The 56,362-nt window shown below is 70.9% G+C and carries 52 protein-coding genes and 2 tRNA genes (1 of these 54 only partly in view); 33 read left to right on the forward strand and 21 right to left on the reverse strand.

Features of this window, described 5'->3' with window-relative positions; genetic code table 11:
* Positions 1-227 precede the first annotated feature (227 nt).
* The 11 genes from MRBLWH7_RS20000 to MRBLWH7_RS20050 all read left to right on the forward strand — a co-directional run bounded on the left by MRBLWH7_RS20000 (position 228) and on the right by MRBLWH7_RS20050 (position 10,459).
* Positions 228-1,454, forward strand: coding sequence for a TadA family conjugal transfer-associated ATPase (locus tag MRBLWH7_RS20000; RefSeq protein WP_341997696.1), 1,227 nt, complete (start codon positions 228-230; stop codon positions 1,452-1,454).
* Between the two features lie 128 nt (positions 1,455-1,582).
* Positions 1,583-2,503: a type II secretion system F family protein gene (locus MRBLWH7_RS20005; RefSeq protein WP_341997698.1), complete on the forward strand. Its 921-nt coding sequence runs from the start codon at positions 1,583-1,585 to the stop codon at positions 2,501-2,503.
* A gap of 93 nt (positions 2,504-2,596) precedes the next feature.
* Entirely contained in the window at positions 2,597-2,839 is a 243-nt protein-coding gene (locus MRBLWH7_RS20010) for a DUF4244 domain-containing protein (RefSeq protein ID WP_341997700.1), read from the forward strand.
* Positions 2,839-3,171: a TadE family type IV pilus minor pilin gene (locus MRBLWH7_RS20015; RefSeq protein ID WP_341997702.1), complete on the forward strand. Its 333-nt coding sequence runs from the start codon at positions 2,839-2,841 to the stop codon at positions 3,169-3,171. The genes MRBLWH7_RS20010 and MRBLWH7_RS20015 overlap by 1 nt, the downstream gene beginning before the upstream one ends.
* Positions 3,161-3,535, forward strand: a complete 375-nt coding sequence (locus MRBLWH7_RS20020; RefSeq protein WP_341997704.1) for a helicase — start codon at positions 3,161-3,163, stop codon at positions 3,533-3,535. Before MRBLWH7_RS20015 ends, MRBLWH7_RS20020 begins: the two co-directional genes overlap by 11 nt.
* A 67-nt stretch (positions 3,536-3,602) precedes the next feature.
* Positions 3,603-6,320, forward strand: coding sequence for a type I DNA topoisomerase (gene topA, locus MRBLWH7_RS20025; RefSeq protein WP_341997706.1), 2,718 nt, complete (start codon positions 3,603-3,605; stop codon positions 6,318-6,320).
* Positions 6,317-6,958: a dTMP kinase gene (gene tmk, locus MRBLWH7_RS20030; protein WP_341997708.1), complete on the forward strand. Its 642-nt coding sequence runs from the start codon at positions 6,317-6,319 to the stop codon at positions 6,956-6,958. Before topA ends, tmk begins: the two co-directional genes overlap by 4 nt.
* A 57-nt stretch (positions 6,959-7,015) precedes the next feature.
* Positions 7,016-8,200: a DNA polymerase III subunit delta' gene (locus MRBLWH7_RS20035; protein WP_341997710.1), complete on the forward strand. Its 1,185-nt coding sequence runs from the start codon at positions 7,016-7,018 to the stop codon at positions 8,198-8,200.
* Positions 8,197-9,756 carry an alpha/beta hydrolase gene (locus tag MRBLWH7_RS20040; protein ID WP_341997712.1) on the forward strand — a complete coding sequence of 520 codons (1,560 nt, stop codon included), beginning with the start codon at positions 8,197-8,199 and terminating at the stop codon, positions 9,754-9,756. Before MRBLWH7_RS20035 ends, MRBLWH7_RS20040 begins: the two co-directional genes overlap by 4 nt.
* Positions 9,757-9,932: 176 nt before the next feature.
* Positions 9,933-10,005, forward strand: a tRNA-Thr gene (locus MRBLWH7_RS20045).
* A 58-nt stretch (positions 10,006-10,063) separates the two neighbouring features.
* Entirely contained in the window at positions 10,064-10,459 is a 396-nt protein-coding gene (locus MRBLWH7_RS20050; protein WP_341997714.1) for a hypothetical protein, read from the forward strand.
* A 32-nt stretch (positions 10,460-10,491) separates the two neighbouring features.
* On the opposite strand, the gene MRBLWH7_RS20055 is transcribed toward MRBLWH7_RS20050, so the two are convergent.
* On the reverse strand, positions 10,492-11,448 hold the full coding sequence (locus MRBLWH7_RS20055; protein WP_341997716.1) for an EamA family transporter: 957 nt from the start codon (positions 11,446-11,448) through the stop codon (positions 10,492-10,494).
* Positions 11,449-11,542: 94 nt separating this feature from the next.
* On the opposite strand from MRBLWH7_RS20055, the gene MRBLWH7_RS20060 reads away from it, so the two are divergent.
* The 4 genes from MRBLWH7_RS20060 to MRBLWH7_RS20075 all read left to right on the forward strand — a co-directional run bounded on the left by MRBLWH7_RS20060 (position 11,543) and on the right by MRBLWH7_RS20075 (position 15,535).
* Positions 11,543-13,915: an MMPL family transporter gene (locus MRBLWH7_RS20060; RefSeq protein WP_341997718.1), complete on the forward strand. Its 2,373-nt coding sequence runs from the start codon at positions 11,543-11,545 to the stop codon at positions 13,913-13,915.
* Positions 13,912-14,502, forward strand: coding sequence for an isochorismatase family protein (locus MRBLWH7_RS20065; protein ID WP_341997720.1), 591 nt, complete (start codon positions 13,912-13,914; stop codon positions 14,500-14,502). Before MRBLWH7_RS20060 ends, MRBLWH7_RS20065 begins: the two co-directional genes overlap by 4 nt.
* A gap of 284 nt (positions 14,503-14,786) precedes the next feature.
* A complete protein-coding gene (locus MRBLWH7_RS20070; protein ID WP_341997722.1) occupies positions 14,787-15,236 on the forward strand; it encodes a GNAT family N-acetyltransferase in 450 nt (149 codons plus the stop codon).
* Positions 15,233-15,535, forward strand: coding sequence for a hypothetical protein (locus MRBLWH7_RS20075; RefSeq protein WP_341997724.1), 303 nt, complete (start codon positions 15,233-15,235; stop codon positions 15,533-15,535). Before MRBLWH7_RS20070 ends, MRBLWH7_RS20075 begins: the two co-directional genes overlap by 4 nt.
* Positions 15,536-15,587: 52 nt before the next feature.
* Here the strand turns inward: MRBLWH7_RS20075 and MRBLWH7_RS20080 are convergent, their stop codons facing one another.
* The 7 genes from MRBLWH7_RS20080 to MRBLWH7_RS20110 form a co-directional block, all read right to left on the reverse strand.
* A complete protein-coding gene (locus tag MRBLWH7_RS20080; RefSeq protein WP_341997726.1) occupies positions 15,588-16,814 on the reverse strand; it encodes a nitrate/nitrite transporter in 1,227 nt (408 codons plus the stop codon).
* Positions 16,811-17,599: a respiratory nitrate reductase subunit gamma gene (gene narI / locus MRBLWH7_RS20085; RefSeq protein ID WP_341997728.1), complete on the reverse strand. Its 789-nt coding sequence runs from the start codon at positions 17,597-17,599 to the stop codon at positions 16,811-16,813. The genes MRBLWH7_RS20080 and narI overlap by 4 nt, the downstream gene beginning before the upstream one ends.
* Complete coding sequence (gene narJ, locus MRBLWH7_RS20090; protein ID WP_341997730.1) at positions 17,599-18,222, reverse strand: nitrate reductase molybdenum cofactor assembly chaperone; 624 nt, start codon at positions 18,220-18,222, stop codon at positions 17,599-17,601. Before narJ ends, narI begins: the two co-directional genes overlap by 1 nt.
* Positions 18,219-19,910: a nitrate reductase subunit beta gene (gene narH, locus MRBLWH7_RS20095; RefSeq protein WP_341997733.1), complete on the reverse strand. Its 1,692-nt coding sequence runs from the start codon at positions 19,908-19,910 to the stop codon at positions 18,219-18,221. Before narH ends, narJ begins: the two co-directional genes overlap by 4 nt.
* Complete coding sequence (locus MRBLWH7_RS20100) at positions 19,910-23,617, reverse strand: nitrate reductase subunit alpha (protein ID WP_341997735.1); 3,708 nt, start codon at positions 23,615-23,617, stop codon at positions 19,910-19,912. The genes narH and MRBLWH7_RS20100 overlap by 1 nt, the downstream gene beginning before the upstream one ends.
* 83 nt (positions 23,618-23,700) lie before the next feature.
* A tRNA-Lys gene (locus MRBLWH7_RS20105) sits at positions 23,701-23,773 on the reverse strand.
* A gap of 47 nt (positions 23,774-23,820) precedes the next feature.
* Positions 23,821-25,254: a protein kinase gene (locus tag MRBLWH7_RS20110; RefSeq protein ID WP_341997737.1), complete on the reverse strand. Its 1,434-nt coding sequence runs from the start codon at positions 25,252-25,254 to the stop codon at positions 23,821-23,823.
* A 152-nt stretch (positions 25,255-25,406) separates the two neighbouring features.
* Here MRBLWH7_RS20110 and sigK point away from each other — a divergent pair, with 152 nt between their 5' ends.
* The 6 genes from sigK (at position 25,407) to MRBLWH7_RS20140 (ending at position 29,712) form a co-directional block, all read left to right on the forward strand.
* Positions 25,407-26,009 (forward strand): ECF RNA polymerase sigma factor SigK, encoded by a 603-nt coding sequence (sigK, locus tag MRBLWH7_RS20115; protein ID WP_341997740.1) that lies wholly within the window; start codon positions 25,407-25,409, stop codon positions 26,007-26,009.
* A complete protein-coding gene (locus MRBLWH7_RS20120) occupies positions 26,009-26,842 on the forward strand; it encodes an anti-sigma factor (protein ID WP_341997742.1) in 834 nt (277 codons plus the stop codon). Before sigK ends, MRBLWH7_RS20120 begins: the two co-directional genes overlap by 1 nt.
* 113 nt (positions 26,843-26,955) lie before the next feature.
* Entirely contained in the window at positions 26,956-27,303 is a 348-nt protein-coding gene (locus MRBLWH7_RS20125; RefSeq protein WP_342002146.1) for a helix-turn-helix transcriptional regulator, read from the forward strand.
* 59 nt (positions 27,304-27,362) lie between these two features.
* Positions 27,363-27,770 carry a VOC family protein gene (locus tag MRBLWH7_RS20130; protein WP_341997744.1) on the forward strand — a complete coding sequence of 136 codons (408 nt, stop codon included), beginning with the start codon at positions 27,363-27,365 and terminating at the stop codon, positions 27,768-27,770.
* An 82-nt stretch (positions 27,771-27,852) separates the two neighbouring features.
* Positions 27,853-28,491 carry a DNA-directed RNA polymerase subunit beta gene (locus MRBLWH7_RS20135; RefSeq protein ID WP_341997746.1) on the forward strand — a complete coding sequence of 213 codons (639 nt, stop codon included), beginning with the start codon at positions 27,853-27,855 and terminating at the stop codon, positions 28,489-28,491.
* Positions 28,492-28,824: 333 nt separating this feature from the next.
* Positions 28,825-29,712 (forward strand): aminodeoxychorismate lyase, encoded by an 888-nt coding sequence (locus MRBLWH7_RS20140; protein ID WP_341997749.1) that lies wholly within the window; start codon positions 28,825-28,827, stop codon positions 29,710-29,712.
* Positions 29,713-29,777: 65 nt separating this feature from the next.
* Here MRBLWH7_RS20140 and pstB read toward each other — a convergent pair whose 3' ends face one another.
* From pstB to pstS, 4 genes are all read right to left on the reverse strand, one after another.
* Positions 29,778-30,557, reverse strand: a complete 780-nt coding sequence (gene pstB / locus MRBLWH7_RS20145; RefSeq protein ID WP_341997751.1) for a phosphate ABC transporter ATP-binding protein PstB — start codon at positions 30,555-30,557, stop codon at positions 29,778-29,780.
* 31 nt (positions 30,558-30,588) lie between these two features.
* Entirely contained in the window at positions 30,589-31,698 is a 1,110-nt protein-coding gene (pstA, locus tag MRBLWH7_RS20150) for a phosphate ABC transporter permease PstA (RefSeq protein WP_341997753.1), read from the reverse strand.
* Between the two features lies 1 nt (position 31,699).
* Positions 31,700-32,644 carry a phosphate ABC transporter permease subunit PstC gene (pstC, locus tag MRBLWH7_RS20155; RefSeq protein ID WP_341997755.1) on the reverse strand — a complete coding sequence of 315 codons (945 nt, stop codon included), beginning with the start codon at positions 32,642-32,644 and terminating at the stop codon, positions 31,700-31,702.
* Positions 32,645-32,718: 74 nt separating this feature from the next.
* Positions 32,719-33,828, reverse strand: coding sequence for a phosphate ABC transporter substrate-binding protein PstS (pstS, locus tag MRBLWH7_RS20160; RefSeq protein ID WP_341997757.1), 1,110 nt, complete (start codon positions 33,826-33,828; stop codon positions 32,719-32,721).
* A 239-nt stretch (positions 33,829-34,067) separates the two neighbouring features.
* Here pstS and MRBLWH7_RS20165 point away from each other — a divergent pair, with 239 nt between their 5' ends.
* From MRBLWH7_RS20165 to MRBLWH7_RS20175, 3 genes are read left to right on the forward strand one after another with little or no spacing between them, the layout of a single operon-like run.
* The gene (locus MRBLWH7_RS20165) at positions 34,068-34,745 is read left to right on the forward strand and encodes a hypothetical protein (protein ID WP_341997758.1); all 678 of its coding nucleotides are present in this window, start codon (positions 34,068-34,070) and stop codon (positions 34,743-34,745) included.
* Positions 34,746-34,755: 10 nt separating this feature from the next.
* A complete protein-coding gene (locus tag MRBLWH7_RS20170) occupies positions 34,756-38,694 on the forward strand; it encodes a Pls/PosA family non-ribosomal peptide synthetase (RefSeq protein WP_342002148.1) in 3,939 nt (1,312 codons plus the stop codon).
* Positions 38,691-40,022, forward strand: a complete 1,332-nt coding sequence (locus MRBLWH7_RS20175; protein ID WP_341997759.1) for a M1 family metallopeptidase — start codon at positions 38,691-38,693, stop codon at positions 40,020-40,022. Before MRBLWH7_RS20170 ends, MRBLWH7_RS20175 begins: the two co-directional genes overlap by 4 nt.
* On the opposite strand, the gene MRBLWH7_RS20180 is transcribed toward MRBLWH7_RS20175, so the two are convergent.
* The 4 genes from MRBLWH7_RS20180 to MRBLWH7_RS20195 all read right to left on the reverse strand — a co-directional run bounded on the left by MRBLWH7_RS20180 (position 39,997) and on the right by MRBLWH7_RS20195 (position 44,415).
* The gene (locus MRBLWH7_RS20180) at positions 39,997-40,539 is read right to left on the reverse strand and encodes a chemotaxis protein CheY (protein ID WP_341997761.1); all 543 of its coding nucleotides are present in this window, start codon (positions 40,537-40,539) and stop codon (positions 39,997-39,999) included. The genes MRBLWH7_RS20175 and MRBLWH7_RS20180 overlap by 26 nt on opposite strands.
* Positions 40,539-41,477 carry an NUDIX domain-containing protein gene (locus MRBLWH7_RS20185; RefSeq protein ID WP_341997763.1) on the reverse strand — a complete coding sequence of 313 codons (939 nt, stop codon included), beginning with the start codon at positions 41,475-41,477 and terminating at the stop codon, positions 40,539-40,541. The genes MRBLWH7_RS20180 and MRBLWH7_RS20185 overlap by 1 nt, the downstream gene beginning before the upstream one ends.
* Complete coding sequence (locus MRBLWH7_RS20190; RefSeq protein ID WP_341997765.1) at positions 41,474-43,639, reverse strand: RNA degradosome polyphosphate kinase; 2,166 nt, start codon at positions 43,637-43,639, stop codon at positions 41,474-41,476. The genes MRBLWH7_RS20185 and MRBLWH7_RS20190 overlap by 4 nt, the downstream gene beginning before the upstream one ends.
* A gap of 77 nt (positions 43,640-43,716) precedes the next feature.
* Entirely contained in the window at positions 43,717-44,415 is a 699-nt protein-coding gene (locus tag MRBLWH7_RS20195; RefSeq protein ID WP_341997767.1) for a response regulator transcription factor, read from the reverse strand.
* 151 nt (positions 44,416-44,566) lie between these two features.
* Between MRBLWH7_RS20195 and MRBLWH7_RS20200 the strand changes: the two genes are divergently transcribed.
* The 4 genes from MRBLWH7_RS20200 to MRBLWH7_RS20215 all read left to right on the forward strand — a co-directional run bounded on the left by MRBLWH7_RS20200 (position 44,567) and on the right by MRBLWH7_RS20215 (position 47,825).
* A complete protein-coding gene (locus MRBLWH7_RS20200) occupies positions 44,567-44,857 on the forward strand; it encodes a hypothetical protein (protein ID WP_341997768.1) in 291 nt (96 codons plus the stop codon).
* 135 nt (positions 44,858-44,992) lie between these two features.
* Positions 44,993-45,595: an FABP family protein gene (locus MRBLWH7_RS20205; protein ID WP_341997770.1), complete on the forward strand. Its 603-nt coding sequence runs from the start codon at positions 44,993-44,995 to the stop codon at positions 45,593-45,595.
* On the forward strand, positions 45,595-46,701 hold the full coding sequence (locus MRBLWH7_RS20210) for a glycine cleavage T C-terminal barrel domain-containing protein (RefSeq protein ID WP_342002150.1): 1,107 nt from the start codon (positions 45,595-45,597) through the stop codon (positions 46,699-46,701). The genes MRBLWH7_RS20205 and MRBLWH7_RS20210 overlap by 1 nt, the downstream gene beginning before the upstream one ends.
* Before the next feature lie 11 nt (positions 46,702-46,712).
* The gene (locus MRBLWH7_RS20215) at positions 46,713-47,825 is read left to right on the forward strand and encodes an FUSC family protein (RefSeq protein WP_341997772.1); all 1,113 of its coding nucleotides are present in this window, start codon (positions 46,713-46,715) and stop codon (positions 47,823-47,825) included.
* Positions 47,826-47,843: 18 nt separating this feature from the next.
* Here the strand turns inward: MRBLWH7_RS20215 and MRBLWH7_RS20220 are convergent, their stop codons facing one another.
* Complete coding sequence (locus MRBLWH7_RS20220) at positions 47,844-48,662, reverse strand: class I SAM-dependent methyltransferase (RefSeq protein ID WP_341997774.1); 819 nt, start codon at positions 48,660-48,662, stop codon at positions 47,844-47,846.
* A gap of 70 nt (positions 48,663-48,732) precedes the next feature.
* Between MRBLWH7_RS20220 and MRBLWH7_RS20225 the strand changes: the two genes are divergently transcribed.
* Positions 48,733-49,482, forward strand: a complete 750-nt coding sequence (locus MRBLWH7_RS20225; protein WP_341997776.1) for a phosphoglyceromutase — start codon at positions 48,733-48,735, stop codon at positions 49,480-49,482.
* 105 nt (positions 49,483-49,587) lie between these two features.
* On the opposite strand, the gene phoU is transcribed toward MRBLWH7_RS20225, so the two are convergent.
* Complete coding sequence (phoU, locus tag MRBLWH7_RS20230; RefSeq protein WP_341997778.1) at positions 49,588-50,265, reverse strand: phosphate signaling complex protein PhoU; 678 nt, start codon at positions 50,263-50,265, stop codon at positions 49,588-49,590.
* A 164-nt stretch (positions 50,266-50,429) separates the two neighbouring features.
* Here phoU and MRBLWH7_RS20235 point away from each other — a divergent pair, with 164 nt between their 5' ends.
* Both MRBLWH7_RS20235 and MRBLWH7_RS20240 read left to right on the forward strand, forming a co-directional pair.
* Positions 50,430-51,887 carry an ATP-binding protein gene (locus MRBLWH7_RS20235; protein WP_341997780.1) on the forward strand — a complete coding sequence of 486 codons (1,458 nt, stop codon included), beginning with the start codon at positions 50,430-50,432 and terminating at the stop codon, positions 51,885-51,887.
* Positions 51,884-52,567, forward strand: coding sequence for a response regulator transcription factor (locus MRBLWH7_RS20240; RefSeq protein WP_341997782.1), 684 nt, complete (start codon positions 51,884-51,886; stop codon positions 52,565-52,567). The genes MRBLWH7_RS20235 and MRBLWH7_RS20240 overlap by 4 nt, the downstream gene beginning before the upstream one ends.
* A gap of 66 nt (positions 52,568-52,633) precedes the next feature.
* Here the strand turns inward: MRBLWH7_RS20240 and MRBLWH7_RS20245 are convergent, their stop codons facing one another.
* Complete coding sequence (locus MRBLWH7_RS20245; protein ID WP_341997784.1) at positions 52,634-53,101, reverse strand: DNA modification methylase; 468 nt, start codon at positions 53,099-53,101, stop codon at positions 52,634-52,636.
* Between the two features lie 145 nt (positions 53,102-53,246).
* Between MRBLWH7_RS20245 and MRBLWH7_RS20250 the strand changes: the two genes are divergently transcribed.
* Positions 53,247-53,729 (forward strand): CarD family transcriptional regulator, encoded by a 483-nt coding sequence (locus tag MRBLWH7_RS20250; RefSeq protein ID WP_045298114.1) that lies wholly within the window; start codon positions 53,247-53,249, stop codon positions 53,727-53,729.
* A 105-nt stretch (positions 53,730-53,834) separates the two neighbouring features.
* Entirely contained in the window at positions 53,835-55,037 is a 1,203-nt protein-coding gene (gene ispD / locus MRBLWH7_RS20255) for a 2-C-methyl-D-erythritol 4-phosphate cytidylyltransferase (RefSeq protein ID WP_341997789.1), read from the forward strand.
* A gap of 21 nt (positions 55,038-55,058) precedes the next feature.
* Here the strand turns inward: ispD and MRBLWH7_RS20260 are convergent, their stop codons facing one another.
* Together MRBLWH7_RS20260 and MRBLWH7_RS20265 are read right to left on the reverse strand one after the other, a co-directional pair.
* Positions 55,059-55,526 (reverse strand): GNAT family N-acetyltransferase, encoded by a 468-nt coding sequence (locus tag MRBLWH7_RS20260; RefSeq protein ID WP_341997791.1) that lies wholly within the window; start codon positions 55,524-55,526, stop codon positions 55,059-55,061.
* Between the two features lie 58 nt (positions 55,527-55,584).
* A protein-coding gene (locus MRBLWH7_RS20265) for an EamA family transporter (protein ID WP_341997793.1) crosses the window boundary here: on the reverse strand, positions 55,585-56,362 show its 3' portion. Its footprint extends 152 nt past the window's final position; the window shows 778 of its 930 coding nt (coding positions 153-930); its start codon lies off the right edge, out of view; the stop codon is at positions 55,585-55,587.

Raw genomic sequence — 56,362 nt, forward strand, 5'->3', positions numbered from 1 at the left:
GAACATCGATTCTGGCATTGCGGCACCCGACGTCACCCCCCGAATTCGGGGCCGCGCTTGGCGGCATCCCATTCCCCCCATGGGATGCCGCCTTTCCTTCTTGGGAGCGGTTCCGCGGCCCGTCCCGCGCCGGCGCCGGCTCCTCCCCAGCGGCGGTGACCGCCCTGCTCTCCACCGATGACCAGGATCACCGCCGGCAGGGGTGGAGGTCTCCCTACCGTCGGAGCATGTCCGCACCGTTCGTCGTCCGTCGCCGCTCCGCGGCCTCGCTCGCTCCCGGCGCGAAGGGACGGACGGATGCTTCGCCCCGGCCGGCGTCCGCTGCGCGGGCGTCCGCTCCGTCGGCTGTTGCACCGCCCGCCGCGGCGGGCGCGTGGGTGCCTCACCGGGGCGGTGCCGACGGGGCGACGCGGGTGGCGAAGTCGGCGTCGCTCCACAGGCTCGGTGAGGCGGCGACACCCCCGGCGAGCCCGGCCCGCACGACCGCAGCGGCCTTCGCGCACAGTTCGGCGCAGCGGCATCGCGTCCTCGATCCGTTCGCGGCATACCTCGACGACCCCGAGGTCACCGACCTGTTCGTCAACGGCGCGGCGGGTCTGTTCGTCGATCGCGGAGCCGGGGTCGTGCCGGCGCGGGAATGGCGGGCGACCGAAGATGAGGTGCGCGATCTCGCGGTGGCGCTCATCGGCCTCGGTGGGCGGCACATCGACGACGCCGCTCCGTGCGTGGACGTGCGCCTCGACGGCGGCATCCGCGTCCACGCCGTGCTGCCGCCCATCGCCCCGGAGGGCACGGTCCTGTCGATCCGCGTGCCGCGCCTCGGCGCTGCGACGCTCGATGACCTGCAGCGCACGGGCATGTTCGACGAGGACGTGCGCCGACGGCTGGCCGACGCGATCGCGGGACGCGCGAACCTCCTGGTGTCCGGCGCCGCCGGCGCGGGGAAGACCACACTGCTCGCGGCGCTGCTCGCGGAGGCACCCGCCCACGAGCGCATCGTCACGATCGAGGATGTCGCCGAGCTGCGCATCGCGCATCCGCACCACGTCCGCCTCGAGGCGCGTCAGCCCAACATCGAAGGATCCGGCGGCGTCGGGCTTGCGCGGCTGGTGCGTGAGGCGCTGCGTATGCGGCCCGACCGGCTCGTGGTGGGGGAGTGCCGTGGCGAAGAAGTCCGGGAGCTGCTGGCGGCACTGAATACCGGCCACGACGGCGGAGCCGGCACGGTGCACGCGAACGGACTCCACGACGTGCCCGCCCGGCTCGAGGCGCTCGGTGCACCCGCCGGACTCGACGATCGCGCACTCGCCCGCCAGGCCGCCACCGCGATCGGGCTCGTCGTTCACGTGGAGCGGAGCGCGGACGGCTCCCGCCGCATCGCCGGAGTCGGTCGCCCGTTCGTCGCTGAAGACGGGCGTCTGGCCATCGAGGAGGAGCGATGGGATTCTCGCTGACGCAGCGCGCGCCGCAGGCCCGGGCGCTGTCGCGACGCCCTCCCTCGTCGCGACTACCGGCAACGTCCCGGTTCGGAGCGTCGTCCCGCTTTCGGGCGTGGTCCCGACCCCCGGCGTCATCGGCCGACGTGGCGGAGACTGTCCTGCGGCTGGCGGTGCTGCTGCAGGCGGGGGTGGCGCCTGCCCGCGCGTGGGAGCATCTCGCTCTCGCCGGCGACCCGGCGGCTCAGCACGTCGCATCGGCGATCGGACGAGGTGTGCCGCTGCCTGAGGCGATCGCCACCGCGGGGTCCGGCGCGTGGCGCGAGGTCGGCGTCGCGTCTCAGGTCGCGGTGGTCGTGGGAGCGCCGCTCGCCGAGTGCCTGCGCGGACTGGCCGCGGCGCTGCGCGACGCGCAGGAGGCGGCCGACGACGTGCGGGTGGCCCTCGCCGAGCCCGCGGGAACGGCTCGGCTCATGAGCTGGCTCCCGCTCGTGGCGGTGGGGCTGGGCGCTGCACTCGGGTTCGACACGTTCGGCACCCTGTTCGCGAACCCGCTCGGGGTGGCCTGTCTCGCCGGAGGCGCCGTGCTGATCCTCGCCGCTCGCCGCTGGACGACGCGGCTCGTGCGCGCAGCCGTGACGTCCGGGGGCGCGCCAGGCCTCGACGCGGAGCTGATCGCGATCGCGCTGAGCGGCGGGGTCTCCATCGATCGGGCCCGGGCGGTCGTGCGGGAGGCGCGCCAACGAGGAAACCCCGGCGAGAGCTCCGTTCCGCAGGCCCGCTCCGCGCACGAAACAGCCCACCTGGAAGAGGAGTCCGGCAGATCGGACGATGTGGACGCCGTGCTGGCGCTGTCGCGGACGGCGGGCGTGCCCGCAGTCGAACTGCTGCGGGCTTCGAGCGCCCACGCCCGGCATCGCGCGCGCGTCGAAGCCCGCCTGCGTGCGGCGCGGCTCTCGTCTCGGCTGCTCATTCCGCTCGGCGTGTGCACGCTGCCGGCCTTCCTCCTTCTCGGAGTCGCGCCCATGCTGCTCAGCGTCATGTCGACGATGTCGGTCTCGCTGTGAGGGACCGGCTCGCGACCCCGGGACCACCCGCGACTGACCGTCGCCGCCCCTCAGACCGTGCCCGACCCACGAATCCATCGAACGGAGAACCCCATGTCCCTGTGCCGAGCCGACCGAGTCGTGCCCCCTCTCACGCGTCGCCGTGCCGAACGCCTCTTCACGCCGCGCGACGCCGACAGCGCGTGGGCCGACGACACCGGAGCCGCGACGGCCGAGTACGCCATCGCGACGATGGCAGCCGTCGCCTTCGCCGGGCTGCTGGTCGTCATCATGCGGTCCGACGAGGTGCGCACCATCCTCACCGATCTCGTACGACGCGCGCTCACGGTGGCGTGATGCGCCCGCGGCTGGGCGACGACCGCGGTGCGGTCGTCGCCGAGTTCGCGGTCGCCCTCCCCGCGGTCGTCCTCGTGCTGGTCCTCGGCGTGGGCGCGCTCGCCGCAGCGTCCCGGCAGGTGCGGCTGCAGGACGCGGTGGCGGATGCCGCACGCCTGAGTGCTCGCGGCGAATCCGACCAGCGCGTCCGCGATGCCGTGGCGACGACGGTGGGCGAGGCATCCGTCGAGATCACCCCTCGAGGCGATCTCGTGTGCGTGTCGGCAACCGCGTCGGCGCTGTTCGGGGTGCGGGTCACGGCCGCCGGGTGCGCATTGGCGGGTGGGCTGTGATCCTGCCGCGTGCCTTCGTCACCCCGCCGGCGAGCGGGCGCTGCTGATGGCGGGGACGATGGCGGCGGTCGGGATCATCTCCGCCGCAGCCCTGCTCGCGGTGGGGCTCGCCGGCGCCGGCGCTGCCGCTGCCGCGAGCCAGCGACTGGCCTCGGCGGCGGACGCCGGGGCGCTGGCCGCGGCGGACGCGGCGTCGGGGGCGATTCCCGGTGTCCCGTGCGATCGGGCGGCCGAGGTCGCGGGCACGTTCGGCGCTGTCGTCGAGGCGTGCGAGCTCGACGAGCTGATCGCGACGGTCACCGTCTCGATGCGCCTCGGACCGGTCGCCGCACGGGCATCGGCTCGTGCGGGGCCGCCGCCCTGATCCCGTCTCACAGCGCCCGCACCGGGAACTGGCGTGTATGGTTTGCGTCGAAGAAAGGACGCCCCCGTTGGCAGAAGGCAAGAAGCTCGTCATCGTCGAGTCACCGACGAAGATGAAGTCGATCCAGGGGTACCTCGGCGATGGCTACGAGGTGCTCAGCTCGGTCGGGCACATCCGCGACCTGGCGGACAAGCGCGACATCCCGGCCGACAAGAAGCAGGCCTATGGGAAGTACTCGATCGACATCGACAACGGCTTCGATCCCTATTACGTCGAGAGCGAGCGCGGAAAGAAGACGGTCGCCGAACTCAAGCGCGCGCTGAAGGGGGCGGACGAGCTCCTGCTCGCCACCGATGAAGACCGCGAGGGTGAAGCCATCGCGTGGCACCTTCTGCAGACGCTCAAGCCCAAGGTTCCCGTCAAGCGCATGGTGTTCCACGAGATCACCAAGGACGCGATCCAGGCCGCCGTCGGCAACACGCGCGAGCTCGACCTCGCGCTCGTCGACGCGCAGGAGACCCGCCGCATCCTCGACCGGCTCTACGGCTGGGACGTCAGCCCGGTGCTCTGGTACAAGGTGCAGCAGGGAACATCGGCCGGACGTGTGCAGTCGGCGGCGACGCGCCTCGTGGTCGACCGCGAGCGCGAGCGCATGGCGTTCGTGTCGGCCTCGTACTGGGACATCGAGGCGCTCGCCGCGCCGAACCGCCCACAGGGGATCGACGAGTCGTTCTCGACCCGCCTCGCCCGCGTCGACGGCGCGGTGCTCGCCCGCGGCACCGACTTCGACGACCGCGGTGAGCTGAAGAAGGCCGTGCTGGTCCTCGACGAGGCCCAGGTGCGCGAACTCGCCGCCGCCATCGAGGCCGCGGCCGAGGCATCCGTCACCGCCCTCGAGTCCAAGCCGGGAACCCGCAGCCCCAAGCCCCCGTTCACGACCTCGACCCTCCAGCAGGAGGCCGGTCGCAAGCTCTCGATGAGCGCCAAGCACGCCATGGGCGTCGCGCAGCGTCTCTATGAGAAGGGGTACATCACTTATATGCGCACCGACTCGACCGCGCTGTCGACGCAGGCCGTGCAGGCCGCGCGCGAGCAGGCCGTCGTGATGTACGGCGACAAGTCGGTGCCGCCGAACCCGCGGAGCTACCGCAACAACAGCAAGAACGCGCAGGAGGCGCACGAGGCCATCCGCCCGTCGGGGGAGACGTTCCGCACGCCGTCGGAGGTGTCGGGACAGCTCGACCGCGACGAGCTGCGCCTGTACGACCTCATCTGGAAGCGCACGATGGCCAGCCAGATGTCGGACGCGAAGTACGAGACCACGACCGTGACCCTCGAGGTCTCGGCGGCCGGCCGTCGCGCCGAGTTCACGGCATCCGGAACCGTCTACACCTTCAAGGGATTCCTCGAGGCCTATGAGGAGGGCCGCGACGAGAAGCGCGGCGACAGCGACAAGGCCGACGACCAGTCGCTCCCCGCGATGGCCGTCGGTGACGTGCTGCGCCTGCGCGACGTCGAGCCGAAGGGCCACGCGACGAGCCCCAAGCCGCGATACACCGAGGCGAGCCTCGTCAAGGCGCTCGAGGAGAAGGGCATCGGCCGCCCCTCGACGTTCGCGAGCATCATCGACGTCATCCTCAACCGCGGCTACGTCACCAAGCGAGGCCAGGCGCTCATCCCGAGCTGGCTCGCGTTCAGTGTGGTGCGTCTGCTGGAACAGCACTTCGCCGACCTCGTCGACTACGACTTCACGGCGGCGCTCGAGGACGACCTCGACGCGATCGCCCGCGGCGAGCAGAAGCGTCAGGACTGGCTGCAGGAGTTCTACTTCGGCTCGACCGACCACGTGGGCCTCCGCAACATCGTGGACAACCTCGGCGAGATCGACGCTCGCGCCCTCAACTCGACGCCCATCGGAGACGTCGCGACGTTGCGGTTCGGCAAATACGGCCCGTATCTCGAGGTGCCCGACAAGGAGAGGCCGGAGGCCGAGCCCCGGCGCGTCAACATCCCCGAGGACCTCGCCCCCGACGAGCTCACTCCGGCGCGAGCGCAGGAGCTCATCGACGCCCCGGTCGCGGGCGACCGCGTGCTGGGCGAGAACCCCGCCAACGGCAAGCTCGTCGTCGTGAAGGACGGCCGCTTCGGTCCCTACGTGCAGGAGGCCGACCCGCCCGCCGAGGAGAACGTGGACGAGGAGACCGGCGAGGTCGTCCCCGTCGAGCCGGAACCCGCGCCGAAGAAGCGCGGCGCGAAGAAGGAGGCCGCGCCGAAGCCGCGCACGGCGTCGCTCTTCAAGTCGATGTCGGTCGACACGATCGACCTCGACACCGCGCTGAAGCTGCTGGACCTGCCGCGCACGGTCGGCATCGACCCCGAGACGGAAGCCCCGATCACCGCCCAGAACGGCCGGTACGGCCCGTACCTGAAGAAGGGCACCGACTCCCGCACGCTGCAGAGCGAGCAGCAGATCTTCGACATCACCCTCGAGGAGGCGCTGGCGGTCTACGCGCAGCCGAAGTACGGCGCACGGGGCGCTTCATCTGCGCTCAAGGAGTTCGAAGCCGACCCCACGAGCGGCAAGCCGATCAAGCTGAAGGACGGCCGCTTCGGACCGTACGTCACCGACGGCGAGACCAACGCGACGATCCCGCGCGGCGAGGACGCGATGGAGGTCACGTTCGAGCGCGCGGTGCAGCTGCTCGCCGACAAGCGCGCGAAGGGCCCGGCCAAGCGCCCGGCGCGCCGCACGACGACGACGCGCAAGCCCGCGGCGAAGAAGTGACGGGCCCCGGCCACACCGCGAGAGGGCTGTTCGTCACGTTCGAGGGCGGCGACGGCGTCGGCAAGACGACGCAGGCTGCGCTCCTCGACGCTTGGCTGACGGATGCCGGACGCACCGTCGTGCGCACGCGCGAGCCCGGCGGCACCGAGGTCGGCGTGCTCATCCGTGACATCGTCCTCCATCATCGCGGCGAGGTCGCCCCGCGGGCCGAGGCTCTCCTGTACGCCGCCGACCGGGCGCACCACATCGAGACGCTCGTCCGCCCCGCCCTGGCCAGGGGCGATGTCGTGATCCAGGATCGCTACCTCGACTCCTCCGTCGCGTATCAGGGCGCCGGGCGCGTCCTCGGGCGCGACGAGGTGCGCGACCTCTCGCTGTGGGCGACGGGGGGACTCCTTCCCGATGTCACGGTGCTCCTCGACCTCGACCCCGCATCGGCCCGCGAGCGTCTCGACGCCGACGACAAGCCGTTCGACCGTCTCGAGGCCGAGAAGGAGCACTTCCACGCCCGGGTGCGGGAGGAGTTCCTGGCGCTCGCCGCCGCCGAGCCCGGGCGCTTCCTTGTGCTCGACGCCGCGTTGCCGCCCGCCGAGCTCGCCGCGGCCGTGCGCGCGCGTGTGGAGCCGCTGCTCGCATGAGGCGAACGCTCGGCGTATGCACAGCCGGTGTCCGGCGCCACGGTTAGGCTGGTCGGCATGGACCCGGTCGCCGCTGTCGCTGGGGCGTCTCCCGCGACGGACGACCAGGCATTCCCCTGGGGCGACGTGTGGGGGCAGCCCGAAGCCGTGGCCGCGCTCAAGGAAGCAGCATCCGATCCCGCGTCGATGACCCATGCGTGGCTCATCACCGGCCCTCCCGGCTCCGGTCGGTCCACGCTCGCCCACGCCTTCGCGGCAGCTCTCATCGCCGAGCCCGGTGACGAGCGCGCGATGCACCAGGTGCTCGCCGGCACCCACCCCGACCTGACGGCGCTGCGCACCGAGGGCGTCATCATCTCGATCAAGGACGCCCGCGCCCTCGTCGAGCGGTCGTATTTCGCGCCGTCGCTCGGGCGCTACCGCGTCATCGTCATGGAAGACGCCGACCGCATGGCCGAGCGCACGTCGAACGTGCTGCTGAAGGCGCTCGAAGAGCCGCCCGAGCGCACCGTCTGGGTGCTGTGCGCGCCGAGTGATGCCGACCTCCTGCCGACGATCCGCTCCCGCGTGCGCACGCTGCGCCTGCGCGAGCCTGACGTCGCGGACGTCGCCGAGCTCATCGTGCGGCGAAGCGGCGTCGATCCGGCGATCGCGGAGCAGTCCGCTCGCCACGCGCAGCGCCACATCGGCATGGCGCAGCGACTCGCGACGGATGCTGCGGCCCGCGCGCGTCGCGATGCCACGCTGCGCGGCGTGCTCGCGGTGCGCGGCGTGGGAGACGCGGTGGAGGTCGCCGGCGCGATCGTCGCCGCCGCCACCGACGACGCGAAGGCGCTCACCGCGGAGCGCGACGAAGCGGAGCGCGCCGGTCTCCTGCGCACGCTCGGCATCGCCGAGGGCGGCGCCATCCCGCCTGCTGTGCGCTCGCAGCTCTCGGCCCTCGAGGACGAGCAGAAGCGCCGTGCCACGCGCAGCCTGCGCGACGGCATCGACCGCGTCCTCACCGACCTCGAGTCGATGTTCCGCGACGTGCTGCTGCTGCAGTTCGGGCGCGACACCGACCTCATCAATCGCGAGCTCGAGCCCGAACTGCGTGCCCTCGCTGCCGCGTGGACGCCCGAGCGCACGCTGACGGTCGTCGACCGCATCGGCGTCACGCGCGAGAACCTCGAATTGAACGCCGCGCCCGCTCTGGCGCTCGAGAGCATGCTCGTCACCGTCGCGAGCGGAAGGATCCCGTGAAACCGACCCGCCCCCGCCGACGGAGTCGCGCGGCAGCCGTCGTCGCCGGCCTGGTCGCCGCATCCGTGGTCCTCAGCGGCTGCCTGTCGGCGATGATCCCCGACGCGTCGCCCCGGCCGTCCTCCAGCAAGGCCGCCGATACGGAGGGCGTCGCAGAGAACCTGCTGCCGTACTACGAGCAGACGCTCGACTGGTCGGGCTGCAACGAGACCTTCGACTGCACGACGGTGACGGCGCCGCTGGACTGGGCCGACCCGACGAAGGGCGACATCGAGCTGTCCGTCATCCGCAGCCGCGCCGAGGGCACCGACGATCCCATCGGATCTCTGCTGACCAACCCGGGCGGTCCGGGCGCGAGCGGTGTGGCGCTGATCCGCGACTCGGTCTCGTTCGCGGTGAGTGGGCCGGTGCGTCAGCAGTTCGACGTCATCGGCTTCGATCCGCGCGGTGTGGGTGAGTCGACGTCGGTGACCTGTTACGACGCGTCCGACATGGACGCCTACCTCTACGACATCCCCGCGAACGCTCGGGGAACGGATGCGTGGACCGACGAGCTCCTCGAACGACACCGGGACTTCGGCGAGGCCTGCGACGAGAACAGCGACGGCATCCTCCCGTTCGTCACGACGGAGAACGCCGCCCGCGACATGGACCTGCTGCGCGCGGTGCTCGGCGACACGGAGCTGAACTACCTCGGCTACTCATACGGCACGTTCCTCGGCGCGACCTACGCGAAACTGTTCCCCCAGAAGGTGGGACGACTCGTGCTCGACGGTGCGATCGACCCGTCCGTCTCCGGGCTGGATGTCGGGATCACCCAGGGCGTCGGATTCGAGTCGGCGCTGCGCGCGTACATGGCTGACTGCCTGACGGACGACGAGTGTCCCTTCCGCGGCACCGTCGACGAAGCGATGGCCGACCTGGGCGCGCTTCTGGCCGGCGTCGACCGCGACCCCATCCCGAACGCGGACGGCCGCACGCTGGGCGCGGACTCGCTGATGACCGCGATCGTCGCCGCCCTCTACTCGCAGGACAGCTGGAGCTACCTCACGACGGCGCTCACCGACATCTTGCAGGGCAACGCCGAGATCGCCTTCCAGCTCGCCGACTTCTACAACAACCGCCAGGACGGCACGTACCTCGACAATCAGACCGAGGCGTTCCGCGCCTACAACTGCATGGACTACCCCGTCGACGCCACCGAGCAGGAGCAGGCCGACGCGACGGCGCTCCTCGAGGCCGAGGCCCCGACCGTGGCGCCGTACTGGCAGGGCCCCGATCCCTGTGAGGTCTGGCCCTACCCGCCCACCGGTGTGCGCGAGCGCATCACCGCCGACGGCGCAGCGCCCATCGTCGTGGTGGGCACGACGAACGACCCGGCCACGCCGTACGAGTGGTCGGTGTCGCTGGCCGAGCAGCTTTCCTCCGGCGTGCTGGTGACGCGGGTCGGCGAGGGCCACACCGGTTACAACAAGGGCAACGCATGCGTCGACTCCGCCGTCGAGACGTACCTGCTCGACGGCACGCCTCCGCAGGACGACCTGCGCTGCGAGTGACCCGCGACACATGAGGAGTGCGGATGCCCCGGCACGGGGCATCCGCTCTCCTTCTTCGGGACACCGGGTCCGCCCGGAGTGGATCGAGTCCGCAACGGATGGCTCGACCGCCGTGGTTCGCGAGCACCGCCGTGACCCTGTAAGATCGTTGCTTGTGCGTCGCGCAAGCGAGGCCGGCCACCTTAGCTCAGTCGGCAGAGCGAATCACTCGTAATGATTAGGTCAAGGGTTCGATTCCCTTAGGTGGCTCAGAACCGGAACGGCCGCGGACAGCGGCCGTTTTCCGTATCCGAAGGACGGTGATGCGGTGTCTCAGGCGATCGACGCCCTCGCCGAGATCTTCTCGTGGATCGGATTCGGCGTGGGGGCCCTCCTCGCGGGCGTCGCGCTCATCATGTACCTCTTCGACGGCACCTGGCTGCCGGTGCGCGCGGTCGTCGAGAGCGGCCCGAACGGCCGGCTCGTCCGCTGGTTCGACGAGGACGGCGGCGTCGGCGAGGCGCACCTCACGCACGAACAGGACCACCACATCGGCGACGCGGACATGGCCGACATCTTCGTGCGCCGCGGATCGCGCAATCGGATGCGGCTGACCCAGGGGTCCCCGGCGGTGCGCGCCGTCGCCCGCCTGGCGATCGGGATGCTCGCGCTCGGCGTGGTGGCGCTCGTCACGTCACTCGTGATGCTGTTCGTGCGCGGCTGATCCGCAGACTCGCCGGCGGGGGCCCGTCGGCTCTATGCGACGGCCAGCATGCCGCCCGCCACCAGGGCGAGGCCGAGGCCCACCCACTGCACCGCCGCGACCCGCTCCCGCAGCACGATCGCCGCGAGCAGGATCGTGCCGGCTGGGTAGAGCGCGGTGAGCGCCGACACCACTGCCAGGTCGCCCGTCCGCAGCGCGAAGAGGGCGAGGGCGTTGGCGGCGGCATCCGCGATCCCGCACGCGACCGCCAGCCACCAGGCCTGACGAGTCGTCGCGATCACGCGTCCGACCCCCGTCGTGGCGTGTTCGAGGTCCGCGTGCCCACTGGGCGCCGCGCCGAGCGGGAGTCCCGCGACTTCGAGCACCGACCGCGCGCGATCGCCGCGCCGGAGGGCCGCGAAGGCCAGCACCCCCACGATGGTGGACGTCACGACACCGCTGGTCGCGCGGCTCGTCACCAGCGGCACGAGCCCGCTGTCGGCGGAGGTCTGATCGAGCACGATGAGGAACGCGCCGATCGCAAGCCCCGCTCCGACGGCCATCGCGAGGCCGCGGGCGCTCGGGCGGACGATCTTCTCGCCGGGGATGAAGCCCACGAGCACGACCGCGACGAGCGCCACGCCGAGTCCGGCGTAGCCGATCGGCGCCAGCGCATCGTCGTTCGCCAGCAGCCCCCAGAGCATCGGTGCGACGGCCGACACGACGGCGGTCAGCGGCGACAGGATGCTCATCGGGCCGATCGCGAGGCACGCGTACAGCAACGCGATCGCGACCACGCTGAAGAGGCCGCCGAGCACGCCCCATGCCATGTCGGGCGCCGACCACACGCCGGCGAACAGCGGCTGGGCGACGAGCAGGGCACCGAGTCCTGAGAGCGCGGCGACGGCCGTCACCACGATCGAGCGCAGGCGCCGGGCCGCGAGGCCGCCGAGGAAGTCCGCAGAGCCGTACACGATGGCGCCCACGAGGGCGATGGCGGCGGAGAGCATCGCGACCAGCATAGAAGCGCCGTGAGCGACCTCGACCGCGCCAGAAAGATGCCGACTGGTCGAGCCCCACCATATCGCTAGATAAGCTAGCAATATGACCTCGGCTCACCATGCGAACCGTCGCCTTTCGGGATGGCTCCGGATCGGCATCCCCGCCCTCCTCGTCCTCATCTGGCTCGCGGCCGGATCGATCGGCGGACCGTACTTCGGCAAGGTCGACGAAGTGTCGAGCAACGACCGCTCATCGTTCCTGCCGGAGAGCGCCGATGCGACGCAAGTGAACGAGAGGCTCGCGGGGTTCCTTGGCGGTGACAGCATCCCCGCGCTCGTCGTGGTCACCGGCGACGGCGAGCTCTCCGACGACGATCTCGCCGACGTGCAGAACCTTGCCGACGACATCGCCGACGTCGACGGCGTGCAGTCGGACGTGTCTCCGCCCATCCTGTCGGACGACGGCGAGGCCGTGCAGATCTTCGTGCCGATCGACGCGTCGGGCGAGGTGGGGCCGACCGTGGAGGAGATCCGCTCGCTCGTCGCCGAGGACCTCCCGTCCGATCTCGAAGGCTGGGTCACCGGCCCCGCCGGCTTCACCGCCGATCTCGTCGAGGGCTTCCTCGGGATCGACGGGCTCCTCCTCGGCGTCGCGCTGCTCGCCGTGTTCCTGATCCTCGTGATCGTCTACCGCTCACCGCTTCTGCCCGTCCTCGTGCTGCTGACGTCGATGTTCGCGCTGTGCGCCGCCCTGCTGACCGTGTGGTGGCTCGCGCATGCGGGGATCGTCGTTCTGAACGGCCAGGTGCAGGGCATCCTCTTCATCCTCGTGATCGGCGCGGCGACCGATTATGCCCTGTTGTACGTCGCCCGCTTCCGCGAATCCATCGCGACGGGGATGACCAAGTGGGATGCTGCGCTCTCGGCGTGGCGCGGAGCCTTCGAGCCGATCCTGGCCTCGGGCGGCACGGTGATCGCGGGCCTGATGTGCCTGCTGCTCTCCGACCTCGCGACAAACCGCGCCCTCGGACCGATCGCCTCCATCGGGATCGTGTTCTCGATGCTGTCGGCCCTGACCTTCCTGCCGGCGCTCCTCGCGCTGTGCGGACGTGCAGCGTTCTGGCCCTTCATCCCGAAGGCGCCGATCGCGATGATCCCCGACGACCTCACTCAGCCGGTCAAGGGCCTCTGGCCGCGGCAGGCCCGCTTCGTCGCCCGCCACGCGCGGATCGTGTGGATCGCCAGCACGATCGTGCTGCTCGCCGGTGCCGTGGGAATCACGCAGCTCAAGGCCGACGGCGTGCCCACGAGCGACCTCGTGCTCGGCTCCTCCGAAGCCCGAGACGGCCAGGAGGTGCTCGCCGAGCACTTCCCGGCCGGCTCCGGATCGCCGGTGTACGTGATCGTGCCCGAGGAGGACCTCGCCGACACGGTCGCCGTGCTCGACGAATCCGAAGGAATCGAATCGGTCTCGGTCGCCTCCGAGGACTCTCCCACGGGGCAGGCGCAGGTCGAGATCCAGAACGGGGAGCCGGTGTTCACCGCGGTCGGGCCGCCCGGCACTCCGGCGCCCGAGCCGACGGTCTCCGAGGGCGACGTGCTGGTGATCGGGACGCTGACGGATGCTGCCGACTCCGTCGCCGCGGAAGACACCGTGCGCGAGCTCCGTGCCGACCTCGATGAGACGCTCGGTGCCGGAACCGCGCTCGTCGGCGGCGAGACCGCGACCGACATCGACACCAATGACACGTCGACGCGCGACCGCACGGTGATCATCCCCGTGATCCTCGCGGTGATCCTCGTGATCCTGATGCTGCTGCTGCGCTCGCTTCTCGCCCCGGTGCTGCTCATCGGCACGGTGATCCTGTCGTTCGCGACGGCGCTCGGGGTGAGCGCGCTCCTCTTCAACGAGGTTCTGGGCTTCCCCGGCGCGGATCCCGCGGTGCCCCTCTACGGCTTCGTGTTCCTCGTGGCGCTCGGCGTCGACTACAACATCTTCCTGATGTCGCGCGTGCGCGAGGAGTCGCTCGTCCATGGGACGAGACCCGGCATCCTTCGCGGACTCGTCGCCACGGGAGGGGTCATCACGTCGGCCGGGCTCGTGCTCGCAGCGACCTTCGCGGCGCTCGGCGTCATCCCGATCCTGTTCCTCGCGCAGATCGCGTTCATCGTCGCCTTCGGCGTGCTGCTCGACACGTTCATCGTGCGGTCGCTCCTGGTGCCGGCGCTCTCGTACGACATCGGGACGGCGATCTGGTGGCCTTCGAAGCTCTCGCGGAAGGACATCCGCATCGCGTCGGCGGGCGGCGGCTCCGCTTCGTTCGAGGCACCGGGCAGGGATTCGTGGCACCCGGCCGGGCCAGGCGGAGCAGAGGCTCAGGACGCGCCGCTGCCGGCCGTGACCGACCCCGAGCTCGTCGCCGGCGACGGGCACCCTCTCACCCGCGAGGAGTACAGGCGTACGCTCGAACCATGAGCAAGGCGCTGTTCATCGTCGACGTCCAGAACGACTTCACCGAGGGCGGAGCGCTCGGCGTCGAGGGCGGCGACGCCGTCGCCCAGCGCATCTCCGAGTTCCTCGTGACCCATGCCGAGGAGTACGCCGTCATCGTGGCCTCCCGCGACTGGCACCACGGCGAGGGCGACAACGGCGGGCATTTCCACCCGGAGCCGGACTTCATCGACACCTGGCCGGTGCACTGCGTGAGCGGCACCGAGGGCGCGGAGTACGACCCCGGATTCGATACCTCGGCGGTGACCCATCACGTCAAGAAGGGGCAGGGGAAACCTGCCTACTCGCTGTTCGAGGGAACCACCGACGACGGCGTGACCGTGGCGCACCTGCTCGAGGAGCATGGCGTGGTGGATGTCGACATCGCAGGCATCGCGACCGACTACTGCGTCCGGGCGTCGGGCCTGGACGCGATCGAGCACGGCCGACATGTCCGCATCCTCACCGACCTGATCGCCGGCGTCGCGGCCGAGTCCAGCGACGCGGCCCTGGCCGAACTCGCGCACGCCGGTGCCGAGCTGCGGCCCTCGGGGCTCGCGAGCGGTGACTGAGCCCGGGGCGCTGACCGCCGAGGGTGTCCGCAGGGCGCTCGAGGGCGCGGCATCCGTCGACGAAGCGGCCGAGATCCGGCGCCGCATGACCGATGAGCGCACCGAGGTGATCGGCGTGCGCATGGGCACCGTGTTCGACATCGCGAAGCCGAACGCACGCATGCCGCTCAGCGAGGTCGACCGGTTGCTCGACTCGGACGCGCACGAGACGACCTCAGCGCACAGGCGCGACGCACCGCCCGCACCGCCCTCGTCCGACAGGGCGGACCCGCTACCCTCGGGTCGTGACCGAGATCCGACCCCTCGCCCCGGCCGACCGCGACGCCTGGCGTCCGCTGTGGCGCGGCTACATCGAGTTCTACGAGTCCGAGGTCTCGGACGAGCAGACCGAACTCACGTGGAACCGCCTCCTCGACCCGCAGTTCCCGATCCACGGGGCGGTCGCGGTCGACGACACCGGCCGCGCGGTCGGCTTCGTGCACTGGCTGACGCACGCCGCCACGTGGTCCGCGACGCCCTATGTCTACCTCGAGGACCTGTTCGTGGCCCCCGGCACCCGAGGCACCGGCGCGGGGCGCGCCCTCATCGCCCACGTGACCGACTGGGCGCGCGAGCACGACGCCGCGAAGGTGTACTGGCTCACGCAGGAGACGAATGCCACCGCGCGAGCGCTGTACGACCGGGTCGCGATCCACACCGGGTTCGTGCACTACGAGATCGGCCTCGGCTCGTGACCGCCGCGGTGCCCGCGCAGCGGAGCATCGGCGACCTGGTGGCCACGCTCCTGCTGATCGGGTTCTCGGTCGGCGCCGCGGTGGTGCTCTTCTTCGTCTCGCTGGTGTGGGCGATCGGCAACCACGACAACACCGTCGCGATCGTGCTGGGCGGTTACCTGCCGCTGGCCCTCGCCGTGATCGGCGCGGTCGCAGGAATCGTGGCGCTCTCCCGGAAGCACCGCGCGTTCTGGTACCCGCTCATCGCGCTCGTGCTCAGCGTCGCCGCCTGGGTCGTCGCCGCGTCGATCGCGCGCTGAGGGGGGTCGGCCCGGCGCTCGTCAAGCGAGTGCAGCAGTCGTTCGCGCAGCCTCACGCCGCTGCTCGCCGGTCCCGCCGGGCCAGGAAGATCACGAAGCCCAGCGCCACGAGCGCGGTCAGGCACAGCAGGCTGAGCCCGATCGTGTAGCTGTGCGCCTCGACGTTGTACGTGGCGCCCATCACGAGCGGCGGGAAGTACCCGCCGAGTCCGCCGGCCGCGCCGACGATGCCCGTCACCGTGCCGACCCGCTCGGCAGGGGCGCGCTGCGCGACCCACGTGAACACCGCACCCGTGCCGAGGCCGAGGAAGAGCGCCATCAGCACGAACGACGCTCCCGCGGCGAGCTCGGGCGGCGGCTGCAGCGCGATGACCACGGCCATCACGGCGGCGCCGCCCAGCGAGATGCTGAGCACGGTCGCCGGTCCGATGCGATCCGACAGCCACCCGCCGACGGGTCGGGCGATCACCGCCGCGATTGCGAAGCCGGCGGTGCGCGCTCCCGCGTCGGTGAGGTCGTATCCGTAGACCTCCTTGAGGTAGGTCGGCAGGTACGTCGAGAACGCGACGAAACCGCCGAAGGTCACCGCGTAGAGGAATGCCATCTGCCAGGTGACGGCGAGCGTAGACGCCGCCTTGAGCTTCGGCATGACGGGCGCGGTGTTCGGCTTCCACAGGGGCGAATCGCGCATGAAGAGCCACACGATCACCGCGACCACGAGCAAGGCGCCCGCGATGATGAGGTGCGTCGCGACGTAGCCGAACCACGCCACCATGCGGGGAGTGAAGAACGACGACAGCGCGGTGCCGCCCATGCCGGCGCCGAACAGGCCCGTGGCGAAGCCGCGCTTCGCCGGCTCATACCAGGCGTTGACGAACGGGATGCCGATCGCGAACGTCGTGCCGGCGATCCCGAGCAGGAACCCGAACGCGATCATGAGCGCGAACGACCCCCACACTCCCGCCAGCGCGACGAGCACGACAGGCACGGCCGAGGCCGCGGTCAGGATCGTGAACATGAGGCGACCGCCGTAGCGATCGGTGAAGGCACCGGTCAGGATGCGGCCCAGCGACCCGACCAGCACCGGGGTCGCGATCAGGAGCGAGGTCTCGGTCGAGGTCAGCCCCATCTCCGCGGTGTACTGCACCGCGAGCGGCGCGACCAGGTTCCATGCCCAGAAGGTGATGGTGAAGGCGAGCAGCGCGAGCAGGAGGTTCCTGGTGCGGCCCGGCAACTCCCGTGTCCCGGTCGGAGCCGTGGCTGCAGCATCCGTCGTCATCGTCGTGCCCCTCCTGTCTTGCGCGTGGTGGTCGCCCGACGGTCGGGGGTGCGGTCGCTGGTGCCCACAGGCGCCCAGCCGCGGCGGATGCCGCGCGCCGTGGTCGGCCGCCCGTCGCGTGAGCGGTAGACGATGTACGGGCGGAACAGATAGTGCACGGGCGCGGTGAAGGCGTGGACCAGTCGCGTGAACGGCCAGATCATGAAGAGCACCATGCCGATGACGGTGTGGATCTGGAAGTCGAGGGACGCCTCGCTCATCGCGACGATGTCCGGCTGGAAGACGAACAGCGACCGGAACCAGGGCGCGACGGTCTCGCGGTAGGTGAGCTCATGCGGCGGACCGATCACGCTCAGCACCGTCGTCGCGAGTCCCGCGACGATCGCGGCCACCAGCACCACGTACATGGTCTTGTCGTTCTTGGTCGTCGCCATGAAGACGGGCCCGGTCGTGCGCCGACGGTAGATCAGGATGCCGACTCCGACGAGCGTCGCGAACCCGGCGACGGTGCCGAGCCCGAGCGCCGCGAGGTGGTACATGTCTTCCGAGACCCCGAGCGCATCGGTCCACGCCTTCGGGATGACGAGTCCCACGACGTGTCCGATGATCACGACGAGGATGCCGAAGTGGAAGAGCGGCGAGCCGATCCGCAGCAGGCGGGATTCGTACAGCTGCGACGAGCGCGTCGTCCAGCCGAACTGGTCGTAGCGGTAGCGCCAGATCGTGCCGCCGACCAGCACCGCGACCATGACGTACGGGAGGATGCCCCAGAGGAAGAGCTCCATCACCGCCTCCCGACCGGCTCGAGGGGCAGCAGTCGCGGATCGTGGGCGTCGAGGCCGACCGACTCACGGGGCGGACCGGCGGCAGCCATCGCCATCGCCTGCTGGCGGTCGGCGGGGGAGCGCCCGGGGAGCGTGTCGCATACCGCGCCGACGACGCCGGCGTACGGCGAGCTGCGCTCGGCGAGCGCGAGGCGGATGAGCTCGAGGCTCGCCCGGTACTCCTGCAGCAGGGTCGCGCCGTCGCCCGGAGCGTGCCGCGCGAACTCGAGCACGAGCGGCAGGAAGTCGGGCAGCTCGCCCGTGCCTTCGATCGCGAGACCGGCCTCGCGGTACCGGCGCTTGAGGTCGGCGAGCACCGCGCCGCGACGGCGTGTGTCGCCGTCGGTCCAGTAGGTGAGGTACAGCGCGTGCCGCCGCGACATGTCGAACGTGTCGACGTACACGGTCTGCACCTCGGCGGCCGGGGTCCTCGCCCACCATTCGAGCAGAGGGACGAAGGATGCTGCGGCCCGCGGCGCCGCTTCGCTGAGAGCCTGGCCGATCAGCGACGACGAGCCGAGCACCTCGTCGTCGGGGTAGCTCAGGCACAGCGACGCCGCCTGGTAGATCACTCGGACGTTCACGACGACCCTCCGGCCGCAGCATCCGGAGCCGCATCCATCGGAGGGAACAGGCCGGGGGGTGCGCCGTTGCCGTCCCAATTCAGGAGGTTCACGCGGCCGCGCAGCGACTCACCGCTCGCGGCGGCATCGGAGGTCTGGCGCTCCTTGAGCGCGTGGAACGTCTCGACCGCCACCGGTGCGGCCCGGCCGCTCGCCTCGCCGAGCATGCCGGACTCGTTGCCGTAGGGTCCGCCGTCGAAGTCGAGCGAGCAGCCGAGCTCCTCGAGCTCGTGAGCGCGCTCGTAGTGGGCGGTGGGGATCACGTAGCGGTCCTCGTACTTCGCGATCGCGAGGAGCCGATACATCGCGTAGATCGACTCGCCGGTCATGCCGACCGCTTCGGGGATCGACTCGTCGCGCTCGCGGTCGAGCGTGATGTCGCGGAGGTACGACCGCATGGCGGCGAGCCGCCACAGCACGGCGGTGACGATGTCGGTGTCGCCCGCGGTGAAGAGCTCGGCCAGGTACTCGACCGGGATGCGCAGCGCCTCGATCGCGCCGAACAGGGTGCCGGCCGCCTCGGAGTCGTGCCCCTGGTCGCGCAGCAGGTCGACGATCGGCGACAGGGGCGGGATGTACCAGACCATCGGCATCGTGCGGTACTCGGGGTGCAGCGGCAGCGCGACGCGGTACGTCTTCGCCAGGGCGTAGACGGGGGAGCGGCGCGCAGCATCCATCCAGTCCTCGGGGATGTCGCCCTGCGCGCGGGCCGCCGCGATGACCTCGGGGTCGTTCGGGTCGAGCATGAGGCCGAGCTGCGCCTCGTAGAGATCCCTCTCGTCGGGGGTGGATGCCGCCTCGGTGACGCGGTCGGCGTCGTACAGGAACAGGCCCAGGTACCGCAGGCGCCCGACGCACGTCTCGGAGCACACCGTGGGGATGCCGACCTCGAGGCGCGGGTAGCACAGCGTGCACTTCTCGGCCTTGCCGGTCTTGTGGTTGAAGTAGATCTTCTTGTACGGGCAGCCCGTGATGCACTGGCGCCAGCCTCGGCAACGGTCCTGGTCGACGAGCACGATGCCGTCCTCGGCGCGCTTGTAGATCGCACCCGACGGGCACGACGCCATGCACGACGGATTGAGGCAGTGCTCGCAGATCCGCGGCAGGTAGAACATGAACGTCTTCTCGAACTGCAGCTTGATCGCGTCCTCGGACTCGCGCCGCACCTTCTCGACGATCGGATCGAGGTGGCCCATCTCCGAGGCGCCGCCGAGGTCGTCGTCCCAGTTCGCCGACCACGTGATCTTGGTGTCCTGCCCCGTGATGAGCGACTTTGGCCGGGCGACGGGGAAGTCGTCGCCGAGCGGCGCGTCGATCAGGGTCTCGTAGTCGTAGGTCCACGGCTCGTAGTAGTCCGCGAGCTTGGGCTGCACCGGCGACGAGAAGATGGTGAAGAGCCGCTTGAGGCGGCTGCCGGTGCGCAGCGACAGGCGCCCGCGCTTGTTGAGGGTCCAGCCGCCCCGCCACTGCTCCTGGTCCTCGTACCGGCGAGGGTAGCCCTGGCCGGGGCGCGTCTCGACGTTGTTGAACCACACGTACTCGGTGCCCGCCCGGTTCGTCCACGCCTGCTTGCAGGTGACGGAGCAGGTGTGGCATCCGATGCACTTGTCGAGGTTCATCACCATGCCCATCTGGGCCATCACGCGCATCAGAACACCACCTCCTGCGAACGGCGACGCACCGTCGCCACCATGTCGCGCTGGTTCCCCGTCGGGCCAAGGTAGTTGAACGTGTACGACAGCTGCGCGTACCCGCCGATGAGATGGGTGGGTTTCACGAGCAGCCTCGTGACGGAGTTGTGGATGCCGCCGCGCCGCCCCGTCGCCTCGGACTTGGGAACGTCGATCGTGCGCTCCTGCGCGTGGTGCACGTAGACGACGCCGGTCGGCATCCGGTGCGACACGATGGCCCGCGCCACGAGCACGCCGTTCGAGTTCACGCACTCGACCCAGTCGTTGTCGGCGGCGCCGATCGCCGCGGCATCCGCGGGGCTCATCCAGACGGTGGGGCCGCCGCGCGAGAGCGAGAGCATGAAGAGGTTGTCCTGGTACTCGGAGTGGATCGACCACTTGGAGTGGGGGGTGAGGTAGCGCACGACGACCTGCTGCGCACCGTCGGGACCGAGCTTGGGCTCGCCGAACAGCCGGTGCATGTCGAGCGGCGGGCGGTAGATCGGCAGGGCCTCGCCGAGGTCGCGCATCCACGCGTGATCGAGGTAAAAGTGCATGCGGCCGGTGAGCGTGTGGAAGGGCTTCAACCGCTCGATGTTCACCGTGAACGGCGCGTACCGGCGCCCGCCGGTCTCCGAGCCCGACCACTCGGGCGACGTGATCACCGGCACCGGTGCCGCCTGCGTCATCGCGAACGTGATCCGCTTCTCCTCCGAGCCCTCCGCGAGGTCGGCGAGAGGCTTGCCGACCCGCTTCTCGAGGGTGCGGAAGCCCTGAGCGGCGAGCTCACCGTTGGTCGTGCCCGAGAACGCCAGGATCGCCTCGGCCATCTTGACGTCCGTGTCCATCGCCGGCCTGCCGTCGCCCGCGCCGCCGAGCATCAGGCCGTTCTTCCGGGCGAGTCGCTCGACCTCGTGAGAGACGTCGTACGTGACGTTCTTGATTGTGAAGCCGAGCTTGTCGGCCAGTGGACCGACAGCGGCGAGCTTGTCGGCGATCGCGGTGTAGTCACGCTCGACGACCGCGAACTGCGGCATCGTCCTGCCCGGGATGCCGGCGATGTCGCCGCGCACCCAGTCGCGCACCTCACCTCCGGGCTGCGACGTCTCGCCGGGGGTGTCGTGCTGCATCGGCACCGACACCAGATCACGCCGGGTGCCGAGGTGCGTGCGCGCCTGCTCCGAGAACTCCACGGCGATGGCGTGGAACAGGTCGAAGTCGCTCTTCGCCTCCCACGGCGGGTCGATCGCCGGGGTGAACGCGTGCACGAACGGGTGCATGTCGGTCGACGACAGGTCGTGCTTCTCGTACCAGGTCGCTGCGGGGAAGACGACGTCCGACAGCAGCGTCGTCGACGTCATGCGGAAGTCGGCCGACACCAGCAGGTCGAGCTTGCCCTCGGGGATCTCGTCGTGCCACCGCACGTCATTCGGACGCGCGCTCGCCTCGTCGGTCGCCATGACGTTGCTGTGCGTGCCGAGCAGGTACTTGAGGAAGTACTCGTTGCCCTTCGCGCTCGATCCCATGAGGTTCGACCGCCACAGCGTGAGCAGGCGCGGCCAGTTCTCGGGCGCGTCGACGTCGGCGATCGCGGGCTGCAGGTCGCCGGAGGAGAGCTTCGAGGCGACGAAGGATGCTGCATCCGCCGCCTCCCCGTTCGCCACCGCCGACTCGGCCTCGTCGGCCAGGTCGAGCGGATTCACGTCGAACTGCGGGTAGAACGGCATCCAGCCGAGCCGCGCGGACTGGGCGATCGTATCGGCCGTGTGCATGCCGGCGAGATTGCCCTCGGCGAGCGGCGACGCCAGCGCGTCGGCCGAGTAGCCGTCGAAGCGCCACTGGTCGGTGTGCATGTACCAGTAGGCGGTGCCGATCATCGTGCGAGGCGGGCGGGACCAGTCCAGCGCGTTCGCGAGCGAGAGCCAGCCGGTGATCGGGCGGCATTTCTCCTGCCCGACGTAGTGCGCCCAGCCGCCACCGTTGCGGCCCATCGAGCCCGTGAGGATCAGGAGGGCGAGGATCGCCCGGTAGGTGGCGTCTCCGTGGAACCACTGGCAGATGCCGGCGCCCATGATGATCATCGAGCGCCCGTTCGACTCGACCGCGTTGGCTGCGAACTCCCGCGCGATGCGTGTGCAGGCCTGCGCCGGCACGCCGGTGATCTCCTCCTGCCACGCCGGGGTGTAGGGCGAGTCGGCGTCGTCGAGCCCGGTGGGCCAGTCGCCGGGAAGCCCATCGCGGACGACCCCGTACTGCGCGAGCATCAGATCCAGGACGGTGGTCACCAGGATGCCGTTCACCCGCGTTGCGGGGACTCCTCGGCGGAGCACATCCCCCGACCCGTCGGCGGAGTCGAAGCGGGGGAGAAGCACCTCGACCGCCTCCGCTGCCCCGGTCGCGGCGGACAGGTCGGCGACCGAGAGGGCAGGCTCCACGCCCTCGAGGTCGAGGTTCCAGCGGCCCTCGCCCGACGCGGCGTACCGGAAGCCCATCGACCCGTGGGGCACGCGCGGGCCGCCGGTCGCAGCATCCAGCACCACCGTCTTCCACCGGTCTTCGGGGGTCGTGCCACCGAGGTCCTTCGACGTGAGGAACGTGCCGGGCACGAACGCGCCGTTGCGCTCCGTGAGCCGTACGAGATGGGGAAGATCGGTGTACTGCTTCGCGAAGTCGGCGAAGAAGGGCACGCGGCGGTCGACGTAGTTCTCTTTGAGCACGACGTGCCCCATCGCCATCGCGAGGGCGGCATCGGTGCCCGCCTGGCACGGCAGCCACTCGTCGGCGAACTTGGTGTTGTCGGCGTAGTCGGGGCTCACCGTCACGACCTTCGTGCCGCGGTAGCGCACCTCGGCCATCCAATGCGCGTCGGGCGTGCGGGTGACCGGCACGTTGGAGCCCCACATCATGAGGTACGTGGCGTCCCACCAGTCCCCGGACTCCGGCACGTCGGTCTGGTCGCCGAACACCTGCGGGCTCGCGACGGGGAGGTCGGCGTACCAGTCGTAGAACGACGTCATCACGCCGCCGACGAGCTGCGTGAATCGCGTGCCGATGCAGTGCGAGACCATCGACATGGCCGGGATCGGCGAGAAGCCGGCGACGCGGTCGGGGCCGTACTCCTTGATGGTGTGGACGTAGCCGGCGGCGACGAGCTCGACCGCCTCCCGCCACGACGCGCGCACGAGCCCGCCTTTGCCGCGTGCCTGCTGGTAGCGGCGGCGGGTCTCCGGATTCTTCGTGATCTCGCCGAACGCCTCGACCGGGTCGTTCCCGCGCGCCTTCGCGGCTCGGTACTCCTCCAGAAGGACGCCGCGCACGTATGGGTAGCGCACCCGGGTGGGTGAGTAGGTGTACCACGAAAAAGCAGCCCCGCGGGGGCACCCGCGGGGCTCGTACTCGGGACGGTCGGGTCCGACGCTCGGGTAGTCGGTCTCCTGCGCCTCCCACGTGATGATGCCGTCCTTGACGTACACCTTCCACGAACAGGAGCCCGTACAGTTCACGCCATGCGTCGACCGCACGACCTTGTCGTGGCTCCACCTGTCCCGGTAGAACGCGTCGCCCTCGCGCCCGCCCTCGAGGAACGCCGCGCGGTGATCGGCGGTCTCGTCCCACCTCGTGAAGAACCGCCCCGCAGCCAGCAGAGCATCGGAAGCCGCACCGTCCACACCGATCTGGGGCGTCATGCCTCGGACCCTAGCGAAAGGTCCGCAGGGTGCACCAGAGGGGTGGGATGCCGTTTCCCCGGCGATCACGCCGGGTGACGAGGTGGGCCCCGTGGGGCTCGAACCCACGACCCGCGGATTAAAAGTCCGATGCTCTACCGACTGAGCTAGAGGCCCTCACCATCCAGCCTACTGTCCGTCTGGCGTCCCGCCGGCCCAAGGGGTCAGCGGTTGCCGTTGCCGTTGCCTTTGCCGCTGTTGCTTCCGGGGCCGTTCCCGTTGCCGTTGTTGTTGCCGGGACCGCTGTTCTCGCTCCCACCCGTGCCGGTGTCCGCCGGCGGCGCGTCGTCCGAGGGCGCCTGCTCGGCGGGCACGGTGACCGGTGCCTCCTCGGCCGGTGCCTCCTCCGACGGCGCGGGCGAATCCTGCTCCTCCACCGCCGGTGACGTCGGCGCAGGGTCCGGTTCCGCGGACCAGACGTTGGAGAGCCACAGGGTCCCGAGAGCAAGCCCGACGGCGAGGAGCGCCGCCACGACGATCCCGATCATCAGCGCACGGCGGGAGGGCCGAACCGGCTCGTCCGGTTCCGACGGCACAAGAAGTGCACCGGTGTCCGTCGGCGCAGAGGCTCCCAGAGCGTGGGCCGCCAGGCGGGCGTCGCGGCGAAGGGCTCCGCGCTCGCCCTGTGGGGCCTTCGTCGGCAGGGCCGGGGAGAAGACCTGCGTGGGCGCGGTGACCGGGGTCGCAACCGGAGCCGCAACCGGAGCCGTCGAGGGGTCGGCCTTCTCGCGCGCGATGGTGTTCTCCATCGCTGCAAGTCGCGACGCCGCCGCCACCACCTCGAGCGCGGTCGGCCGGTCGTCGGGGCGGATCGCCGTCATGCCGCGCAGAAGGCCCTGCCAGGACGGATGCAGCGACTCGGGGATCTCGGGCGCCGACGCCAGCCGTGCCATGACGGTTCCGATGCCCTCGGCCTCGCCGAACGGCCGTTCGCCGGTGAGTGCCTCGATCAGGAGGAGGCCGAAGGCGTAGATGTCCGCCGGCGGTGCCGGGGCGACGCCGCGCGCCTGCTCGGGCGCGACGTAGGCCATGGTGCCGACGATGACGCCGGGCGTCGTCACGCGGGCGCGGGCGGAGTCCATGAGGTACGCGATGCCGAAGTCCGCCAGCTTCGCGCGCCACTCCCACCCCGGCCGAGGCGAGGCCCACAGCAGGACGTTCGAGGGCTTGATGTCACGGTGAACGACCCCGTGGTCGTGCGCGACGTGCAGTCCCTCGGCGATGTCGATCGCGATCGACGCGACGACTCGCGGGTCCACCGGCCCACGCGCGATCAGGTCGCGCAGCGTGATGCCGTCGACGTGCTCCATCACCAGGTAGCTGACCTCATCCGTGCCGACCCGGGCGTCGAACACGGTGACCAGCGAGTGATGGCTGAGAGACGCGAGGAGTGTCGTCTCCGACAGCGCACGCTCGACGGAGCCGATGCCGTCCGTCGGCTCACGGAACACCTTCACGGCGACCGAACGCTGGAGGTGGGTGTCGTCCGCGCGGTACACGCGTGCCATGCCGCCTTCGCCGATGCGTTCGCGCAGCAGGTATCGCTCATCGAGGAGCTCGCCGGTGGAGAGCTCTCCGGACGCGAGCAGGTCAGTCACGTGTCCTCCCGCCCGATGCTCGCACCCCTCCGGCGCCGCATCGGGCTCATTTCACCCTAGGCAGAGTGCGCGAAGTGCAATAAGGCCTTGACGGATCCGCGAGTGCGTGCAAGAGACACGGCGACGGCAGATCGGTCGGAGGTGCGTAAGGCATGCTGGTGGACATGGTGATCGACGGGATCGACGTGCCGGACGACGGCACCGAGCCCGTCGACCGCGTCGCACAGCTCCTTGCGCGCGTCGCCGACGGCGACCAGGTCGCGTTCGCCCGCCTCTACGATCTGCTGTCCCCGCGCGTCTTCGGTCTGATCCTGCGCGTGCTCGTCGACCGCGCGCAGAGCGAGGAGGTGCTGCAGGAGGTCTTCCTCGAGGTGTGGCAATCCGCTGCGCGCTTCGCTCCGAACAGAGGTCAGGGACGATCGTGGGTTCTCACGATCGCGCACCGCCGGGCCGTCGACCGGGTGAGGTCGTCGCAGGCGTCGAGCGATCGGGACGTCCGCGCGGGACTGCGCGACCTCGACGTCGCCCACGACGGGGTCTCGGAGCAGGTCGAGCTGCGCATCGAGGCAGAGAAGGTGGCCGCAGCGCTGTCGGGCCTTCCCGACGGCCAGCGGGAGGCCCTGACCCTCGCGTACTACGGGGGTTACAGTCAGAGCGAGATCGCCACCCTGGTGGGAGCGCCGCTGGGGACGATCAAGACGAGGATGCGAGACGGCCTGTCGCGCCTCCGGGCAGAGATGGGGGTGAGCGCGTAATGGACGAGCAGGAGTTCGCCGAGCTCGCCGCCGGCGCTGCCCTGAACGCGCTCTCGCCTGCGGACCGCGCGACCTTCGACGCGGCCCGCCGGGAGCACCCCGAATGGGAGCACTGGATCGACACGGATGCTGCGACCGTCGCGGCGCTCGCCGACACCGTCTCCGATGGCCTGCCTCCGCTGACGCTCCGCTCCACGCTGCTCTCGCGTGTGGCGACGACCCCGCAGCTGCCGGCAATGGACGCCGCCGTGGCCGCGACCGCCGAGCCCGTCGACCGCTGGACTCCCGCCCCGGCGCCCGCTCCCGACCCATCCGACGACCGGCCCGCGGCCGAGCCGCCCCCGCCGACGGCGGTGATCCAGGCGGTGTCCCGGCGCCGGTGGACCCGCGGCATCCTGACGCTCGCCGCCTCGATGGTGCTGCTCGTCGCCCTCGGCCTCGGGGCCGTGCAGATCAACGAGTACATGAACCGGCCGGCGGAGGTCGTCGCACTGCAGCAGATCGAGGACGCCCCCGACGCGCAGTCGGCGACGGCCGAGGTCACCGACGGCGGCACAGCGACGGCGCACTGGTCCCAGTCCGTGGGCAAGGTCGTGATGGTTTCGCAGGGGCTGCCGCAGATCGCTGAGGACGAGAGCTTCGAACTCTGGTTCGTGCGCGACGGCGCCGCCGTGCCCGCTGGGGTGTTCGAGGCGACCGACGGGACGACCACGGCGCTGCTCGAGGGCGATCTGGAGCCGGGCGACGTGATCGCCGTCACGGTCGAGCCCCAGGGCGGCTCGCCCACGGGCGAGCCGTCGTCCGACCCGATCGTGGAGATCCCGACCGCCTGACGCCGACGCGGCACCGCCGATCCGGGTAGCGTGAGGCCGTGGCATCCGTCCAGAGAACACCGACGGCACAGACGACCCAGACGCTCGCGCACCTGCGCCGCGCGCGCGATCTCATGGACCGCGACTACGCGCAGCCGCTCGACGTGCCCACGATGGCGACGAAGGCCCTCATGTCGCCCGCGCACTTCTCGCGAGAGTTCAAGGCCGCGTACGGCGAGAGCCCGTACGCGTATCTGATGACCCGCCGCATCGAGCGCGCCATGGCGCTGCTGCGCGAGGGCATGTCGGTGACGGATGCCTGCACGGCGGTCGGCGCGACCTCCCTGGGTTCCTTCAGCTCGACGTTCACGGAGATCGTCGGCGAGACCCCGAGCTCGTACCGTTCGCGCCCGCACGACGCCGCCGAGGCGATGCCGCTGTGCGTCGCGAAGATCCTCACACGCCCGACGCGATACGCCTGATCCGCAACCGAGCAGGATCGGAGAAGCGCGCGGGGCGGGGTCGCCGTAGCGTGGCAGCCATGACGAACATCGCCCTGGCGTACAGCCCCATCACCGTCGACGACGTCGACGCCGCCATCCCCTTCTACCGCGACGGACTCGGCCTCGAGGTCGTGAACGACGTCGCGTACGACGGTCACCGCTGGGTGAGCTTCGGATTCCCCGGCCAGCCCGGCCTCTCGCTCGTCGTGTCGGACCCGACCGCGGGCCGCTCGCCGGAGGACGGCGACGCGCTGCAGCGCCTGGTGGTCAAGGGATCCGGCCCCGGACCCTATGTCTTCACCACCTCCGACCTGGACGCCACGTTCGAGAAGCTGCGCGAGTTCGGCGCCGAGGTGCTCCAGGAGCCCAAGGAGCAGGGCTGGGGTCCGCGCGACGCCGCCTTCCGCGACCCGGCGGGCAACCACATCCGCATCAACCAGGTCTGAGACGGGCGCAATCGTGTGCCTGCCCTGGGTCACCGCCATGCAGCGCGAGCCCGTGCTCGTGGCGGCGAGTAGCCTGGTTGGAATGAGCGACTCGTCCAGGGAGTTCCACAAGCCCGTGCGCCGACCGGCCGAGCTCTTCGACCGCGTCTTCTCCGCGGAGGACCCGGCCGAGGTCTCCCGCGTCGCGCACACGACCGCGCACGCCCTGCTCGCACGCGTGCGGGCCGACCCCGACGGCACCGTCGTGGACCGGCTCGTGACCTTCACCGATGAGCACGGTATCGACGACCTCGCCGAGCTGTGGTCGCGGTCTCCCGCGAAGACGCTTCCGGGCGCCCTGTGGCGGCTGTACCTGGTGCAGCTCATGATCCACGATGACCCGCGCACGGCCGCGCTCCTCTACGAGCGCGGGCGGTCCGAACTCGCCTCCGCCGACGACGTGGTGGCCGGTGCGCCGTCGCCCGCAGGGCCCGACGAACTCGTCACGCTGGTCGACACCATCCTGCGGGGGCTCTTCGAGGGCGACTTCGCCGTGGCTCTCGACCGTGCGGCTGCGTTCTGCCGCGTGCAGGCCTCCGGTGCGACGCATGTCGCCGACGACTACGAGGCGACCGAGCCCGACCGTGCGTCGGCGTTCACCACTCGCGCCCTCCGCCTGTCGGACTACGCCGCCGACCTCACGGCGTGTGCGGCGCTCTGGCGCCGCGATGCCCTCACCTGAGCGCGCCGGATCACTCGCTGGCCGGCACGGCGTCCGATCCTGGCGAGTCGCCAGGACCGGCAGCCGTGGACGTGTTTCCTGGCGACTCGCCACAGCGTGTTCCGCGGCGGCGGGCCGATGTTCTGGCGACTCGCCAGAATTCTGCGGCGAACGCGGCTGCTCATGGCGACTCGCCGGATTTCACCCGGGCATGAAAGTGCCGGGCCGCAGAACGCCTCTCGGCGCGGCGCCGCTCGAAGCGGCAAATTTTGGAGCCCGGGGTTACTGCGGCCCGGCCGATCCAGTGTAACCGAGTCGGGAAGCGTGGCATTCCCGAACGCCTAGGCTCGGGGCATGGCCTTGCGTTTCGCGCTCGTGATCGAGCCCGCGGCATCCGATGACCCCCGTCCGATCTTCTCCGACTCGTTCCGCGTGATCGACCCGTCCGCCCCGGCGCTGAGCGTCGGCGAGCTGAGCACGCAGCGAGGTGACGGCATCTTCGAGTCGATCGGCGTCGTCGACGGTCATGCGCAGGAGGCCGAAGCCCACCTCGAGCGACTCGCGCACTCGGCGCGGATCTGCGACCTCCCGGCCCCGAACCTCGAGCAGTGGCGTCAGGCCGTCGAGATCGCCGCCCGGCACTCGCCGAGCGAAGGGGAGGGAGTGATCAAGCTCATTCTGAGCCGAGGGGTCGAGCACGGCCCTGCGCCCACCGCATGGGTGACGGCGACGGCCGCCCCCGACAACTCGACCGCACGCGAGCGGGGCATCCGGGTCGTCACGCTGGACCGCGGCTACGGCATCGACACCCCGGCGCGCGCACCGTGGCTGCTTCTGGGGGCCAAGACCCTGTCGTACGCCGTCAACATGGCCGCGATCCGTGAGGCGAAGGGTCGCGGCGCCGACGACGCGATCTTCGTCACCTCCGACGGCTTCGTGCTCGAGGCCCCGACGGCATCGCTCATCCTCCGTATCGGCGGGCGGTTCGTCACGCCGGCGCCCAACGGCGGCATCCTCCACGGCACGACGCAGCTGAGCCTGTTCGCCCACCTCGAAGAGCACGGGCACGAGACCCGCTACGAGGTCCTCCCGACGAGCGCGCTGGGGCAAGCGGATGCCGCGTGGCTGGTGTCCAGCGTGCGGCTCGCCGCTCCGATCACGGCGATCGACGGCGCCGAGGTTCCTGTGGATGCCGAGCTCACAGCATCCTTCAACCGTTATCTCCTGAGCCCCCGCGACTGAGGCGACCGGAACGACGAAGCCCCTCGACGCGGGGCGAGGGGCTTCGGGTCACCGCGCGTGCGGGATCAGCCGAAACGGCCGGAGACGTAGTCCTCGGTGGCCTGGACGGAGGGCGTCGTGAAGATGGTCTTCGTCTCGTTGTACTCGATCAGCTTGCCCGGCTTGCCGGTGCCGGCGATGTTGAAGAACGCCGTCTTGTCGCTCACGCGCGACGCCTGCTGCATGTTGTGCGTGACGATGACGACCGTGTAGTCGTTCTTCAGCTCGCCGATCAGCTCCTCGATGGCGTACGTCGAGATCGGGTCGAGGGCCGAGCAGGGCTCGTCCATCAGGATGACCTCCGGCGACACGGCGATGGCACGCGCGATGCACAGACGCTGCTGCTGACCGCCCGACAGGCCCGAGCCCGGCTTGTCGAGGCGGTCCTTGACCTCGTTCCAGAGGTTGGCGCCCTTCAGCGACTTCTCGACGAGCGCGTCGGAATCGGACTTCGACATCTTCTTGTTGTTGAGCTTCACGCCCGCCAGCACGTTCTCCTTGATCGACATCGTCGGGAACGGGTTGGGGCGCTGGAAGACCATGCCGACCTGACGGCGCACGAGCACCGGGTCGACGTTGGCGCCGTACAGGTTGTCGCCGTCGAGCAGCACCTCGCCCTCGACGCGGGCGCCGGGGATGACTTCGTGCATGCGGTTGAGGGTGCGCAGGAACGTCGACTTGCCGCAGCCCGAGGGTCCGATGAACGCGGTGACGCTCCGCGGCTCGATGTTGAGCGAGACGCCCTCGACGGCCAGGAAATCGCCGTAGTAGACGTTGAGGTCGTTGACTTCGATGCTCTTGGACATGATTCCTGTCAGTTCTTTCGGGTGAGGACGCTCAGCGGCCGAGCTTCGGCGAGAAGACCTTCGCGACGATGCGCGCGATCAGGTTGAGGAGCATCACGATGACGATGAGGACGAGGGCCGCCGCCCACGCCCGGTTGTGGTACGCCTCGACCGGGATGCCCGCGTTCATGTACTGCGTGTAGACGAACACGGGGAGCGTCATCATGCGGCCCTCGAAGAGGTTGTAGTTCATGGAGGTCGCGACGCCGGCGGTGAGCAGCAGTGGCGCGGTCTCGCCGATCACGCGCGAGATCGAGAGCATGACCCCGGTGGTGATGCCGGCTACCGATGTGGGCAGCACGACCTTCGCGATCGTGCGCCATTTCGGCACGCCGAGCGCATACGACGCCTCGCGCAGCTCGTTCGGCACGAGCCGCAGCATCTCTTCGGTGGAGCGCACGACGACCGGGATCATCAGCACCGACAGCGCGATCGAGCCCATGATGCCCATGCGGATGCCCGGACCGAAGAACAGCGCGAAGACGGCGTAAGCGAACAGACCCGCGACGATCGACGGGATGCCGGTCATGACGTCCACGAGGAAGGTGATGCCCCGCGCGAGCCGGTTGCCGGCGCCGTATTCGATCAGGTAGATCGCGGTGAAGATGCCGATCGGGATCGAGATGATCGCGGCGGCAAGCGTGATGAGGAGGGTGCCGACGATCGCGTGGAGCGCACCGCCTCCCTCGCCGACGACGTTGCGCATCGAGGAGGTGAAGAACTCGGCGGACAAGCCCGCGACGCCGTTGACGACGACGGTGAAAGCGACGGAGACGAGCGGGACCATCGCGATCAGGAACGCGATCGTCACCAGACCGGTCACGAGGCGGTCGACGCCCTTGCGGCGGCCCTCGACGATGGAGGACGCGGTCGTGATGAGCACGAGATATGCCAGCCCGGCCACGACGGCCCAGCCGGCGAGACTGAAGGCTTCGCCCGAGCCCATCGCGAGCACGCCGAACAGCAGAGCGCTCACGGCAAGGCTGCCGACGAGGATGGCCCAGGGCGCCCACGCGGGCAGGTGTCCGCTGGTGAGCCGGCGCGTCTCGCGCACCGGTGCCTCCGTCTGTGGAGGCTGAGGAGGAGCGGTCGTCACGGTCATGTCAGTTCGCTCCCGAGAATTCCTTGCGGCGGCTGACGATCCATCGGGCGATGGCGTTGACCGCGAAGGTGACGATGAAGAGGATGAGGCCGGTCGCGATCAGCACGTTGATGTTGGTGCCGTACGCCTCGGGGAACGTCAGCGCGATGTTCGCGGGGATCGTGCTCGGGTTCTCCGACGTGAAGAGCTGGAAGGTGACGACGCCCGTGGCGGACAGCACCATGGCAACCGCCATCGTCTCGCCGAGCGCACGGCCGAGCCCCAGCATGGATGCGGACACGATGCCGCTGCGACCGAAGGGGAAGACCGCCATGCGGATCATCTCCCACCGGGTGGCTCCGAGTGCGAGAGCGGCCTCCTCGTGGAGGACCGGGGTCTGCAGGAAGATCTCGCGGCAGATCGCGGTGATGATGGGGACGATCATCACCGCCAGCACGATCGCGGCGGTGAAGATGGTGCGGCCGGTGCTCGAGACCGTGCCGCCGAAGAGGGGGAACCAGCCCATGTTGGCGTTGAGCCACGCGTAGACGGGTTGGACGGCGGGCGCCAGCACGATGATGCCCCACAGGCCGAAGACGACGGACGGCACCGCAGCCAGCAGGTCGACGATGTAGCCGAGACTCTGCGCGAGGCGGCGCGGCGCGTAGTGCGAGATGAAGAGGGCGACCGACACCGCGAGCGGCACCGCCATGAGGAGCGCAAGGAACGACGCCCAGACGGTGCCGAAAGCCAGCGGCCAGACGTACTCCCAGAAGTTCCCGCTGAGAAGGCTGGCGTCTTCGCTGGTGGCGGTGAGGCCCGGGATCGACTGGACGATGAGGAAGATCGCGACGGCGGCGAGCGTGACGAGGATCATCACGCCGGCGCCGAGCGCGGTTCCCGAGAACCAGCGGTCGCCTGGCCGCTGCTTGACCTTGCCCCACTCAGGGGCGGTCGTCGTGGTCATGGTGTCCTTCTGGATTCGGGTCTCGGGGGGATTCCCGGCCCGGTCGTGCGACGACCGGGCCGGGAATCGGGGTCCTACTCGGCGACGATCAGGTCGATCGCGGCGTTGACCTGCTCGCGGAGCGTGTCGGAGATCGGCGCGTTGCCGGCCGCGGCGGCGGCCGCGTCCTGGCCCTCGGCGCTGGCCACGTACTGGAGGTAGCCCTTGACGATCGGCGCGACGGCCGCGTCGGCGTACTCCTGGCACGCGATCATGTAGCTGACGAGGACGATCGGGTACACGCCAGCGGCGTCCGAGGTGCGGTCGAGCTCGATCGCGAGGTCGCCCTCGCCACGGCCCTGCTCGAACGGCGACTCGTCGACGATCGCGGCGGCGGCCTCGGGCGAGTACTCGACGAACTCGTCGCCGACCTGGATGGCGGCGGTCGACAGGCCCTCTTCGGCGGCGCGCGACGCGTCGGCGTAGCCGATGGTGCCGTTGCCGCCCGCGACGGCCGAGACGACACCCGAGGTGCCCTGGGCGGCCTCGCCGCTGGAGAGCGGCCACACGCCGTCGGGCTCGTTGGTCCAGACGTCGCCGGCGGCCTGGAAGAGGTAGTCGGTGAAGTTCTCGGTGGTGCCCGAGTCGTCGGCACGGTGCACGGGCGTCACGGCCAGGTCGGGGAGCGTCGCGTCAGGGTTGAGCGCGGCGATCGCCGGGTCGTTCCAGTTCGTGATGGTGCCGGCGAACAGGCCCGCGGCGGTCGCGGCGTCGAGGTTCAGCGCGTCCACGCCCTCGACGTTGAAGATGATCGCGATCGGCGAGATGTAGGTGGGGAGCTCGATGATGCCCGAGCCGTCGACGCACGCGTCGAACGGGCCGGCCTCGATCTCCTCCACCTTGAAAGCACGGTCGGAGCCCGCGAACGGGAAGGCGCCCGCCTGGAACGACTCGCGGCCCGCGCCCGAGCCGGACGGGTCGTAGTTGATGGTGACGTCGGGGTTCGCCGTCTGGAAGCCGGAGGTCCAGGCCTGAACCGCGACCTCCTGCGCCGACGAGCCGCCGCCCGCGATCTCGCCGGACAGGGTCGACTCGGGCGCGTCGGTGGTGTCGCCGCCGGGGGTCTCGTTCGAGGCGCAGCCGGCGAGAGCGAGAGCCGCGACTGCGGCGACAGCGCCCACCTGGGCGATGCGAGAGATCTTCACTGTGTGAATCCTTCACGTGTCAGGGAAACAGGCCGAAACGGCCTTCGGGTTCGAACCCGGTGCGGGGTTCGTTCTGAAACGTAGGCTCGGACTCTTAAGAGTCTGGGCTGTGCGGGTGAACGGAAGGTGAACGGGATGCCGACATCCCCGCATGGGCATTGACACGTGGACCGGCGCGGCCCCGGAATTCCGCGTCGCGGACCGCCGGCCGTTCACGCGGGCCCGCTAAGGTGCCTGGCATGAGCAAGACCACGAAGGCCCAGCGTAAGGCGCTCGACGCGATCGATGACGCGGAGTCGGCGGCGAAGAAAGCCCGACGCGTCGCGAAGAGCCTGCCGGGCAAGAGCGCCAAGAAGTTGCGCGAGGTCGCGGCCGAGACGGTCGACGACGTGGACCTGTCGAAGAAGGCCATTCGCAAGAACCCGCGCAAGGTCGCGGAGAAGGCGCGTCGCGCGGAAGAGCGGGTGCGCAAGGCCACCCGCGTCGCCGTCGCGAAGGCGGAGAAGAAGGCACGCCTGCGCGCGGAGGCCGAGCGCGCCGCAGCCGAGGCTGCGAAAGCCGCCGAAGAGGTCAAGGCGCATGCCGCAGAGGCCAAGGCGCTGAAGAAGGCGGCCGCCAAGGCAGAGCGCTCGGCCGCCAAGGCCGAGCAGGAGGCGCTCGAGGCCGACCGCGTGCTGGAGGCCGAGCTCACGTCCGGTGAGGCCGAGACGGATGCTGCCGCCACCGCCGCGCCGGAGCCGGCCGCTGCAGAAGCCACGCCGAAGCCGGGGACCTCCCCGACCGCGGCTGCCACCGCATCCGCCTCCTCCGATCTGGACACGCTCACCGTCGCGCAGCTGCGCGAGCGCGCGCGTGCCACGGGCAGGACCGGCTACTCGCGGCTCACCAAGGCCCAGCTGATCGCCCTGCTGTCCTGACGTGCGCTCGATCGATTCGCCGCCGGGCGTGCCGGCACCGCTGGATCGCATCGACGCGGCACCGGAGCCGCGCACGCTGCTGGACATCCTCCGCGCAACCGTGCAGCGCACGCCGGAGGCCTCGGCTCTCGACGACGGCTCGGGCGCGCTCAGCTACCGCGAGCTCATGGCGCGCGTCGCACGCACCGCCGCCCTGCTGCACGAGGCGGGCGTCCGCCGCGGCGACCGCGTCGGGGTGCGGATGCCCTCGGGCTCGAAGGAGCTGTACATCTCGATCCTCGGTATCATCGCCGCGGGCGCGGCGTATGTCCCGGTGGACGCCGACGACTCCGACGAGCGGGCGCGGCTCGTGTTCGGCGAAGCGCACGTGCACGGTGTGATCGGCGAGGGCGGCGCGTACGTCCCCGCAGCCGCCGCGGATGGCCAGGAATCAGCCGCGCTGTTCGGCGGCGCGGCGCCCCATCCGAGCACTCACGCGATCGTCACGGTGCCGCCGCCGACGATCGACGACGACGCGTGGATCATCTTCACCTCGGGGTCGACGGGGGTGCCCAAGGGCGTGGCGGTCTCGCATCGCTCCGCCGCGGCCTTCGTCGACGCCGAGGCGCGCCTGTTCCTGCAAGGCGCGCCGCTCGGCCCTGGCGACCGCGTGCTGGCGGGTCTGTCCGTCGCCTTCGACGCCTCGTGCGAGGAGATGTGGCTCGCGTGGCGGCACGGAGCGTGTCTCGTGCCCGCGCCGCGCTCGCTGGTGCGATCGGGCGAGGACCTGGCGCCGTGGCTCATCCGTCAGGCGATCACCGTCGTCTCGACGGTGCCGACGCTCGCCGCGATGTGGCCGGCCGACGCGATCGAGAACGTGCGGCTGCTCATCTTCGGCGGCGAGGCGTGCCCGCCGGAGCTCGTCGCGCGACTCGTCGCCGACGGCCGCGAGGTGTGGAACACGTACGGCCCCACCGAAGCCACCGTCGTGGCCTGCGCGGCGCTCCTGGACGGCGAGGGACCGGTGCGCATCGGGCTGCCGCTCGACGGCTGGGCGCTGGCGGTCGTCGACGGCCACGACCGGCAGGTCGAGCCCGGGGGGCTCGGAGAGCTCATCATCGGCGGCGTGGGCCTGGCCCGCTACCTCGATCCCGTCAAGGACCTCGAGAAGTACGCGCCGATGCCGACCCTGGGCTGGGACCGCGCCTACCGTTCCGGCGACCTGGTTCGCTACGAGCCGGAGGGGCTCCTGTTCCAGGGCCGTGCCGATGACCAGGTCAAGGTCGGCGGCCGTCGCATCGAGCTCGGCGAGGTCGAGAACGCCCTGCAGGAACTGGCGGGCGTGACGGGCGCCAGCGCCGCCGTGCGCATGAGTGATGCGGGTGTGCCCGTCCTCGTCGGCTACCTCGTTGTCGACGGCGAACTCGACCGCGCCGCCGCCCGCGCCCATCTCGCCGAGCGGCTGGCCGCCGGCGTCATGCCTGTCCTTGCCGTCGTGCCCGACCTCCCGGTGCGCACCTCCGGCAAGGTCGATCGCGCCGCGCTGCCGTGGCCGCTGCCCGACCTCGACATCCCCCGGGCCGATCTGAGCCCCGACGAGGCGTGGCTCGCCGACCAGTGGCAGGCGGTGCTGGGACTTCCGGTGCCCGACCGCAAGGCCGACTTCTTCGACCTCGGCGGCGGCTCGCTCGCCGCGGCCCAGCTCGTCTCGCGCATCCGCGCCCGCGTGCCCGATTTCTCGGTCGCCGACATCTACGACGTGCCGCGTCTCGGGGCGATGGCGAAGGCGCTGCAGCCGTTCCTGTCGCGCGAAGAGGCGGGGGACTTCCGGATGCCGGAGCCCACGCCCCGCACCACGCAGTGGGTGCAGTCGCTCCTCGGCGCGCCGCTGTTCATCCTCTCCGGCGTCCGGTGGCTCCTGTATCTGCTGACCGCCGGGACGATCCTGCAGCTCTTCCCCGGATTCGATGCGCTCCCCTCGGCGCCCTGGTGGCTGCTGATCATCGGTCTCGTCCTCTTCGCGACGCCGTTCGGCCGCATGGCGATCGCCGCGGCATCCGCCCGACTGCTCCTCGCGCGACTGCGTCCCGGGGACTACCCGCGCGGCGGCTCGGTGCACCTGAGGCTCTGGCTCGCCGAGCAGATCTCCGACCAGGTCGACGCCGTCGGTCTCGCCGGCGCGCCGTGGGTTTCGTACTACGCGCGCGCCCTCGGCGCCCGCATCGGCACGGATGTCGACATGCACACCCTTCCGCCGATCACCGGGATGCTGAAGGTCGGCGATCGTGCGTCGATCGAGCCCGAGGTCGACCTCAGCGGCTACTGGATCGACGGCGACCTCGTGCGGATCGGCGAGGTGCGCATCGGCGCCGACGCGACCGTCGGCACGCGCAGCACCCTCGCGCCCGGCACGCGGATCGGCCAGCGGGCCGAGATCGCGCCCGGCTCGGCGGTCTTCGGCCGCGTGCGCGCGAACCAGTCGTGGGCGGGCTCGCCCGCCGTGCGCGTCGGCGGCACGACCGAGGGGTGGCCGGCCGGGCGCCCGCGCGCCGCGCGCCGATGGCTCTGGGCGTACGCCGCATCGGCGATGGCCCTGGGCCTCCTCCCCATCGTGAGCTTCGCCGCCGGCGGTGTGGTGCTCGCGATCGGCATGCGCGGTGCCCCGGACCTCGGCAGTGCGCTCGGCGCCACGCTCGTCTGGCTCGTGCCGGCGGTGCTCCTGACCGGCGTCGTCTACGCCGGCGCGGTCGTGCTGGGCGTCCGCTTGGCGGCCATCGGGCTCCACGAGGGCACGCACCCGGTGCGTAGCCGCATCGGGTGGCAGGCGTGGACCACGGAGCGCCTGCTCGACTCCGCCCGCACGGTCCTGTTCCCGCTCTACTCGAGCCTGTTCACCCCGGTCTGGCTGCGCCTGCTCGGGGCGCGAGTCGGACACGGTGTCGAGGCATCCACCGTTCTCCTCATCCCGGCGATGACCCGCATCGAGGATGGCGCGTTCCTCGCCGACGACACAATGGTCGCCTCCTACGAGATGCGGGGCGGATGGCTGCGGCTCGGCGAGGTGCGCATCGGCAAGCGCGCGTTCCTCGGCAACTCCGGCATGGCATCGCCCGGGCACACCGTGCCGAAGGACGGCCTCGTCGCGGTGCTCTCGGCCGCGCCGGTCAAGGCGAAGGCGGGCTCGTCGTGGCTCGGCTCACCGGCGACGCGCCTGCGCCGCCGGCCGAACGAAAGCGACGCGAGCCGCACCTACAACCCGCCGGCGTCTCTGCGTGTCGCACGGTCGCTGTGGGAGATCTGCCGCTTCATCCCCGTCGTCGTCACGTGCGGCCTCGGGCTGCTCGTGCTGTTCGCACTCGCCGCGCTCGTCGACACGGTCGGTCCGTGGATCGCTCTCCTGCTGTCGGGCTTCGTGCTCCTCACGGCCGGTGCGGTCGCCGCGGGCATCTCGACCGCTGCGAAGTGGCTGTTCGTCGGCCCGATCCGGGCGGGGGAGCAGCCGCTGTGGTCGAGTTTCGTGTGGCGCACCGAGGTGTCGGACACCTTCACCGAGATGCTCGCGGCGCCGTGGTTCGCGCGCGCGGCCGCCGGCACGCCGGCGCTCGCGGTGTGGCTCAGAAGCCTCGGCGCCCGCATCGGGCGCGGCGTGTGGTGCGAGAGCTACTGGCTGCCCGAGCCCGACCTCGTGACGCTCGGCGAGGCGTCCACGGTCAACCGGGGGTGCGTCGTGCAGACGCACCTGTTCCATGATCGAATCATGAGCATGGACACCGTCGAACTCGAACCCGGTGCGACACTCGGCCCGCACAGCGTGATCCTCCCGGCCGCCTCGATCGGGGCCCACGCCACCGTCGGCCCCGCGTCCCTCGTGATGCGCGGCGAGAGCGTGCCCGTCGGCTCCCGCTGGAGCGGCAACCCGATCGGGCCTTGGCGCGCGGTCACCGTCCGGGCGTATCAGTCGACGTCGTGATCGGGCCCGATCCGTACACGCCGCGCAGCGGCGACGCCTCGTTCGACGTCGTCTCGTACGACCTCGATCTGCGCTATCGCGTCCCCACGAACCGGCTCGAGGGGACCGCGCTCGTCAACGCCGTCGCGAACGAGCGGACCCGCTCGGTGCGCCTCGACCTGATCGGCCTGCGCGCGTCGCGGGTGCGGGTGGACGGCGACGCGCGGACGAAGTTCGCACAGGATGCCGCGGGCCTGCGTGTCACGCCGCCGCAGGCGCTCGAGGTGGGCGAGGAGTTCTCCATCGAGGTGCGTTACGCGGGGGCGCCGCGGCCCCGCCGGTCACGGTGGGGCACGATCGGGTGGGAGGAGCTCGAGGACGGGGCGCTCGTCGCCTCCCAGCCGGTGGGCGCGCCGACGTGGTTCCCGTGCAACGACCGCCCTGACGACAGGGCCCGGTACCGCATCGCGGTCACGACGGACGCCGAGTACGCGGTTGCCGCGACGGGGGTGCCCCGGCCGCCGGTGCGCAGCGGCGCGCTCAGGCGCTGGGAGTTCGCGTCGGAGGTGCCCACGGCGACATACCTCGCCGCCGTGCACATCGGCGCGTACCGCGAGAGCGCGATCGGACCCGTGCGGTTGATGGCACCCGCGCCGCTCGTGACCGCTGCGCGGCGATGGTTCTCGGACGCGCCGCGCATCGTGGAGTGCTTCGAGGGAGCGTTCGGCCCGTATCCGCAGGAAGGCTGCACGGTCGTCGTCACCGCCGACCCGCTGGAGATTCCGCTGGAGGCACAGGGGCTCGTGGTGTTCGGTGCGAACCACTTCGAGCCCGAGGCCGCGCGCCTGGTTCCGCACGAGATCGCCCATCAGTGGTTCGGCAACAGCGTCGGCGTCGAGCGGTGGCGCGACATCTGGCTGAACGAGGGGTTCGCCTGCTACGCGGAGTGGCTGTGGTCGGAGGCCTCCGGCGGGGCCGATATCGCCACGCTCGCCGACGAGCATCACGCGCGCCTCCGGGCGCTGCCCCAGGACCTCGTGATCTCCGACCCCGGTCCCGCGCTCATGTTCGACGACCGCGTCTACAAGCGCGGCGCACTGACGCTCGAGGCCCTGCGCCGGACGGTCGGCGCCGAGGTGTTCGCCGACCTGCTCCACACGTGGGTGCGTGAGCACCGCCACGCGCTCGCCACCACCGCGGCTTTCCGCGACTGCGTCGCGCGGGTCGCGGGTGCGGCAGCGGCCGACGTGCTCGGCGACTGGCTCGACGCCGCGGCCCTCCCGCCGCTGCCCGACCGGCTGCCGGCGCCCGCGGTGCGACCGCTCAGGCTGCCGGGCTCTGGGGACTGAGCACCGCGACGCTCACGAGGATGCCGGGCGGCCCGGGCGCATCCCACCCGATGTAGACCTCGCCATCGGGAACGGCCGCCGTCCAGCCGCCCGCCGCCGCCGAGACGACCACCGTCGCGGGCTCGACGCGCAGTCCCCGGCCGTCCGCCTTCAACGCCGCCTCGACGCGGACCCAGTCGCGGACGGTGGCCTCGCCGTCGCCGAGCACGCCCGCCATGCCCGCCGCGTCCCGGCGCACATCGTGCTCGGGCTCCGCGTCGACGCCGAGCGCCGCCGCGTCCCGCGAGGCCGCCACAGCCACGATGGCGTACCCGCCCGCGTACGTGACACTCGCGATGAACGGCGCCCGGGAGACGATCACCGGACCATGCGGACCGCCGCAGCGCGAGCACGCATTGCTCAGCTCGGCGCCGGCGGGCAGCATCCCCGTCAGCAGCCGCCACGCGTGCTCGCGTCGGGGCGGGCGGGGCGGCACCTCGGCCCACGCGACGTCGACGATCGACCTCGCGGGCGTCATCACACCTTCGGCTCGTGCGTCTCGATCGTGACGATTCCCGAGCCCGGGTTCTCGACCGACAGGTGCACCACCGAGAACGCGGCGGGCTCCAGGGCCGAGGCGCTGCCGAGGTACGAGCCCCGCAGCGTGCCGGTTGCGAGGGCGAGCTCGCTCAGGATGTCGGGGAGGACGGGCCCGTGGGTGCACAGCACGGCGGCCTTGCGCGAACGCACCCGCTCGCCGATCACTGCGCGCGCGTCGGACTTGCCGTCCTCCCACGCGTCCTGGCTGATCAGCTTGGTCGTGTCGATCTCGCGGCCGATCGCGGCCGACAGCGGTGCGACGGTCTTGACGCAGCGCACCGCGGGGCTCGACACGATCCGCCGGACACCGAAGGCCAGGAGGGGTCCGACGATGGAGGCCGCCTGCCGGCGGCCGCGCGTGGCGAGCGGCCGCGCGGCATCCTTCCCCTGCCATTCCTCGCGGGCGACCGCCTTGGCGTGCCGGAGGGCGACGATCGGGAAGGTTCGCAGCACGCCCTCGTCGATGAGCCGGTGGAAGTTCTCCATGATCTCGGCGTCGACGGGATAGCTGAGCCGCTTCAACGCCTTCTTGGGCGAGACCCATTCGAGCGCCGCGATCTCCTTGTTCGGCACGAACGCCGACGCGCGGATCGCGGCATCCGTCGCCTCCGCGGCCCAGTAGTGCACGATCTTGGTGCGCTTGCTGGGCAGCCGGTAGCGCGACACCCCGACGGGTACGCCGAGGGAGACACGGATGCCGGTCTCTTCGTGGATCTCGCGCACCGCCGTCTCGGCGAGCATTTCGCCGGGGTCGACCTTGCCCTTGGGAAGCGTGACGTCGCGGTACTTCGTGCGGTGGATCAGGAGCACGCGCAGCTTGTCGTCGACGACACGCCAGACGACGCCCCCGGCCGCGTAGACGGCCGTCTCGGTCATCGCACCGCCCGCGCCCGTCGGCGCCGCTGCACGTTGTTCATCGTCCGGTCCTGGAGGTCGACGAGCGGCTTGTCCTCGTCGTCCCGGCTGTGCCTCGTCCATTCGCCGTCGGGCTGCAGGTGCCACGAGCTCGTCGAATCGCTCATCGACAGCGTGAAGAGGTCGTTGACCTCCTTGATGTGCGCCGGGGTCGAGACCCTCACGAGCGCCTCGACGCGGCGGTCGAGGTTGCGGTGCATCATGTCGGCGCTGCCGATGTACACGATCGGGTCGCCGTCGTTGTGGAACGCGAAGATGCGCGAGTGCTCGAGGTAGCGCCCGAGGACCGAGCGGACCGTGATGTTCTCGCTCATGCCCGCGACTCCGGGCTTCAGCGAGCAGATGCCCCGCACGCATACCTCGACCTTCACGCCGGCCTGGCTGGCGCGGTAGAGCGCGTCGATGATCTGCTCATCGACGATCGAGTTGACCTTGATGCGCACACTCGCCGGCTTGCCGGCCAGTGCGTTGCGCCGCTCTTTGTCGATGAGGCGCAGCAGTCCCTTGCGCAGATGCAGGGGCGCGACGAGGATCCGCTTGAACTTCTTCTCGATCGCATAGCCGCTCAGCTCGTTGAACAGGCGGGTGAGGTCGCGGCCGACCTGGTCGTCGGCCGTGAACAGGCCGAAGTCCTCGTAGATGCGGCTCGTCTTGGGGTTGTAGTTGCCCGTGCCGACGTGGCTGTAGCTGCGCAGCACGCCGTTCTCCTCGCGGATCACGAGGGCGAGCTTGCAGTGGGTCTTCAAGCCCACCAGGCCGTACACGACATGCACGCCCGCCTTCTCGAGCTTGCGCGCCCAGAGGATGTTGTTGGCCTCGTCGAAACGGGCCTTGATCTCGACGAGCGCCAGCACCTGCTTGCCGGCCTCGGCCGCGTCGATCAGCGCCTCGACGATGGGGCTGTCACCTGATGTGCGGTACAGCGTCTGCTTGATCGCGAGGACATGCGGGTCTTTCGCGGCCTGCTCGAGGAACGCCTGCACGCTCGTCGCGAACGACTCGTAAGGGTGGTGCACGAGCACGTCGCCCTTGCGGATCGCCGCGAAGATGTCGGGCCGCTCGTTGTTGTCACCGGGCTGGAACGCCAGCGCGGTCGTGGGCAGATGCGGCTTGTAGTGCAGATCCGGCCGGTCGATGCGGGCCAGATCGAACAGGCCCCGCAGGTCGAGCGGGCCGGGGAGGCGATAGACCTCCTGCGCGGTGATGTCGAGCTCCTTGATGAGAAGGTCGAGCGTCACGTCGTCCATGTCGTCGGTGATCTCGAGGCGGATCGGCGGACCGAACCGGCGACGCAGCAGCTCAGCCTCGAGCGCCTGGATGAGGTTCTCGGTCTCGTCCTCCTCGATCGCGACGTCCTCGTTGCGCGTGAGGCGGAACGCGTGGTGGTCGAGCACCTCCATGCCGGGGAAGAGGTCGTCGAGGTGGTTCGAGATGAGGTCCTCGAGCGGCAGGTAGCGCACGGTGCCGTCGACGGGAGGCAGCTCGACGAAGCGGGGAAGCATCGGCGGCACCTTGAGGCGCGCGAACTCCTGACGCCCGGTGCGGGCGCTGCGGATGCGGATCGCGAGGTTGAGCGACAGACCCGAGATGTACGGGAACGGGTGGGCGGGGTCGACGGCGAGCGGCATGAGGACCGGGAAGACCTGCGCCTGGAAGTAGTCGTAGAGCGCCTCGCGCTCGGCCTGATCGAGCGACTCGTACGAGACGACCTGGATGCGGGCCTGCGCCATCGCGGGCTTCACGAGCGAGGTCCACGCCTCGGCGTGGCGCAGCTGCAGCTTGTGCGCCTCCGCCGAGATGTCGGCGAGCACGTCGGCGGGGGAACGGCCCACGTTGGTGGGAAGGGCGAGGCCCGTCACGATGCGGCGCTTGAGGCCTGCGACGCGCACCATGAAGAATTCGTCGAGGTTGCTCGCGAAGATCGCGAGGAAGTTCGCACGTTCGAGCGTCGGGAGGTTCGGATCCTCGGCGAGCTCCAGCACACGCTGGTTGAACGCGAGCCAGCTCAGCTCGCGATCGAGATACCGGTGGTCGGGAAGCTGCGAGTCGAAGACCTCGGAGAGGTCGAAGTCGTCGTCGTCCGCGTCGCCCAGGCCGGCGTCGAGCACCTCGGGTTCGATCATCCCTTCATCATTGCAGGGTGACGTGACGAGAGTGTGAACGATGTGTCGGGCAGGTGAATGGCGGCGTGCCGCCCGGGTCAGGCGTCGGTGCGCTCGCGCGAGGCGGGCTCGGGCTCGTCTTCGTACACGTTGAAGCGGTACCCGACGTTGCGCACGGTGCCGATGAGCTGCTCCATGTCGCCCAGCTTGGCGCGCAGGCGTCGTACGTGCACGTCGACCGTGCGGGTGCCGCCGAAGTAGTCGTAGCCCCACACCTCGCTCAGCAGCTGCTCCCGGGTGAAGACGCGCGAGGGGTGCGTGGCGAAGAAGTGGAGGAGCTGGAACTCCTTGTACGTGAGGTCGAGCGGACGCCCGTGCACCTTGGCCGAGTACGACGACTCGTCGATCGTGATGCCCGATGTCTGGATGCGCGTCGAGACCTGCTCGGCCGACTGGCGCCCGACGGCGAGGCGGATGCGGGCATCGACCTCGGCCGGGCCGGCGGTGAAGAGGATGACGTCGTCGACGCCCCAGTCGGGCGAGACCGCCGTCAGACCGCCCTCGGTCACGATGAGCAGCAGCGGCGCGTCGAGCCCGGTGGTGTTGAGGATCTTGCACAGCGACTTCGCGCCGACGAGGTCGACGCGGGCGTCGACGAAGATGATGTCGGCGCTCGGGGCGTTGACGAGCTGGGCGGGCTCGGCGGGGATCAGGCGCACGCGGTGGCTCAGCAGTTCGAGCGAGGGCAGCACGGGGCCGCCTCCGTGTGTGGAACTGAGAACCAGGAGCTGTGCCAATGGATCGCCTTCCCGGCGCAGGGGGGTGCGCCGCGAACCCCAGTGTAGGGCGTGGGGGAGGGGCGTTCCGCGCGCATTTCGTCCGCCGACACGCCCGCGGCCCGTGTCGCGGCGGGTGCGCCGCTCGGACCTATGCGCGATGATGGGACGCGTGGCCGTGCCTGAACTCGCCCCTCGTCGCACCATCGGCGGCATCGTCGCCGTCTGGGTGCTCGCGGCGCTGATCGCCATCGTCGTCGGTGTCTTCGCGACGCCCGACTGGCGCGCCGCATGGCTGGGCGTCGGATTGGGCGGATGCCTCATCGCGGCGTTCGCGGTCCAGCTCTGGTCGGGCCGGTCCCAGGGGTTCACCGAGCGCGTGGCGGCGAGTGTTCTGGGCGCCGCGCTCGTGATGGGCGTGATCAGCCTGGGGTTCGGTCTGGCGGCCCTCGTTCCCGGCTAGACTCCCTCGTATGGATACCGTCGCGCTCGAACTGTTCTTCGTGGGCCTGCTCGGTCTGGCGTCTCTGGCGATCGTCTTCGTCTCCGCGGTCGTCGTCAAGAACCTCTATCGCGGCCAGCGCTGACGGGCCCGGTCGTGCTCGACATCCCGACCGACCTTCCCGCGGAGCTCGTCCCGCTGTCGTGGCTCATCGGAGTGTGGGAGGGCACCGGCGTCATCGACTACGGCGACCACACGTACACCGGCGAGTTCACGCACCGCGTCAGCTTCAGCCATGACGGCGGCGACTACCTGAACTACTCGGCCGACGCCTGGCTGCACGACGCGGAGGATCCCGAGAAGCGCTCGCGCCTAGTGGCCGAGCTCGGGTACTGGCGTCTCGCGCTCACCGCCACCGACGCCGATGCAGGCCCGGGGCTTCTTCCGGCGCTCGCTGCTCCTGTCGCCCGCACGGCCGACGACATCGAGCGGCTGCGCAACGCCGACGGCGGCTTCGATCTCGAGGCGGCCCTCGTGCACGCCGACGGCGTGAGCGAGCTCTACCTCGGTCAGATCAAGGGCCCCCGCATCGACATCGCCACCGACGCGGTGGTGCGTCCTGCCGGCGCGAAGGCCTATGCGGCCGCCACCCGCATGTACGGGCTGGTCGAGGGCCACCTGCTGTGGGCGTGGGACATCGCCGCGCTCGGCTTCGAGCTCGGCGCCCACGCGTCGGCACGGCTCGCCCGGGCGGAATGATGACGAGCCCGTTCGCCGCTGTTCCGGGGGCCGTCGTCGACGACGCCGGCCTGCAGCACGTCGGAAACCCTCTGGTCGAGCAGCGCCGGCTCGCCGCGGGCGCGGCTCTCGCCCCCCGCGCCGACCGCGTCGTCATCGCCGTCCCCGGTGAGGACCGCCTGTCCTGGCTCGACTCGCTGTCGTCGCAGGCGCTGACCCGGCTCCCGCCCGGCGTCGGCACGGAGCTGCTGATCCTCGACCCGCAAGGACACGTCGAGCACGCGGCATCCGTCGTCGATGACGGTGAGACCACATGGCTCATCGCCGATCGCGCCGACGCCGAGGGACTCTACGACTGGCTCCGCAAGATGCGGTTCCGCCTGCGCGTCGACCCGCGCATCGCCGACGACGAGTATGCGGTGATCGGCGGCACGGCCGCTGCGCTCGAGCGCATCTCGCCCGCGACGCCGGCCGGGGTTCCCCTGGTGTGGCGCGACCCGTGGCCTTCGGTCACGCCCGGCGGTCACGCGTACGCGCTGGTCGACCCGCACCCGGGTGCCGATCGCGATTGGGCCGAGGCGATCGTCACGCGCGACGAGGAGCAGAGGATCGCGGATGCTGCGGCCCGCGGTGAGCTCGAACTCGCCGGTCTCACGGCGGCCGACGCGCTGCGCGTCGCCGCCTGGCGTCCGCGGTGGGCCACCGACATCGACGAGCGAGCGCTGCCCCACGAGCTGGACTGGCTGCGCACCGCAGTGCACCTCGACAAAGGCTGCTACCGCGGGCAGGAGACCATCGCCAAGGTTCACAACCTCGGTCACCCGCCGCGTCGCCTCGTCTCGCTGCAGCTGGACGGTTCGGGCAGCGTGCTCCCCGAACACGGCGCGGCGGTACACCTCGGCGACACCGAGGTGGGCATCGTGACCTCGTCCGCGCTGCACTACGAAGAGGGCCCGATCGCGCTCGCGGTCGTCCGCCGCACCACACCGGTCGACGCCGCGCTGACGGTCGACACCGCCGACGGCCCTGTCGCGGCGGCCCAGGAGATGGTCGTGCCGCCGGATGCCGGGGCCACGGCGAACGTGCCGCGGATCACCCGGCTGTCGCGCCGCGCGGCGGCCCAGTAGGAGAGCGGTCGGTGAGCGGCGACGGCGAGACCGCCGCGATCACGCAGGTCGTGCCCACGGGCTGGCGCGCCCGGCTGGACCTGCGCCCGCAGCTGTCGCGCGTCCGGGGATCGGCGCTCGCGATCGTGCAGATCACGGTGGCGGCGACCGCCGCCTGGGCGTTCGCGCACTACGTCGTCGGGCATGCTGCGCCGCTGCTCGCGGCCACCGTGACGATCACCAGCCTCGGCCTCGTGCGCGACGCGCGCCCGCGGCGCGTGCTCGAGACCGTCGTCGGGATGCTGGTCGGCATCCTCGTCGCGGAGGGCTTCGTCGTGGTCGTCGGACCCGGCTGGTGGCAGCTCGCTCTCGCCCTCGGCGTGACGCTGCTGGTCGCCCGGTTCCTCTCGCCGTACCCGCCGTTCGCGATCATGGCCGGCGTCCAGGCGTGCATCGTGATGTCCTTGCCGGCGACAGAGCCGTTCTCCCGGCTCATCGACGGTGCGGTGGGCGGCGTCGCCGCCCTCGCGGTGACCGCGCTCATCCCGCGCAATCCCCGACGAGAGGAGGCCCGCGACGGCCACGCGGTCTTCGCGGCGGCGGATGCCGCGGCGCGCACGATCGTGCAGGCGCTGCGCCGGGGCGACGCGATCCGAGCCGCCCGCGGCCTCGAGAAGGCGCGGGCGATCGCCCCGCGCATCGACGAGTGGCGCGCCTCGCTGGACTCCGGGCTCGCCGTCGCCGGCTTCTCGCCGTGGCTGCGCCCGCAGCGCGCCGAGCTGCGTCGGCACCACGCGGTGCTGCAGGCGATGGACTTCGCCACCCGCAACCTCCGCGTGGTCGCCCGCCGCGCGGTGTATCTGTGCGACGACGGCCAGCGTCGGCCGGTGCCGGCGGAGGTGCTGGCTGAGCTCATGCGCGCGGCCGAGCTGGTGGGCGAGAGCCTCGACGACATCTCGCTCCAGCCGGCGGCCCGCGAGGCGGTGCGCGCGGTCGCCGTGCGCCTCGACCCGGAGCAGATCCTCCCGGACGGTTCGCAGGGCGAGCAGAACCTCATCACGGCCATGCGGCCGTTCGCGGTCGACCTCCTCACCGCGACCGGCATGTCGTCCGCCGAGGCGCGCGCCGTGCTGCCTCGCGTGTGACGAGCGGAGCGGTGCGGCTCAGCGCGGGGCCACGGCATCCCACGGCACGGTGACCTCGCCGAGACGCCACCGCGACCGTTCGAGGATCGGCCAGCCGCCGTCGACCAAGGACGACAGCGCCGTGCGCCAGCGATGCACCGGACCGAAGGGCGACACGCTCGCCGCGCGCTCCCACTCCGCGTCGAGGGCGACGAGGAACGCGTGCACACGCTCCCCGGGGACGTTGCGGTGGATCAGCGCCTTGGGGAGCCGCTCCGCGGCGACGGACGGATGCTGCAGCCCTGCCAGTCGCAGCGACACGGTCAGCGTCCGCGGCGCGGCGTCGGGGCCGAGCGCCGCCCAGGTCGCGACGCGACCGATCTCATCGCACGTCCCCTCGACGAGGAGGCCCTCCGGTGCGAGACGAGCGCACATCGTGGCCCACGCCGCCGCGACCTCCGACTCGTCGTACTGCCGCAGTACGTTGAACGCCCGCACGACCGCCGGCCGCCGCCCGCCCGGCACGGGCACCTCGAAGCCGCCGCGCGCGAACGAGACGCGGGCCTCGGGTGCGAACGGGGTGCCGCCCGCGCGCACGAGCTCGAGCTGGGCCCTCGCCCGCGCGACCCGCGCGGGATCGATCTCGAGGCCCAGCACGTCGACGTCGGGCCGTGTGCGGACCAGCCGCGAGTACAGCTCGAGCGCCGTGACGCCGCTCGCGCCGTAGCCGAGGTCGACCACGAGTGGATCCGCCGCGCGGCGGAGCGCAGGGTGCCGCGCGATCCAGCGGTCCACGCGCCGCAGCCGGTTGGTGCCGGTGGTGCCGCGCGTGATCTGCCCGACCGGTCCCCGCGCCATGCCTCCATGATGCCAGCCGTGCCCGTCACAGCATCGGGACGCGGCATCCGGCGCGGATATCATGGGGCGCATGACCGCGCCCTACACGCTGATCCTCCTCCGACACGGCCAGAGCGAGTGGAACAAGACCAACCAGTTCACGGGCTGGGTCGACGTCCGCCTCACCGACCAGGGCAAGGCCGAAGCCCAGCGCGGCGGCGAGCTGCTCGCCGAGTCCGGCATCCTCCCCGACGTGCTGCACACCTCCGTGCTCAGCCGCGCCATCCAGACCGCCGACATCGCGCTGGATGCGGCCGATCGCCTCTGGATCCCCGTCAAGCGCTCGTGGCGCCTCAACGAGCGCCACTACGGCGCCCTGCAGGGCAAGGACAAGGCGCAGACGCTCGAAGAGTTCGGCGACGAGCAGTTCATGCTGTGGCGCCGCTCGTTCGACGTCCCGCCGCCGCCGCTTCCGGCCGACGACCAGTACAGCCAGGTCGGCGACCCGCGCTACGCCGGCATCGACGGCGCTGTTCCCGACACCGAGTCGCTCAAGATCGTCATCGACCGCATGCTGCCGTACTGGCACAGCGACATCGTCCCCGACCTGAAGGCCGGCAAGACGGTCCTCGTGACGGCGCACGGCAACTCGCTGCGTGGCCTCGTGAAGCACCTCGACGGCATCAGCGACGCCGACATCTCCGAGCTCAACATCCCCACCGGCATCCCGCTGGTGTATCGCCTCGACGAGAACCTCGAGCCGCTCGCACCGGGCGAGTACCTCGACCCCGAGGCCGCCGCCGCCGGCGCCGCCGCGGTCGCGAACCAGGGCAAGGCCTGATCTCACCGGCGACGGAAGAGCGGATGCCTCCCCACGAGGCATCCGCTCTTCCTCTTCTTCGCCTTCGCAGCGACAGCTCCCAGCCGTCGGGCCGCGTGACGGGCTCTACAGAGACGGAGCGACGTCGATCGAATCGGTGCTCGACGTCCAGTCGCCGGTGGAAAGGTAGGCGACCTTCTTCGCCACCGACACCGCGTGGTCTCCGAAGCGCTCGTGGTAGCGGCTCGCGAGCGTGGCGTCGACCGTGGCGGACGGGTCGCCCTGCCAGCTGTCGCTGAGCACCTTCTCGAACACCGAGACGTGCAGCTCGTCGAGCTTGTCGTCGGCGTTGCGGATCTCGTCGATGAGGTCGCCGTCCTGCGTGCGCAGCAGCTCGGTGAGTTGGCGAGCGGCTTCGACGTCGAGTTCGCCCATCTTGAGGAACGTGGACTTGAGGCCCTTGGGGATGGCCCGCTCGGGAAAGCGCATGCGGGTGAGCTGGGCGATGTGCTCGGCGATGTCGCCCATGCGCTCGAGCGACGCGCTCATGCGCAGCGCACTGACCACGATGCGCAGGTCGCGGGCGACCGGCTGCTGACGGGCGAGGATCTCGATGGCGAGCTCGTCGAGCTCGACGGCCTTCTCGTCGATGACCGCGTCGGCCTCGATGACCTCTTCCGCCAGCGCCACGTCACTCGTGCCGAACGCGCGCGTCGCCTTGTCGATGGCGACCGTGACGAGCTCGGCGATCTCGACGAGACGCCCCTGCACGTCCTCGAGGGACTGGTGGAAGACTTCGCGCATTCCGACGCACCTTTCATGGATGGCGGAGCTTTCGCCCGCGCCCGGCTGATTGTCGTCAGGGAAGGTTAACGGATGGTGCTCCCGTGGTGAACAGTACGGGGCGTCGGGGCCTGCGGCGGGGTCACGGTCCGTTCTCGCGTCCGGCGTGCACCTACGCTTGAGGCATGGACACGACGCAGCTCGCGCTGCTCGCCCTCCTGGCGGGGATCATCATCGGCGGTTCGATCTCCGTCGTCGTCGTCGCGTCGATGCGGGCGCGCGACCGGGCGCACGCGCAGACGTCGGTCGAGATCCCCGACGGGGTACGCGGCGTCCTTCACGGAATGGACGATCCGGCGGTCGTGGTCGACGCATCGTTCACGGTCCTCGCGGCGTCCTCGGCGGCGGCGGCGTTCGATCTGCTCGAGGGCGGCACGCTGCCGACCGACGAGCTGCGCACCCTCGCTCGCCGCGTGCGCACCGGCGACGCGGCGATCGCCGAGACGAGCGCGACCGAGACGATGCGGTTGCGCCGCGGTGCTCCGCCGGCCGAGCCTCGACTCGTGGCGGTGCGCGCGTCGCGCATCTCGCCCAAGCTCACCCTCCTCGTTCTGCGCGACATCTCCGAGCGCGAGCGGGTGGAGGAGATGCGGCGCGACTTCGTGGCGAACACGAGCCACGAGCTGAAGACCCCCGTCGGTGCGGTGAGCCTGCTGGCCGAGGCGATCGAGTCGGCGGCCGACGACCCGCCGCAGGTGCGCATCTTCGCGACGCGGCTGCAGAGTGAGGCGAACCGGCTCGCGCTGCTGACCTCCCGCATCATGAACCTTTCGCGGCTGCAGGCCGCTGACGAGCTTCCGCAGCGGGACGTCTCGATCGACGAGGTCGTGGCATCGGCCCTCGACGCCCACGCGATCCAGGCCGACTCCGCCGGCGTCGAGGTGGTGCGCGGTGGGGCACGCGGCCTCTACGTGCACGGCGACGCCCAGGTGCTGAGCGAAGCCGTCGGCAACCTCATCGCGAACGCCATCGCCTACTCGCCGCGAGGCTCGAGCGTGGGCGTCGGCATCAAGGCAGCGGACCGGATCGTCGAGATCGCCGTGACCGATCGCGGCATCGGCATCGCCGAGGGAGAGCAGGACCGGGTCTTCGAGCGCTTCTACCGATCCGACCCCGCACGCGCACGCCGCACCGGCGGCAGCGGCCTGGGCCTGTCGATCGTCAAGCACGCGGTGCAGCGGCACGGCGGCGAGGTGCGTCTCTGGTCGCGCCCGGGCCGCGGATCCACCTTCACGATCCGCCTGCCGCAGATCGACGCACCCGCCCTCGAGCCGGCACCCAAGCGCGGGCGCAAGAAGAAGCGGCCCGCAGCGGCCGAAGGCGGCACCGAGGCGGCTGAGGCCGCGGTCGAGGCGCCCGCCGCTCGGGTTGAAGCACCACCCCCCGCTCCGGTCGAGACGCCCGCCGCTCCGGCGCCCCCGGCCCCGGCCGACGCCGATCCGGCGGCGAAGCGCCGACCGGCGCGTGCGACCAGGCCCGCCGCAGTCACGCCCGCCGCTGCCGAGTCCGCCGCAGCCCAGACTTCCGTCGGCCCCGCCGGCGGCAAGAACACCGCATCCGTCGCGAATGGAGACCCCGCATGACCCGCGTCCTGATCGTCGAGGACGAGCCAGACCTCGCCGACCCGCTCGCCTATCTCCTCCGCCGTGAGGGCTACGAGGTCGAGATCGCCGAGGACGGCCCGACCGCGCTGTCCGCGTTCCGCGAGCGCGGTGCCGACATCGTGCTGCTCGACCTGATGCTGCCCGGGATGCCGGGCACCGAGGTGTGCCGCCAGATCCGGATCAGCTCCGCGGTGCCGATCATCATGCTCACCGCCAAGGATTCCGAAGTCGACATCGTGGTGGGCCTCGAGCTCGGCGCGGACGACTACGTCACGAAGCCGTACTCCGCACGCGAGCTGCTCGCGCGCATGCGTGCGGTGCTGCGGCGGTTCTCGCAGATCGACGCCGACCTCGAGGACCGCGTGCTGGAGGGCGGTCGCGTCGTGCTCGACATCGACCGCCACACGGTCGCAGTCGAGGGCGGCGAGATCAACATGCCGCTCAAGGAATTCGAGCTGCTCGAGGTTCTCATGCGCAACGCCGGACGCGTGCTCACGCGCGGCCAGCTCATCGACCGGGTGTGGGGGAGCGACTACTTCGGAGACACGAAGACGCTCGACGTCCACATCAAGCGCATCCGCTCCCGCATCGAGAAGAACCCGGGCTCCCCGGAGATGCTGGTCACCGTGCGCGGGCTCGGCTACCGCTTCGAAGGCTGAGGCACCGCACAGAGACGAAGAGGGCGCCCCACGAGGGGCGCCCTCTTCGTGTCACTGCGACGGCGCTCAGGGAGCGAGCGGCGCGAGGTAGTCGAGAGTGCCGTCCAGCACGGGCACGGAGACGATCGCGCCTTCGGAGTCGCCGGACTGGAAGAAGGTGGTGACGTCGGTACCGGGGAGGGCGTCGAGGTCTTCGACGAGCAGCGGTTCGTCCTCGTCGGAGCCGAGGCTCACCGTCGTGTTGGCCGGCACGCGAACAGTGAGCGTGGGGCCGCCCTCGCCGAACTCGACGTTGAGGGTGTGCGAGTCCTCTGTCTGGTTGACCAGCGCAGCGACGAAGTTGCCCTCCGAGCCGTCCTCGTTCGCGACGATCTGCGCGTTGCGCACCTCGACGGGGCCGGCGTCGTAAACGTTCGTGCCCTCCGCCGCCGAGTAGGAGATCGTGGTCGCCTGCGGCGAGATCATGCTGCACCCGGTCGTCGTGAGGACGAGTGCGCCCCCGATGGCCAGCGACGCGATGAGGCGGCGGTTCACGGATCCTCCATAAGACGGATGACGGTTCTCCAGCATTCTAGGGGCTCGTGATCGACCGCGCGGAGCACCGCCCGGGCCCGGGGGCGGAGAACCTTAGCGTATTTCGCCTGTGGTATCCTGGAGGTTGCCGAAAGGACATAACTCCATGCTTTTTGAGGTTGGCGAGACGGTCGTCTACCCCCACCACGGGGCGGCAACGATCATCGAGGTCAAAGACCGGATCATCAAGGGCGAGACGAAGAAGTACCTGAAGCTGAACGTCACGCAGGGTGATCTCATCATCGAAGTCCCCGCAGAGAACGTCGACCTGGTCGGCGTCCGAGACGTCATCGGCAAGGAGGGCCTCGACAAGGTCTTCGAGGTGCTGCGCGCTCCCTTCACCGAGGAGCCGACCAACTGGTCGCGCCGCTACAAGGCGAACCTCGAGAAGCTCGCCTCCGGTGACGTCATCAAGGTCAGCGAGGTCGTGCGGGACCTGTGGCGCCGCGATCAGGACCGCGGCCTGTCGGCCGGAGAGAAGCGCATGCTCGCCAAGGCGAAGCAGATTCTGATCTCCGAGCTCGCTCTGGCCGAGAAGACCGACGAGGAGAAGGCCAGCGTTCTTCTCGACGAGGTCCTCGCGAGCTGAGACTCCTGGAACGGCGCCCCCACGGGGCGCCGTTCTGCTGTGTGCGGGGTTCTGCAGGGGTCGGCCCCGCACGGCGCCGGCCGTCGATCGCGATAGCGTGAACGGGTGAGCATCACTCCCGTGCCGCGCGTCGGCGTCATCGTCGTGGCCGCCGGATCGGGCACCCGTCTGGGCGCCGGAGCGCCGAAGGCGTTCGTCGGCATCGACGGGAGCAGCATCCTGCGCCATGCGCTCGAGGGCGTGTTCGCCGCTCCGCTCGCGCAGGTCGTGATCGTCGCCCCCGCGGGGCGCGAGGGCGACGCGATCAGCGAGGCGCTGGCCACCGCGGGGGACCGGCGAGACCTCGTGTCGGTCGTCGCAGGCGGGGAAACCCGGCAGGCCTCCGTGGCCGCGGGGCTCGCGGCGCTCTGGGCGGACGTCGAGGTCGTGCTCGTGCACGACGCCGCGCGCGCCCTCACTCCCGCAGAGGTCTTCGAGCGCGTGATCGCCGCGATCGACGGCGGCGCGGCGGGCGCCATCCCGGTGCTCCCCGTGATCGACACGATCAAGCGTGTCGCGGGCGACGAGATCGTCGCCGCGGTCGACCGTGCGGAACTCGCTGCCGCGCAGACGCCTCAGGGCTTCCGGCGAGACGTGCTCGATGAGGCATATGATGCCGCCCTCGCCGACTTCACCGACGACGCCGCCTTGGTTGCCGAGGCCGGGCATGCGGTAGCCGCCGTGCCGGGGCATCCCCTCGCCTTCAAGATCACCACCCCCGCGGACCTCGATCGCGCCCGCCACCTGATCGCCGAGCCCGCGCCGCACGTCGCTGCCCACCTCGGCAACGTGCCGGCGCTCCCGCGGGTCGGCGTCGGCACCGACGTGCACGCGTTCGGCGGTGAGGGCACGCTGTGGCTCGCGGGGCTCGAGTGGCCCGGCGAGGCGCCGCTGTCAGGACATTCCGACGGGGACGCCGTCGCCCATGCGATCGTCGACGCGCTTCTCGCGGCCGCGGGGCTCGGCGACATCGGCACGCACTTCGGCACGGATCACCCCGAGTACTCCGGGGCGCACGCCGACGCGTTCCTCACGCGAACGGTCGCACTCCTCGGGGAAGCGGGCTGGCGCGTCGGCAACGTGTCGGTGCAGGTACAGGCCAATCGCCCGCGCTTGTCCGCACGCCGCATCGAGGCCGAACGCGCCCTGTCCGACGCACTCGGCGGTGCGGCGGTGTCGGTGTCGGCGACGACCACCGACGGCCTCGGATTCACCGGACAGGGCGAAGGCGTTTCGGCGTTCGCCGTCGCCCTCGTCGTGCCTGCCTGAGAAGCACCGTCGCGGCGGGCGTCAGAGTGCGCGGGTCATGAACACCGAGAACGGGTCGAGCACGTAGTCCCCGAACGGACCGCAGACGACGAAGCCCTCGCTCTCGTACAAGCGCTGCGCGGGGACGAAGTCCTCGGTGGTGCCCGTCTCGAGCCACAGGCTCGACATGCCGCGCTGCCGCGCGTCCTCCACGATATGGCGCAGCAGCGCGCGGCCGACGCCGGCGCCCCGGAACCGGTCGTCGGCACGCATCGACTTGATCTCGCCTCGGTCGGGGTCGAGTGCCTTCAGGGCGCCGACGCCCGCGAGCTCTCCGTCGACCCACGCGGTCCACACCGAGAGGGACGGATCCCGCAGCGCATCGATGTCGAGCGCGTGCACGCTCTCGGGGGGAGAGCTGTCGTGCATCCCTGCGAGGTGCAGGGCGATGAGGCGGCGGGTGGCTTCGCCGGTCAGGTCGTCGGGGCGGATCTCGATGGTGCGCTGCATGTCGCGCCCAGTGTGCCATGGGCCGGTTTCGGCCGTGTTTCCGGCCGCGGGCCGGGTTTCACGCCTCGACGGCGTAGGGAGCGGGGTCGCGCGGCGCGCGGGATCCCCACGCAAGGAGCGCCAGCCCCGCGGCGAGGACCACGAGTCCGACGATGGCGATCGCCGACAGTCGCTCGCCGAGCACCACGATGCCGAGCACGCTCGCGGTCAGCGGCTCGCCGAGGGTGAGGGTCGCGGCGGTGGCCGCCGTGAGCCCGCTGAGTCCCCACGTGAACAGCACGTAGGCGATCGAGACGGTGGCGAGGCCCAGCCAGAGCGTCATCACCACGCCCGGCGTGGTGCCGAGCCACGCCACGTCGACGAAGGGGAGCGCGAGCGCGCAGATCGCCGCGGAGCTCGCGCCCATGGCGCCGACGACGGTGAAGTGATCCCAGCCATCGTCGAGGAGACGCCGCTGCGCATTGGCGATGACGGCGAACGACGCACCCGCGCCCACCGATCCGGCGATGCCCAGGGGGTCCGTTCCGCCGCCCGTGCCCGCCCCGCCGCCGAACCCGAGCAGCACGACGCCGATCGTCGCGAGAGCGGTCGCGCCCATCCACGCGAGTGTCGGCATCCGTCGCGTCAGCGCCCATTCGAGCAGGCCCGCGAGAATCGGTGCGGAGCCGAGGGCGACGACCGTGCCGACTGCGACGCCGTTGCGCGACGTGCCGAGGAAGAACAGCGGCTGGTACAGCGCGAGGCACGCGCCCGTCAGCACCATGAGCAGGACGGGCCGCAGGCCCCACCGCGGACGCACTGCGCCGGCGGGGAGGCGCCGCTGGTGGCCGGCGGCG

This window comes from Microbacterium sp. LWH7-1.2 (genome assembly GCF_038397755.1).
Lineage (GTDB): Bacteria > Actinomycetota > Actinomycetes > Actinomycetales > Microbacteriaceae > Microbacterium.

What these genes read in the sequence shown, in the direction of transcription:
- sigK (WP_341997740.1), top strand. Translation starts at nt 25,407, where the DNA reads ATGCTGGTGGACATGGTGATCGACGGGATCGACGTGCCGGACGACGGC.
- MRBLWH7_RS20080 (WP_341997726.1), bottom strand. Translation starts at nt 16,814, where the DNA reads ATGACGACGGATGCTGCAGCCACGGCTCCGACCGGGACACGGGAGTTG.
- MRBLWH7_RS20065 (WP_341997720.1), top strand. Translation starts at nt 13,912, where the DNA reads ATGAGCAAGGCGCTGTTCATCGTCGACGTCCAGAACGACTTCACCGAG.
- MRBLWH7_RS20185 (WP_341997763.1), bottom strand. Translation starts at nt 41,477, where the DNA reads ATGACCGAGACGGCCGTCTACGCGGCCGGGGGCGTCGTCTGGCGTGTC.
- MRBLWH7_RS20225 (WP_341997776.1), top strand. Translation starts at nt 48,733, where the DNA reads ATGACCGCGCCCTACACGCTGATCCTCCTCCGACACGGCCAGAGCGAG.
- MRBLWH7_RS20035 (WP_341997710.1), top strand. Translation starts at nt 7,016, where the DNA reads ATGGACCCGGTCGCCGCTGTCGCTGGGGCGTCTCCCGCGACGGACGAC.
- MRBLWH7_RS20125 (WP_342002146.1), top strand. Translation starts at nt 26,956, where the DNA reads ATGGACCGCGACTACGCGCAGCCGCTCGACGTGCCCACGATGGCGACG.
- MRBLWH7_RS20100 (WP_341997735.1), bottom strand. Translation starts at nt 23,617, where the DNA reads ATGACGCCCCAGATCGGTGTGGACGGTGCGGCTTCCGATGCTCTGCTG.
- MRBLWH7_RS20015 (WP_341997702.1), top strand. Translation starts at nt 2,839, where the DNA reads ATGCGCCCGCGGCTGGGCGACGACCGCGGTGCGGTCGTCGCCGAGTTC.
- MRBLWH7_RS20120 (WP_341997742.1), top strand. Translation starts at nt 26,009, where the DNA reads ATGGACGAGCAGGAGTTCGCCGAGCTCGCCGCCGGCGCTGCCCTGAAC.
- MRBLWH7_RS20060 (WP_341997718.1), top strand. Translation starts at nt 11,543, where the DNA reads ATGACCTCGGCTCACCATGCGAACCGTCGCCTTTCGGGATGGCTCCGG.
- MRBLWH7_RS20000 (WP_341997696.1), top strand. Translation starts at nt 228, where the DNA reads ATGTCCGCACCGTTCGTCGTCCGTCGCCGCTCCGCGGCCTCGCTCGCT.
- MRBLWH7_RS20190 (WP_341997765.1), bottom strand. Translation starts at nt 43,639, where the DNA reads ATGATCGAACCCGAGGTGCTCGACGCCGGCCTGGGCGACGCGGACGAC.
- pstB (WP_341997751.1), bottom strand. Translation starts at nt 30,557, where the DNA reads ATGTCCAAGAGCATCGAAGTCAACGACCTCAACGTCTACTACGGCGAT.
- MRBLWH7_RS20135 (WP_341997746.1), top strand. Translation starts at nt 27,853, where the DNA reads ATGAGCGACTCGTCCAGGGAGTTCCACAAGCCCGTGCGCCGACCGGCC.
- pstA (WP_341997753.1), bottom strand. Translation starts at nt 31,698, where the DNA reads ATGACCGTGACGACCGCTCCTCCTCAGCCTCCACAGACGGAGGCACCG.
- MRBLWH7_RS20260 (WP_341997791.1), bottom strand. Translation starts at nt 55,526, where the DNA reads ATGCAGCGCACCATCGAGATCCGCCCCGACGACCTGACCGGCGAAGCC.
- MRBLWH7_RS20010 (WP_341997700.1), top strand. Translation starts at nt 2,597, where the DNA reads ATGTCCCTGTGCCGAGCCGACCGAGTCGTGCCCCCTCTCACGCGTCGC.
- MRBLWH7_RS20240 (WP_341997782.1), top strand. Translation starts at nt 51,884, where the DNA reads ATGACCCGCGTCCTGATCGTCGAGGACGAGCCAGACCTCGCCGACCCG.
- MRBLWH7_RS20140 (WP_341997749.1), top strand. Translation starts at nt 28,825, where the DNA reads ATGGCCTTGCGTTTCGCGCTCGTGATCGAGCCCGCGGCATCCGATGAC.
- narI (WP_341997728.1), bottom strand. Translation starts at nt 17,599, where the DNA reads ATGGAGCTCTTCCTCTGGGGCATCCTCCCGTACGTCATGGTCGCGGTG.
- MRBLWH7_RS20180 (WP_341997761.1), bottom strand. Translation starts at nt 40,539, where the DNA reads ATGACGCCCGCGAGGTCGATCGTCGACGTCGCGTGGGCCGAGGTGCCG.
- phoU (WP_341997778.1), bottom strand. Translation starts at nt 50,265, where the DNA reads ATGCGCGAAGTCTTCCACCAGTCCCTCGAGGACGTGCAGGGGCGTCTC.
- MRBLWH7_RS20250 (WP_045298114.1), top strand. Translation starts at nt 53,247, where the DNA reads ATGCTTTTTGAGGTTGGCGAGACGGTCGTCTACCCCCACCACGGGGCG.
- pstC (WP_341997755.1), bottom strand. Translation starts at nt 32,644, where the DNA reads ATGACCACGACGACCGCCCCTGAGTGGGGCAAGGTCAAGCAGCGGCCA.
- MRBLWH7_RS20235 (WP_341997780.1), top strand. Translation starts at nt 50,430, where the DNA reads ATGGACACGACGCAGCTCGCGCTGCTCGCCCTCCTGGCGGGGATCATC.
- MRBLWH7_RS20220 (WP_341997774.1), bottom strand. Translation starts at nt 48,662, where the DNA reads ATGGCGCGGGGACCGGTCGGGCAGATCACGCGCGGCACCACCGGCACC.
- MRBLWH7_RS20055 (WP_341997716.1), bottom strand. Translation starts at nt 11,448, where the DNA reads ATGCTCTCCGCCGCCATCGCCCTCGTGGGCGCCATCGTGTACGGCTCT.
- MRBLWH7_RS20165 (WP_341997758.1), top strand. Translation starts at nt 34,068, where the DNA reads ATGAGCAAGACCACGAAGGCCCAGCGTAAGGCGCTCGACGCGATCGAT.
- MRBLWH7_RS20130 (WP_341997744.1), top strand. Translation starts at nt 27,363, where the DNA reads ATGACGAACATCGCCCTGGCGTACAGCCCCATCACCGTCGACGACGTC.
- MRBLWH7_RS20210 (WP_342002150.1), top strand. Translation starts at nt 45,595, where the DNA reads ATGACGAGCCCGTTCGCCGCTGTTCCGGGGGCCGTCGTCGACGACGCC.
- narH (WP_341997733.1), bottom strand. Translation starts at nt 19,910, where the DNA reads ATGCGCGTGATGGCCCAGATGGGCATGGTGATGAACCTCGACAAGTGC.